This window comes from Bordetella muralis (assembly GCF_965139205.1).
GTDB classification, from domain to species: Bacteria; Pseudomonadota; Gammaproteobacteria; order Burkholderiales; family Burkholderiaceae_B; genus Bordetella_A; species Bordetella_A muralis.
The window spans coordinates 325959-383629 of the sequence record NZ_CBCSIU010000002.1 but is presented as its reverse complement, the minus strand read 5'-3'; the positions used below and the strand labels follow the sequence as shown (position 1 = coordinate 383629).

Here is a 57671-nt window from a genome sequence, read left to right as displayed (position 1 = left end):
AAGGTGGCGATCCTGGCAGGCGCCGGGGCGTTGGGAGCATCGGATGAGCTCGCCCAGGTCGCCGAACGGCTCGGTGCAGGCGTGGCCAAGGCCCTGCTGGGCAAAGCGGTGCTCTCGGACCGCTTGCCCTATGTCACCGGCAGTATCGGGCTGCTGGGCACCGTGCCCAGCTGGAGGCTGATGCAGGATTGCGATACCTTGCTGATGGTCGGTACAACTTTTCCCTACACGGAATTTTTACCGCCAGAAGGGCAGGCGGCTGGCGTGCAGATTGACCGCGACGGGCGTGCGCTAGGCCTGCGTTATCCGATCGAGGTCGGCCTGGCGGGGGATGCGAAACAAACCCTGGCCGCGCTCTTGCCGTTGCTGGAGCAAAAAACCGATCTGGACTGGCGTCACGATATCGAGAAAGAAGTCGCGCGCTGGCGCGAGGTCGTGACTGCCCGAGCGCAGACGCGAGGTCAATTGATCAACCCGCAATTGCCGTTTCTGGAACTGTCGAAACGCTTGCCTGATGACAGTATCGTGACATGTGATTCGGGGTCGGCGGCGAATTGGTATGCGCGTGATGTCGACGTCCGTCCCGGCATGCTGGCGTCAATATCGGGCGGCTTGGCGACCATGGGGTGCGCGGTGCCTTATGCGTTGTCGGGTAAGCTGGCTTGGCCCAGACGCCCCGTTGTCGCGCTGGTCGGCGATGGGGCCATGCAGATGAACGGCATCAATACCCTGATTACCGTTGCCGATCGTTGGCGCGATTGGGAAGATCCCCGTTTCGTCGTACTGGTGCTCAACAACGGCGATCTGAACCTGGTTACGTGGGAGCAACGGATCATGGGCGGCGACCCGCGGTTCCGCGACTCGCAGCGATTGCCGCCGTTCTCGTATGCGGAGTATGGCAAGCTCGTGGGATTGGAGGGCATTCGGGTGACGGATAGCGAGGACGTCCCGTCGGCGCTGGATCGCGCCTTTGCTGCAGACCGGCCTGTGGTGCTGGAGCTCATGACAGATCCCGAGGTGCCGCCGATGCCGCCGCACATTACCGCCAAACAGTTTGGCGCGTATATGCAGGCATTGCGAAAAGATCCGGCGGGTGGCGCTGCGTTGCGAGCCACGTTGAAACAGTGGTGGGCAGGCTGAGCCGCAGGTGCCGCGCGAGAGCAAATTCGCGGCACGGGACTTGCGGCGGATAAAGCCAGGCACGGCATTCTGCGCGTGCACAGATGGAATAGGAGGCGATATGCATAAGCAGCATCACAGTGACGACACCCTCGATCATGACAGTGGCGCCCTGAGCAGATTGGTGCACGGCACCGAAGAGCTGCTGCGCCGTACCGCAGCATTTGGTGGCGCGGACGTCGAGGCCGGACGCGATCGTTTGAAACGCCAATGGGATGCAGCCAGCTCGCGTGCGTCAGATTGGCAGGATGCCGCGGGCGCCGGAATACGTCATTTTTCCCGAGCGGCCGACCGTTGCGCGCATCGCCATGCGTGGGAATCCATTGCGGTGGCAGCCGTCGTTGGTGCGGTCATCACAGCGTGTTTGATGTCGAAGTCTACGCGGCGGTAAGGCGAACACGTATTCGGCTTGAGCACGTGCGCGAGAACTTGAGTAGTCAGTAGCAACTACGAGCCGAACCCGACGCCGGCTCGACGAAACCGAAAACCGATGGGACCCGGATGCACCGGGTCCCATCGATGATTCTTAGTGACGTGTCGAATTGTCCGGCCTCATTCAAGCTGCACTTTTTTGTGCGGCTTTTTCATTGGCGCGGCGCAGCGCCAGAGTATTGAGTTTCTCGTCGGCGCCTTTTTCTTCGGCTAATGTCTCTTTCAGGAGCTTCACCGCTTCTTTGTGTCCCAACTGGTCGGCAAAGGTGCATAGCGTGCCGTAGCTGGCGATCTCGTAGTGTTCGACTTTCTGCGCAGCGCCAATCAGGGCCGCATCCAGGACCGGGCCTTTTTTCAGTTCCTCAATGATGTCTTTGCCTTCTTCGACCAGACCCTCCATCGCCGCGCATTTGATGCGTTTGAGGCGTATGCCCAGGACCTCGACAATCTGGTCGATACGCTCGACCTGGCCTTGGGTTTCTTCGAGGTGACTGGTAAAGGCCTTGGCGAGGTCGGGATCCTCGGCCGCGCGGGCCAGTTTGGGCAGGGCTTTGGTGAGCTGCTTTTCGGCATTGTAGATATCGGATAGCTCATGCACGAACAAGTCTTGCAGGGTTTTCTCAGCCATGAATTTCTCCTAGCGGTGATGTGGCGCAAGATCGCGGCACATCACCGCATACCGCAAGTTCTGTTCCCTGACCCCCGGGGCCACGGCGCATGGGCGTCGTGGCATCGCCGCTATCGGACCGGCTCGGCGATCACGCTTGTGCAGGAGCCAAGGCGCCCGCCCGTTTCAGTCTCAACGCCAGCGCTCCCAACGAGGCAACCGTCGCCAATACGACAACCCCGGTCCAACCATAATGGGCGAGGGCCACGCTGCCCAGCGCTCCGCCAGCTGCCATGCCGATGAACATACCGACCATCAATACGGCGTTCAATCGGCTGCGTGCAGCGGGATCCAGGCTATAGACCAGACTTTGATGCGCAATCAATGACATCTGAATGCCCAGATCAAAACCGATCGTGCTCACCGCGATCAACAGCAATGCTGCTTGCGTAGGCAACATCGGAACAACGGCCATCAGCGCAAAGGAAACCGCGGTTAACAGGGCCCCTCGGCGGCTCACGACGGCCGGGCCGTGCCGGTCCGCAGCGCGTCCTGCCAATGGCGCGGCTAAAGCGCCGGCGGCTCCTGCCAGGCCGAACGCGCCTGCCGCTCCTGCGCCGAGATGAAAAGGCGCGGCATGCAACATGACGGCCAGCGTCGACCAGAACGCGCTGAAGGCCAACGACAATAAACCCTGTGCCAACACTGCGCGGCGCAGCTCGCCATACTGCCGCCACAACGCGCCGAGCGAACCCAACAAGGCGCCGTAGGGCAGGGTGGTCGTCGGCGCAAAGCTCGGTAGACCCCGCGATAGCGCGGCGCCCAATGCGACGATGGCGACGGCTGCCGCCATGAACATGACGCGCCAGCCGAACTGCTCGGCAACCAGCCCGCTGACCACCCGCGACAGCAAGATACCCAAGAGCAGCCCTGTCATCACTGAACCGACGATACGGCCCCGATGTTCGGCCGGGGCCAGGGCGGCCGCGGCCGGAACGATGTCCTGAGCCAGCGTGGCCGTCAGGCCGACGGCGAAACTGGCCGCTAACAAGGTCCCCATGCCTGGGGCCAATCCCGCGAGCAACAGCGCCAGGGCCAACGCCGCGACCTTGCCCAGCATGATGCGCTTGCGATCATAGCGGTCGCCCAGCGGGGCCAATAACAGGATACCCACCGCATAGCCCAATTGCGTCAGGGCGGGGATCCAACCCAGCGCGGCATCGTCCGCGCCAAAGTCGTTCCCCAGGATTCCCAGCATAGGCTGGTTGTAATACAGAGAGGCGACAGCGAGCCCTGAGCCCGCCGCGAGCAACAGCACGCGACTGCTCGACAGGCCCGATTGGCCAGGAGAAGAAAAGGAAGGGCTGGTAGCCGACATGATGATTTTCCCGTGTGAATAACCCGATTCGAAGGGCATGGCGGTATTCTGGACTTGCGTGGTACGTATTGGTAGTCGCATAAAATGCAGAACGGTTATACGATAGACGTATGAGAGAATCCATTTTCGGGGCGGACCGTTTCCAATTGCTGGAAACCTTCGTCCGTATCGTCGAGGCAGGCAGCTTGTCTGCGGCAGCAGCGCAATTGGGGGCGACGCAACCCACCGTGAGCCGCCGTCTGCAGGCACTCGAACGGGCCTTTGGCGTACGGTTGATCCAGCGTTCCACGCATGCGATGGGATTGACCGAGGAAGGGCAGCGCTGTTACGAGCGTGCGCTGGAACTCCTGAAATCCTGGCAGACGCTGGAAGGCGATGTGCATGGCGCGAGCCAGCAACCCGCCGGCACGTTGCGCGTCGTGGCGCCGCACGCATTTGGTCAAGACCAGTTCATCGAGCCGTTGGCCGATTATCTGCGGCGCTATCCCGACATGCGGGTCGAATGGCTATTGCACGATCGCTTGCCCGACTTCATTGGCGAGAATATCGATTGCGCGATTCGGGTAGGGCATGTGCTGGATCCGTCGCTGGTCGCTATCAGGCTGGGGGAAGTCCCACGCCTGGTCGCGTGCGCGCCGGCGTTATTGCAAGGGCGTGCCGTACCCGAACACCCCAGCGACCTGACGGATCTGCCGTGGGTGGCGTTGCATACGTTCTACCGGGAAGACATAACGTTGGTTCACCGCCGAACGGGCGAGCGCGTCCGGGTGGAAATCACACCGCGGCTGTCCACGGACGGTCTGTATGCGGTGGCAAAGGCTATGCGGCTGGGGTTGGGGGCAGGGGCAGCCTCGTCCTGGGCGTTGGCACCGGATCTGGTTGCGGGGCATCTCGTTCACCTCGTGCCGGAATGGACGGCCGAGCCGCTGCCCGTGTATCTGATTTATGCGCCGTCGCGTTTGCAGCCTGTCAGGCTGCGCCGGTTTATCGACATCATGAAAGAACACCTGCCCGCAGAGCTGCAGGCATCGCAAGCAACCGCTCTGTCAGCCGCCGCGCTCTAAGCGCAATTGGTAGGCGTTGTAATAGCAAGCCGCCGCGGCCCTGGCATGGGTCAGCATGCGAGTGCGCACCAATTCCGCATCGCCGGACAGGAATGCTTGATACAGTCCTTGCATGCCATCGAGAATGAGATCGCGCACGTCGGAGTCGTCCATGGTCATCAGCCGCACGACCTGGACGTGGTCGATATAGCGCGAGATGGCGTCGGCTAATTGGCGATTGGGCACCATGATCAGCCAGGCCCATCGAAAACGCGCGTTGTCTCGCATGAACTCGTCGATGTCTCCGGTCTCGTGGGCGTGTTGCGCCTTTTCCAACGACGCGCCCATTTCAGCCAGGCCTTTGGGCTGAGCATGCAGCGATGCCGAGGCAGCAGCCGGTGGTTCGAGCAATGTGCGGATCTCAAAGATCTCGTTCATTTGTGCGAGCGTATAACGGCGCAGCACAAATCCGCGTGCGGTGCCCTCGAGCAGGCCCTCATTGGTCAATTGCATGAGGGCTTCGCGCACCGGCATGCGCGAAACGTGCAGCTCGCAAGCGATGTCATGGTCAACGAGACGGTCTTCCAGGCGGATCTGTCCCATCTGGATGCGTTCTCGCACGATGCCGTAGACGCGTTCGCGCAAATTGGGTTTGCGCGTGGTTTTGCTATGTGTTGTTGTCGTCATGTCCACCGTCATTTTTACATCAGGCCAAACCCCTTCAGGAAAGCGCAAAAGGCAGCAGACTGGAGAGGTTGTTAATCGACCTGTGCCTGAAAGACGCAATACGCCGTCCCCATGCATGCACATTGTGTTTCGTGCACGTCTGCGGGTGTGCCAAACACGAGGGCGGTCACGGCCTCGAGCATACCCGCAATGGCATGGCAGACCGGAGCCTCGTTCGATCCGGCGGCGCTGGCAAACGGGCTATTGTGCACAGTCAAAATCAGCGTCCCTGCCGGTGACCCGTCAAAACGCCAGACGCCCCAGCCTAGATCTGCAGCCGATTCTGCCATGACTTGCAAGAAGGCATCAGTGTCGCCAGCGCCGCTGGCCCGATAAGCACGCGCCGACGCGCCGCCTTGGTCCCGGACCGACGAACGCAGGCTCTCGAGGGCGCGTTGCCGGTCGGCGGCGGGCAGGGCGGTGAACAGACCCATCAGCACATCTGCCCGCATCATGATGTAGCGGCGATCGGCGTCCAGGATCTGCCCGGATGCAGTGTCCCATTTCAATCGTTCGTGTAATTGTCCCATCGTCGCACCTCGGTTTGTTCTAAAAATATACTCTTATATTGGCTATAAGTAGATGAAGTTAGGGTAAATAATTAGTTTAAAGCTCAACTAATCGTGCTTAAATCAAAAACAATATATTCTTTTCCATGCCCAGATTGGGGCTCCCGAAATCATTCCGGCATCGGAGGCCGTATGAGTATCGCGAGGTTGGTAAGAGCGTCTGCCAGGTCTCTGGCATCGTGTTTGTTCATCGCCTGTGCCAGCCTTGCGGCAGGCATGGCCCACGCCCAGGCGCCCGCGACCGAAGAATTGAAAATCGTCTATCCCGTTGACGTGCCGTCCTGGGATCCGACGGCGGTGACGTTTCCCGCGGGGCAGTCGGTTTACAAGGCAGTGTTTGATTCGCCGCTGTTCATCGATGGCGATCTGAAACTGCAGCCCTCATTGGTCAAGAGCTGGAAATGGGCCGACGACAAGAACACGCGGCTGACGATTGAACTGCGGGACGATGTGACCTTTCATGACGGCAGCAAGCTCACGACCGAGGACTTCAAATACAGTTTTTTTGATCGACCCAAGAAAGATAAAAAGCTCGCGATCAATGGGTTCTTTGGTTCATTGAAAGACATCGAGATCGCCAGCCCGACCGAGGCCACGATGGTCTTTACGACGCCGACGCCTACCGCGCCGAGTTACCTCGGGTTCCTCACCTCGTATATCCTGCCCAAGGCCTACATCGAGCGCGTAGGCGAGGACGGTTTTCAGGCGAATCCCATTGGCGCCGGCCCGTACAAGATCGTGCGCTACGAACGTGGGTCTCGTGTGATTCTCGAGGCCTATGACAAGTATTGGGGGCCCAAGCCCGCCATCAAGCGTGTGGTGTTCGAATTTGTGCCGGACGCGTCGGCGCGCGTGGCCATGCTGGAATCGGGCAGGGCAGATGTGTCGGTGCAGATCCCGTTGCGCGAAGTGAACCGTTTGGCAAAAAATGCCGACCTCACTGCCAAGATCTATCCCTATAGCGAGATTTTCATTCTGCAGATGCCTAGCTACGTGGAGGCGTTTCAGAACGAACATGTCCGTCGCGCGCTGCACATGGCGATCAATAAACAAGCTATTTCCAAGGCGTTTTACGGCAACGTGGCCAAGCCCATCTCGGTATTGGCCACCCCGGGATCGCCAGGCGACGTGCCGGGTTACGAGTTCAAATTCGACAAGAAGGCTGCTCAAGAAGAACTCGCCCGTGCGGGCTACGGCCCAGACAAGCCCCTGAAAATCCAATTCCTCTCGACGAACAACGCCTTTCCGAGCGACTACGAAATGGCCCGGGCCATCGTGCAAATGTGGTCGCAGATCGGTGTGCAAGCCGACTTGCAGGAAATCACGCTGGCGAAATATCTGGAGCTGAGCCATTCGTCCAAAGTGCCCGGTGTCATGCTGTATAGCTGGGCCAATGCGACGGGAGACCCCGAGATTTTCGCGGGAAAAATCCTCGATCCGCGCCTGCGTTTCTCTACCTGGAAAGAGCCTGCGCTGGCCAAGACGATTGACGATCTGGCCGCCCTGAGCGATCCCGCCAAGCGTTTCGAGGGCTATCAAGCCCTGGCACGAGAGTCCACCGAACATGCCTGGAGCCTGCCGTTGCTGCAGTCGGTGGCAACGATCGCCTACAAGAAAAACCTCGACGTCAAGGTTTACCAGACTGCCTACATCCTGCCCGCCGAATACCGCTGGAGCAAGTGATGCTGGCTGCGTTGGTGTCCCATTTCATGCGCCGGCTCATGGTGGCGGTGCCCACCATGCTGGCCTTGTCGATCGTCGTGTTTGTCGTGTTGCGTCTGCTGCCGGCCGATCCGCTGGGTATGATGTTGCCGCCAAATGCGACGAATGCCGAGGTCGAGGCGCTACGCCACACGATGGGATTGGATCGATCGTTGCTGGTGCAGTATGGCATTTGGCTGGGGCACGTATTGCAGGGCGATCTGGGCCGGTCTATCAGTTCCGGAGTTCCTGTTACGCAGCTCATCGCACACACTGTGCCCGCCACGTTGGAGCTGTCGTTTGTGGCGCTGTTCCTGGCGTTACTGATCAGCGTGCCGGGTGGACTGTTGTTGTATGTGCTGCACGATCGTCGCGGTGAACTGGTGGCTGACGCTGGGCTGGTGCTGTTGATCTCGATCCCGGGCTTTCTGTGGGGCATTTTTTTGATGCTGGGGTTCGGCGTGTACTGGCCGGTGCTGCCGTTTTCAGGGCGTTTCAGCTCTGATGTCGTCGCTGCGGGGCCGACGGGATTTGTACTCGTTGACTTTCTGCTGCGTGGTCAATTTGGAAATTGGCTGGACGCCTTGTCGCATCTGATTTTGCCGGCTACCGCATTGGCGCTGGGTTTCAGTCCGCTGATTGTGCGCGTATTGCGCGCCAGTCTGCTGGAGGTCAGCCATGAACAGTACGTCACCGTTGCGCGTCTGCGTGGCCAGCCAGAATGGCGTGTGATCTTGCACCACATGTTGCGTAACGCTTTCCTGCCTACGTTGACACTCATTGGTGTGCAGTTTGGTTTTCTGTTCGGCGGCACCTTGCTGATCGAGATGATTTTTTCATTCCCCGGACTGGGCAACATGATGGTGCAGGCCGTTCGCAATCATGATCTGCCCTTGATCCAGGGCGTTTCGCTGGTGTTCTGCGCCGTCATTCTGTTGATCAACGCCAGCGTTGATTGCCTGTATGCCGTCATTGATCCCCGACTGAGAACGAGCTGATGTCGACGTTGCCTATCTCTACGCGCCCATGGCGCACGGGTTTGTCTCCGCTAAAGGCTGCAATGCGTGCCTCGCCCAAGGCCGCCATCGGCGGGGCAATCGTGCTGATACTGGTGCTGATCGCCATATTTGCGCCTTACATTGCGCCCAATGATCCGCTGGAACAAGATCTGTTGTCACCGTTGCTACCCCCGGCCTGGGCGGCCGACGGCATGGCGCAGTTCCCGTTGGGTACCGACAGTCTGGGGCGCTGCGTATTGTCGAGATTGATTTTCGGCACCCGCATCGCACTATGGGTGGGATTGTGCGCCGCTACCGGCGCCATGCTGGCCGGCTGCGTGCTGGCGCTGATTGCCGCGTATTTCGGTGGCCGTGTCGATCGCGCCATTGGCTATCTGGTCGATCTATGGATGTCCTTTCCGCCTGTTGTCCTGTCCTTGATCTTGATGGTGGGCTTGGGGACCGGAGTCGGGAACGTCATCCTCTCGATCATTCTGGTGGACTGGACGCGGTTTTGCCGGGTCGTGCGCGCCGAGGCCTTGAAAATCCGCCGCAATGACTACGTCACCGCTGCACGGTTGATGGGATTTGGCCATCTACGCGTGATTGTGCGGGAAATGCTGCCGGGACTCGTTCCGCTGATTCTGACCTTGTTCAGCCTGCAGATCGGTATCGCCATCATCGTCGAAGCGATCTTGAGCTTTGTCGGTCTGTCTGTGCCTGCCGATGTGGTCGCCTGGGGCGTCATGATTGCCGATGCGCGCAGCACGATGCAGGAGGCCATCTGGACATTGATTGCGCCGGTAGTCGGCATCGTATTGACCGTCTTCGGATTCAATCTGCTCAGCGACGGCCTGCGGCGCGCCCTGGATCCGCGTCAGCGTGCGAGGAATTAAGCCCATGTCCTTATTGCAATTGAGCCATTTGACCTTGACCGTGGACGTTGCGCTGGACAATGCCGGCAATACCGCGCCTGCCGATGTGCTGCGCGATATCACGCTCAGTGTCCCAGAGGGGCAGATGCTGGGGCTGGTCGGGGAATCCGGCGCGGGGAAAAGCATGATCGGGCGCATGGTCGCCGGCACCATTCCCCCGGGTTTTCGTATCAGCCAGGGGACGCTCACATTCAAGGGGCAGGATCTCAATCAGATCAAGCCCGCTCAGCGCCGCGAACTGCTGGGGCGTCAAATTGCTTTTATTCCGCAGGAACCGCTGTCGGGGCTGAATCCTGCATTGACGGTGCGCCAACAGCTTTTCGAGCATCTGCGCCATGTGGGGATCCCCGCTGCGCAACGGGAAAGCTATGCCAGCTCGCGGCTGGCCGAGGTCGGATTGAGCGATGCGAAAAGCATGCTGGCACGTTATCCGCATCAGATGTCGGGCGGCCAATGTCAGCGCATCCTGATTGCAATGGCATTCTGCGGCGACCCTGCATTGATCTTTGCCGACGAACCCACCACGGCGTTGGATGTCATTACGCAGGCGCAGATCATGCAGGTGTTGGCCGAACAGCAGCGGCGCCACAAGACGGCGGTGGTATTGGTGACGCACGATTTGCGCTTGGCCGCGCATGTGTGTGATTCGATTGCGGTGCTGTATGCGGGCGAGGTTGTAGAGCTGGGGGCGGCGCGGCAGGTGCTGGATGCGCCATTGCATCCGTATACGCGCAGTCTGAAAGAGTCGGCGCCAGGCATGGGGAAATCCACCCGGCTGCTGCAGGCCCTGCCGGATTTTATGCCCGGACTGAAAGATTTTGCGCGGATACAAGGCTGCCGTTTTGCCTCGCGTTGCCCGATACGTCAGGACGGGTGCGCCACGCATCATCCTGCCTTGTCATCACGAGATGAGGGACGTGCTGCCCGGTGCCTGGACCATATTCCCGCCTGGCCGGTGAACGAAACCAATGGCACTGATGCTCTCGCGGCACTACGTAATGGCCCACCGCCAGGCAGCCGCTCACCCGTTGTGCAATTGCGCGAGGTGGCGCTCAGCTATCCAGGAGCCGCGCGCTTGTTCCGGGCCAACCGGTCCATCCAGATACTGGAACCGTTGAATGCCCACGTAGAACAAGGCGAGTTTCTCGGCATTGTCGGCGAAAGCGGCAGCGGCAAAACCAGCTTGGCGCGTTTGATGGCAGGCATGGTGGCGCCGACAGCGGGGCAGATTGAATACCCGGGTTCTGTCAGCGGCAACAGGCGGCTCGGGACGAGCATCCCCCTGGCAGATCCGCGCGATGTGCAATTGGTTTTTCAGAATCCCGATTCGGCATTGAATCCCCGGCGTCGCGTCGGCTCGCTGGTCACGCAGATCCTGGAGGTCAGCCGCCAAGCCCGTCTGCGCGCAGGCGCTGCGTCCCATGACCGCAACCAGATCGCACAACAGTTGCTGGCCTCAGTGGGTTTGCCTCCCGAGGCGGCGGATCGTTTGCCCTCGCAGCTGTCCGGCGGTCAGAAACAGCGTGTCAATATCGCACGCGCCTTGTGTGTGACACCACGGATGATCGTGGCCGACGAAATCGTATCCGGCCTGGATGTCTCGGTGCAGGCCTTGATCCTGAATCTCTTGCTGCGACTCAAGCAAGAACTAGGGATTGCGCTGGTGTTCGTATCCCACGATCTGGCCGTGGTGCGGTATCTCTGTACGCGCGTGCTGGTGCTGCACAAAGGCCGCATCGTCGAGCAGGGGCCGACCGATCAGGTGTTCGAGCAGCCTAGCCACGCCTATACCCGTGCGCTGATCGCGGCCGTTCCGCCAGACTCGGCTGCTGACGCGTGGAGGCCTGCGGTCCAGGATGCAGACGGTGCCTTGCACGCAACGCCTGCCGTACAGCGTGCTGCTGCCTAGGCGCGGTTGTTCTGGAGCCGTGCCGCCGCCCCGTTGCCAACATTTATCAACTAGTTATACAGCCTCGTGGCTGGATTCTTTTCTGTTCCCGGCACAAATACCCGGGCTATTCGGAGCAACCGATGCGTGAGTTCTCATCCACAACACCGCTGCGATCCCTGATCGAGCCGGATCGTGTCCATCGGGACCTGTATGTGGATCCCGATCTCTATCGAGCAGAAGTCGAGCGCCTGTGGAAACGCGCCTGGGTTTATCTGGGACACGAGAGCCAGATACCGAACGTCGGCGATTACGCCACCATCGATATCGTCGGGCAGTCGCTGATCATGCTGCGCAAAAGCGCCACGGAGGTCGTCTCGTTGATGAACCGGTGTGCACACAAGGGCAGCCAGCTGGTGCACGAGCGTCAGGGAAATTGCGGAAAATTTCTCCGTTGTCCTTATCATGCCTGGACCTATAAGCTCGATGGTTCGTTGTTGTCGGTTCCCCTGAAAAACGACTACGAGGGCACGCAGCTATCCAGCTGCCCCTCGGGAAAAGGGTTGTCCAGTCCCGGCGCGACGATGAATTACCAGGGCTTTGTGTTCGTACGCCTCAGCGAAGAAGGCCCTGATTTCGAGTCCTATTTTGGCGAGGCGCTGGCCACGCTGGACAACATCATCGCCCGTGCGCCGGAGGGCGGGGTAGAGGTATTGGGCAAACCGCTGCGCAATATCATTCGCTGCAACTGGAAGCTCTATCTGGAGAACGTGAACGATACCGTGCACCCGATCTCCACGCACGAGTCCGCAGCCAGCGCGGCCAAGCATGTCAGCGAACACCTGCCTGAGGACAGCGATACCGTTTTGGCGATGGAGCAATTGCTGCCATTTGGCGCCGGCTACAGTTTCTATTCGGAAATGGGCGCTCGCGTGCTTCCGCATGGCCACAGCGTGCTGGGTACGAAGTTCAGCATCCATACGGGTTATGCGCCGTTGCCGGATTATCAGGCTTCGCTCGAATCCCGCTACGGCAAGGACGAGGCCGAACGCATCCTCAGTTTCTCGCCGCAGAACACCGTGCTTTATCCCAGCCTCGCTGCGAAAGCCTCGCCGATGGTGTTGCGCGTGATCCGTCCGTTATCGGTGGATGAAACGATGATCGAAGTGTGGGCCTTTGCCCCCAAGAACGCGCCGGCCCGATTGCGTCAACGCGCCGCATCCTATGCGCGGCTGGTGTTTTCGCCCATGTCGGTCGTTGCACATGATGATGTGCACCTGTTTGAAAGCCAGCAGCAGGGGCTGCAATGCGCGGGTAACGAATGGCTGAGCCTGCACCGCGGCTATCGGGACGGAGAGATCGAGGCAGGCGCCATATCGCTCGATAGCGGGAACAACGAGCTGGTGATTCGCAATCAGCACCGAGGGTGGCTGGGACTGATGGAGGATGCGTCATGAGCCGGGTTATTGCTGATGGTGCTGACGGTGGGGGCATTGTGAATCCGATCATTGCGCCAACAACACAGGAAACTGCAGCCTTGCATACCGCATTGACGCAATTTGTGTATCACGAGGCGATGTTGCTCGATACGCGGCAGTACGAGGCGTGGCTGTCCTTGTTCGCGCATGACGGTTTGTATTGGATGCCGTTATCTCCCGACGGCGATGACGGCGCGATAGACTCTGCGCCGCCAGACGAGTCGCCTGCCTTGTTGTACGAAGACCTATTGCTCTTGCGTCTGCGCGTGCAGCGATATGCCAACCCGCGCGCCCATTCGCTGCATCCGGCAGTGCGAGGGCTGCGGGTGTTGCAGGCCCCCGCGGTCATCGGTGCCGACGAATCGTCCGGCACTTTTTACACGCGTACGCCGTTCATGTATGTGGAAACGCAAGGCGATACACAACGCGTGCTGGCAGCGACGGCATATCACACGCTGGTGAGGCAGTCAGGAGCATGGCGAATACAGCAAAAGAAAGTCGTGTTGCTCAACGCCGATGCGAGTTTGCCGGCGATACAGTTGTTGTTGTAGATGGCGCCGAGATCAATCGTCGCTCATCAGTTGTTGTTGCAGGCGACGCCTAGGTCAATCGTGGCCGATTGAGTCTGCTGCCGGATCGAGGACCGGGGCCTCGTTGATGTCAGAGTCCCGCTCCAGCAGGCGTCCCGCTTTGGCAGAGAGCGCCGCCCCGGCCCGGTGATAGCTCACCACACTGGCGACGCTCGCATGCCCCGTCATGGCCATGGTCTCCCCGAGCGGCAGTCCCTGTCGGCCAGCCTCGGTAACGAAGCCTGACCGCAGGCTGTGGGCGGCGTAGTCTCCCGACAGGCCGGCCAGCGCTGCACGCGCCTGCACGATCTTGCGCACGGCTTCGGCGCCCAACCCCTCGCCGATCACGCCCCCGCGCCGGACACGGCGAAACAAAGGTCCGGATGTAATGGCTGCGGCGGTCAGCCACGCCTCTAATGCCGCCGCTGCGCGCCCCACGACAGGTTTGTGGCTGTCGGCACGCTCGACGCCGTCCTGGTTGGTCTTGGAATACCCCAACGTGTAAAGAAATCCCTCGGGAACGCGCCGGGTGTTTTCCATCGTGGCGCGCATGACTTCCGAGCGGCGGCGACCGCCACTGGCCCACGCAAACAGCAGCAGGGCGCGATCACGCAACCCGATCAACGAGTCGTCGCAGGTCGCCAGGAGCTGTTCCAGCGGCTCTTTGGTCAAGGCGTCTTTGCGCGCCGGGCGTTCGCCGCGTTTCGCATAGGCGCTGCGTACGCGTTCCAGCAAGGTCTGTACGGCCCGGCTGCGGCAGGGGTTGGGCAGATCCTGCGTTTCGTGGGCCTCCGACAGCACCGCGAGACGATGGCGGACCGTCGCGAGCTTGAAAGGTCCCACCTTGCGTTTGACCTTGGCGGCTACCAGCGCCGCGTCCACCTCTGCAGGCAAGTCGTACGCCAACCCCTGATTCGTGACGTGTTCAACGTGATCGGCGATGAATTGCATCACCGTATTGACCGGCAGGGGCAACAGAAAGGGCGACCCCAGGCGCAATTGATGCCACGCCGCCCAGTATTGAATGGCCGATCGATAGGCGGCGAGGGTGTTTTCCGAACTGCCTTCACGCAGCAACGATTGAATCGATGCCTCGCTGGCGCCGAGACTGTCCTGCAGTGGCCCGGCATCCTGAGCGCGTGGCACGACGGCTTGCGAGGGATTAAATCGGTCGTTTTTCACTGAATTTCTCGCCAGATCATGAGATATGTTATAAATAATATGTAGTACGTATTAAATAATACAGAATTAGCTTTTTAGATCGGATAACTATTAATTATCCGCTCTAATTTGCCACAACCCCACGCCGGCGCCAAGCTGGCCGCATTCGGACATTCAGAGAATCATCATGGCGATAGGCGTTCAAGAGGCAGACGTCTGGGCAGCGGCAGATGCACTGCTGCAGTCGGGCGAACAGCCGACAATCGAGCGGGTGCGCCTGCATCTAGGGCGCGGTTCGCCGAATACGGTCGGACCGCATTTGAAGACCTGGTTTCGCGGATTGGGGGAACGCTTAGGGGCAGGCCACAGTGGAATGAATGGGGTGCCCGATGCCGTCACGCGCGCCGTCAATCACGTATGGGAGACCGCGTTGGCTGCTGCCCGGGATGAATGGTCCGCCGTCTCGACCCGCGAGCGTGCAGAGCTGGCAAAAGCAAAAGAGGCGCTTCAGATAGACCATACGGCGTTACAGCAGATCCGGGAGAGGCTGCAGACCCGTGAAGCGGATTTACAAGCCAGCGCTCAAGCCGCGTACGCTCAGGCGTCTGCCGCCGAGACCCGTCTGCAGGCTGCCGAACAGCAAGTCAACGAAGCCACACAGGCATCCAAGGCGCTCGATGCGGAACTGGTCCGTACGCGGGAGCAGATCGCTGCGCTGCAGCAGGCATTGCACCAGGCTCAGACGTCGCATCAGGAAGCATTGGCCGCCGCCGAGGCCCGGCACGCTACACACGAGGGTCGCTGGTTGAGCGAAATTGACGAGCAGCGGCAGGCATTGAAAAAAGCCAGGGACGAGCTGAGCGCACAGCGTAAATCCGCAGCCCGTGACAATGCACAACAGGCTGAGGCGGCCGCCGGCGCGAGACAAGAAGCCCAGAAGCTGAAAGAGGCACTGGCTGCAGTCCAAGCCGAACATGCGCGCTTGAATGTGCAACTGGAGACGGATCGAGAAAGTGCCCGGCTGGCTCAAGCAGGACTACTGCAAAGGCAGGCTGACCTGGAAAGCCGGCTGCAAGAGCTGCGCGCCCAGATCACGGTGAAAGACTCACAGATTGCAGCCTTGACCCAGCAGATGATTGCACGACAGCCTGCCACCCGGGCACGCAGACCAAAAACGTAACTGCGCGCAGAGTAATTGCAATTGTTGATGTGGATCAATACCTTACATATCCGATCTGATATCCTGGAATGGTCGCGTTCATTCAACCTTTTCCATGGAGCAGATCATGTTCAAGATACTCGTTCCTATAGACGGCTCAGAATCCGCGTTGCGCGCTCTGCAGGCAGCCATCGCCATGGCGGGACAGCACGGCGATGCTGAGTTGCATTTGCTAAATGCGCCTTTACCCGTGTTGTCCGGCCACGCCAAGATGTTCCTGGACAAGAACGTTGTCCAGGACTACTACAAAGAAGAGGGCGAAAAGGCGCTGGCTGTCGCCCGAAAAGTTGCCGAAAACAGCGGCGTGAAATTTGTCACTGCGATCCAGGCGGGTCATTCCGCACAGACCATCGTCGACTACGCCCGCGCACAGCAATGCGGCCAGATCGTGATGGGCACTCGCGGCCTGAGCGCGCTGCCAGGCATTTTGCTCGGCTCGGTGGCCAACAAAGTCATTCATCTCGCAGACGTGCCTGTGACTCTGGTGAAATAGTCCATCAGAGCAAGGCTTCCGGTGAAGTCTCCGAGCCGGAGCTCGCCGGGCCAGGGAGCCTCGGGGCGGCGTGCCAGAATGCCGGATTTCCATTATCATTCAGCTTTCTGTCAGCAAAGGACGTCTGTCTGGACGGCTGTGATAGGCCGAGACTGGCGCGTCCTCTTTTATGAGCAACGAGCCTCCTAGTACCCCCGCGCCGCGAGTGATCAAGCTGCGGCGCCTCCCTCTGAGGGCCTTGCCCCTCGCGCAGTCTTTTTCCTCTCACGAGGCACAGGCTTGGCCATGGCGCCAAGCACGACGGCCGCTCGTGCATCTCTACCTCTATCGAGACCGGGGCCTGGCCCCGCCTGGCGCCATCGCAGCGCTCGGCCGGCCTCGCGCATGTTGACCCCGGATTTGTCCTCTATTGCGGCCGCATCGCGCCGTGACGACTGCTATTGCCCTTTTCCTTTACTAGGATCTCTGCATGTTTTTTGACTGGATGGCCGACCCCACTGCGTGGTTGGGTCTGGCAACACTGATTATTCTGGAAGTTGTCCTGGGTATCGACAACCTGGTCTTTATCGCCATCCTGGCCGATAAATTGCCGCCCGAGCAGCGCAATCGCGCGCGCGTCATCGGCTTGACGCTGGCGATGCTGATGCGTCTGGGCCTGCTGGCGAGTATCGCCTGGGTGGTCACGCTGACCGAACCCCTGTTTACCGCGTTCGGGGCCGAGATTTCCGGCCGGGATCTGATCCTGATCCTGGGGGGCCTGTTTTTGCTGTTCAAGGGGACCATGGAGCTGCACGAACGGGTCGAGGGCAGGGCGCACGGCGAGAGCCAGAAAGTCCAGCATGCCGTGTTCTGGCAGGTCATTCTGCAAATCGTCGTACTGGACGCGGTGTTCTCGCTCGACTCTGTCATTACCGCCGTTGGCATGGTGCAGGAATTGAGCATCATGATGATTGCCGTGGTGGTCGCGATGGCAGTCATGATGCTGGCCAGCCGTCCGTTGATGGCGTTCGTCAATCGCCACCCGACGGTGGTGATCTTGTGTCTGGGCTTGTTGCTGATGATCGGTTTCAGCCTGGTGGCCGAAGGTCTGGGTTTTCATGTGCCCAAGGGCTATCTGTATGCCGCGATTGGCTTTTCAGTCGTGGTGGAGGCCTGCAACCAGTTGGCCCGCCGCAACCGCAGCCGGCGCACGCAGAATCTGACCGGCCGTCAGCGTACGGCGCAAGCTGTGTTGCGATTGCTGCGAGGCGGAAAGAGTCCGGCGGACCAGAATGCCGTGGAGGACGTGGCTGCCCTGGTCGATGGTGCCGGCGAGCCCGGCTTTGCTCCGGAAGAAAGCCAACTGGTGGAGCGTGTGTTGGGCATAGGCACCCGCAGCGTGAGGTCCATCATGGTGCCGCGCGGCGAGATGGTCTGGCTGGACATCAAGGATCCCGTGGATGCCATCGTCAAGAAATTTTCCGCTGGCCATGCGCGCATGCCTTTGTGCGACGGCGATCCGGCCAATGTCATCGGCGTTGTCCATTTCAAGGATCTGCTGCACAAGCTGCAGTTGCCCAACGCGATCGATCTGGTTGAGCTGGCGCGCAAACCCTATTACATCCTCGAAAGCACGCCGGTGCTGAAGGTACTGGATGTGTTGCGCCAATCGCGCGAACATATGTTGATCGTCGTGGACGAGCATGGTGGATGTGCAGGCTTGGCCACGCCGCTGGATGTGCTGGCGGCTGTGGGCGGAGACCTGCCGGAAGACGCGGACGAGCCCCCGCAGGCGACGAGGCTCGCCGATGAGACGTGGTTGCTGGACGCCGCCATGCCTATTGAAGAAGTACGATTACTGCTGGCGAGTCCGGAAATGCATCCCTCGTTGCCCGACGCTACCTTGGCCGGTGCGCTATTGAGGGTGGCGGAGCGCTTGCCGGAGGTGGGGGAAACCATCCGCTGGGGCGAGTGGACGTTCGAGGTGACCCAGCGTGATGGCTTGCGCATCAGCCAAGTCCGTGCCGAGCGGATCGCCGGCCCGGATGAGCCGGCATGATGCGCCGGCTATGCCGCCGGCATGTCAAAATAGCGGCTACCTCTGCGCCATTGACATGAGGTGCATCAGGAGATTTTGTGAACAATTCCAACGAAAGCGTCAGCATGGCGCTTTTCTGCGACTTCGAAAACGTTGCGCTCGGTGTGCGCGACACGAAGTACCAGAAATTCGATATTCGCCCCGTGCTGGAACGGTTGCTGCTCAAAGGCAGCATTGTCGTCAAGAAAGCCTATTGCGACTGGGAGCGTTACAAGGAGTTCAAATCTCCTATGCACGAGGCCAATTTCGAGTTGATCGAAATTCCGCACCTGCGGCAGTCGGGGAAAAATTCCGCCGACATCCGCCTGGTCGTAGACGCGCTGGACTTTTGCTATACGAAGTCGCACGTTGATACTTTTGTGATTATCAGCGGGGATTCCGATTTTTCGCCGTTGGTTTCAAAACTGAGGGAAAACAACAAGAAGGTCATCGGCGTGGGCGTCAAGCAGTCCACGTCCGACCTGCTGGTTGCCAATTGCGATGAGTTCATTTTCTATGATGATCTCGCCAGAGAAGGCCAGCGCAAGGCGGAGTCCCGTCGAGATAATCGGGGCGCCTCCAGCTCGAGTCAGCGCCGTACCCCAGAGGAAGAGCGCAAACGGAAAGAAGAGCAGGAGCAGCGCAAGACACAAGCGGTCGAGATGGTTGTCGAGACGTTCGAGGCCCTGATGGCCGAGCGCGGGGATAGCGGCAAAATCTGGGCGTCCGTGCTCAAAGACGCGCTAAAACGCCGCCGGCCCGATTTCAACGAGTCGTATTATGGCTTTCGCGCCTTTGGAAACTTGCTGGATGAGGCGCAATCGCGCGGGTTTCTTGAGGTCGGCCGCGAGGAAAACTCCAGCGCCTATGTGTATCGCAGCGGGGCTGGCGCGCCTGCCGCTATACAGGATGAGCCACGTGCCAAACCAACGCGCAGAACTCGAGGCGGCCGTCGAGCCGAAGGGGCAGGCAAGGAAACTGCACAGCAGCCCATTCAGCACGCTGATCAGAACCGTGTGTTCAATGATGTCGATGCCGGTCGTCAGGAACGTACTGCGGACGAGCCCGGCGCGCCGCTGATCGAGCAGCCGAAGTATCCCGATGTCCTGGAGCCGCGAGCAGCAGCCGAGCCAAGTGGCGGTGACGCTGCGGCAGTCGCCTCTGCGCCGCCTGAGGATCCTGGCACGAGCGAGCCCATTGCTGCGAAGCGCAGCCGCCCCCGAACGCGTCGCGCCAGCAAGGGCACCGAGCCGGGAGAAATAGTTCCCCAGGACAACGTGCACGCCGAAGTTATCGCTCCCGACGCTGGCATGGCGTCGCCAGCTGAGAGTGAGTCTGCCGCGCCCGCATCAGACACCCCCAAAAAAACCGCACGTAAGACTGCTCGCAGCACGACGACACGGACTCGCCGGCCTCGCAAGACTGCGAACAACTCGGAGTCTTGAGCTGAGGTGCGGGGCAGAGCATATTGCGCGGGGCGCGACGGGCAAAGCTATCCGTCCTGAGCAATCTGCGGTCATTTCAATTTACCGGTTTTCGTCATGGATATCGTTTTATAGGGTTTAAAACGATATCCATGACTGTTTTGCTCGGTATTGGTCGAAATGACACCGAGCAGAAATACGGCAGGAACGACGCTTGCTCACCTGTTTGGCCCCAATATCCGAGCAAGGAATCTGTCATGCCGTCTGCCCCTCTCGCTGCCTACTGGGATCGTGATGCCGCAGTTCAAGCCGTCCGTTTGGCGCGGCCGATGCTCGATGCCGCCCTGTCGGACGCAAACGTGGGCGAGAGTGGTTTCTTGCACGTGGTAATCATGAACCCGTTGGCCAAACCTGGCGGTTGCGATTTCGCCGACGCGATCCTGTATGAGGAAAGCCTGGGCAACCCTGAAGAGTGGGATGCGGACTATGGGGCGTTTGCGCGGGGCAAGGCAAGGATCAGTTGGCGCACAGGCCTGTCCAGCCACGAGGTCTGGGCGTTAAAGCCGCATTTGCTGCAGGCTAAAGACGGCCGTGTGTGGGGCAGTGTCTGCATTGATGGCATTGTGGTGGCAGTGAGCGGCGCCAACCCATGGTTCGACGAGGCGTTTGCCGCGGCGATAGCCGCACTGTTCAAAGCGGTGGTGCAAGGACGGCGCGATGAAGAAATGGCCCCCTGACTTAAGCAAGCAGCGCGTTCAAAGCAAGTCTTCGGAATGATGTCGGCTATGTCTGCGGGGCCGGCTGCGTGGCTACGCCGGCTACGTAGGTCGCGGGCGGCAATCTGCACCAGGCAGGCCCGAGTACAGGCGGTAAAAAGTACACAAGAGGTGCGAGGCCCCGCTTCGCCCCTGACGTGTGATCGTCGGCATGGTACTTGCCATGTCCTGGGTCTCAACTCAATAGGACATCGACGATGAAACAGCCACAGAGTAAGCCTAACCCCTCCGATGACGATACGGCGCGCGAAGCGCAAACCAGTCATCGAGACACGCAGAATCGCAGTAAAAAGGAAGGCCACGTCTCCCAGATCGGCACAGGGCAGGACCAACAGAGTCAACGCAACCGCGGATCGGGAGCGCGAAGCAAGCCTTAAGGCCGAGGTATGCCGTCTAGGGAGACTCGGACAGCGTAGTCAGGAATGCGGCAATGTCACGAGCGTCCTGACCGCTGATGCCTAAGTCCGGCATCGCCGTGCCAGGCTTGATCGTGGTGGGCGCCATCAACCATAGCCGCATATTTTCTGGATTGTTGGACAGTACGCCAGCGATGAATGGCCGTTGCGCGATGCCTGCCAACGGCGGGCCCACATGGTGAGAGGCGCCCACCACGTCGGGAATCACATGGCACGTCGCGCATAGATATTGCTCCACCGCTTGGCGTCCCGCGGTCACGTCGCCGATCCGTGAATCGCCTGTCGCCGTGGGGTCCTGCGACGCTGCCCGGGGTGACAGGCGTGCGGGTTTTTCGTCCCATTGTCGATACGCTACAGGTGACAAGGCCGGCAGTACTCGCATGAAGGCGACGACGTCCCACATCTGCGTATCGGTCAGCCGGTATTTCCAGGCCGGCATGCCGGTCATTTTGATGCCTTCCCGGACAATCCAGTAGATTTCGGCCGCCGGGCGATCGCGGGCGCTGGCGACCAATGACGCGGGGGCAGGGTTCAAGCCCAGTGCGTACGGGGCCGGAGCCGTCCCTGGTGCGCCGTGACATTGCACGCAGTGCGCGCGAAATAGTTCGAATCCATTCTGAATACGAGTTTCTGCGTCGAGTGGCGGTACCTGAATCTGATCGGCGCGCACGGCGACCGAGCGTGCCAAGGCGATATCCAGCAAACGATGAATCGGGGGCGTATGCGGCCGGGTCGCACTGACGTCGTACCAGCCGAAATAGACCACCAAACCGGCGAGAATGAACGCGCACACAGCCAACGCGCCGAGGGCGCGGACAACTATGCGTATACATCCTCTCATGTCCAGGGTCCTTTTTCGTTGCTCACGGCAATGACATCAAGAATGCCGCAATGTCCTCGGCTTGTGCCTGGCTCAGTCCGACATTCGGCATGGCGGTGCGAGGGTTAATAGCGGGCGGATTTAGCAGCCACTGCACGAGGTTTGCCGGGGTGTTAGGCAGCAAACCGCTCAAGTAGGCCCGAGTCCTGATGTTGTTCAACGGCGGGCCAACGGTGGATACAGGACTGCGTACCTGCGGTACGACGTGACAGGCGACACAGCCTTTTTCGGCGATCAAGCGGCGGCCTTGCTCGAGGTCGGCCTCGTCCAATCGGCCGGCCGAGATCGTGTCTTGCGCGAGCGGCGGCTCAACGTCGCCACAGGCAACCACGCAGCTCAGCGCGAACATCGCTGGCAAAACGAGGGTAGAGCGGACAGTCTCGCGCAAGGTCTTCGGCTCCTGAACCTGATTGGCGGTATGCGCGCAAGTTTTATACCTGGCCCGGGTACGGCGCATGCTCCTGCATCAGTCAATTTCATTTATGCGCCGATGTCGCCTCTACATGCCTGGTGCCGCACGCTTCGTGGTGTTGTTTGCTTGGTCCATTTCGATGTGGCCGTCGTTCGCGCGCGCTCAGCTGTCGCGCGAGGGGCAACCGGCGAGTGAAACAGCGATGCAGACGGCCGCAATAAATGAGGTGCTTTTCACGGGGGCCGCCATCATTTTTGCGGCGATGGTTGTATTGGTCGCGCTGGCTGTATTCGGTCCGTCGCAGATGCGCCGTCGGCTAGCGCGGCCTGCGCTCATTCATGTTGCGGGCATTGCGTTTCCCGTGTTGGTATTGACCATGTTGCTTGTCTATACGCTCAGTTCGCCGGCGATGAAGCAGGGGCCGGTGGCAAAGCTGCGGGTCGAAGTCACCGGCGAGGTCTGGTGGTGGCGCGTCCGCTATCTGGATGATTCGGGTTCGCTCTGGTTTGAAACGGCCAACGAGATCCATATTCCCGCCGGCGTGCCTGTGGAATTGGTGTTGAAGTCGGACAACGTTATTCATAGCTTTTGGGCCCCGGAGTTGGGCGGCAAGCTGGACATGATTCCAGGCCATGTCAATCGCATGACAATGCAGGCACGTGAACCCGGCGTTTATGAAGGGCTATGCGCCGAGTATTGCGGCGCGCAACACGCAAAGATGCGATTCTCGATCCATGCGTTGGCGCCAGAGGCATTCGATGCATGGATGGCGGCGCAACGGCGGCCTACCATCGAGACCGCACGCGCGCTGCAACCGGGCAAGCGCTTGTTTATGCAGACCTGTTCGATGTGCCATACGGTGCGCGGCACACCAGCCGCGGGAACCTCGGGCCCGGATTTGACGCACGTGGGCAGCCGCGCCACGCTGGCGGCCGGAACGCTGCCGAACAACGTGGGAGCGCTGGCAGGATGGATCGCTGCCAGTCAACACATCAAGCCGGGTAATCCCATGCCGTCATTCGACCAATGGTCGGGCGAGGAATTACGTGCCGTGGCCACCTATCTGGAAAGCCTCAAATGACGACAAATGATCCGGTGTCCGGCCCGTCATCGCCATTGCCGAATCCCATTCCACGGCCGGCGGGTGAACTGGAGTTGTTGGCGCAAGTCTGGCGGCGTCCGCGCGGTCTCAAGGCAATCACCGTTGTGAACAACAACTACATCGGCGTGCTGTACGTCGGGACGGCATTGCTGTTTTTCATACTGGCTGGCGTATTGGCGCTGTTGATGCGCACGCAACTGGCAGTTCCCGAGAGCGGGCTGATCAGTCATGAGCTGTACAACCAGTTGTTTACGATGCATGGCACGGTGATGATGTTCTTGTTCGCAGTGCCGGCCGTAGAGGCGGTGGCCGTGATGCTCTTGCCCAACATGCTGGGCGCGCGCGATCTGCCGTTTCCCCGTTTGTCGGCCTATGCGTACTGGGCCTATGCCGTGGGCGGAGTGGTGTTTTTCTGCAGTCTGTTTTTTGGTCTGGCCCCGGATGGCGGGTGGTTCATGTATCCGCCGCTCACCAGCACGCAGTATTCGCCCGCCGTCAATGCGGACTTGTGGTTGTTGGGAATCGGCTTTATCGAGATCTCTGCCATCGCGGGCGCCATCGAGTTGGCCATCGGGATTTTGCGCACGCGCGCGCCTGGCATGTCGCTGGACAAGATGCCGATTTACGCGTGGGTGATGCTGGTGTTCAGCGGGATGGTCATCATTGCGTTTCCGGCGGTGATAGTGGCCACGGCACTATTGGAATTGGAGCGTGCATTCGATATGCCGTTCTTCATCGCCGAGCGTGGCGGTGACCCCTTGCTGTGGCAGCATTTGTTCTGGTTCTTTGGCCACCCGGAGGTCTATATTATTTTTCTGCCAGCCGCGGGCATGGTGTCCATGATCATCCCCGCCATGACGGGCGTGCCATTGGTGGGATATCGATTGGTGGTGATGGCCGTGATCGGCACGGCGTTCCTGAGTTTCGGGCTGTGGGTGCATCACATGTTTGCCACCGGTATCGAGCCGATGTCATTGAGTTTCGCCTCGGCGGCCAGCATGTCGGTGTCTGTGCCGACTGCCATTCAGGTGTTCGCCTGGATCGCAACGATTGCGGCTGCGGTGCGTTTGCGTCCCATGAAGACGCCCATGTTGTTCATCATGGGCTTCTTTTTCATTTTTGTGCTGGGTGGGTTGACGGGCGTGATGGTGGCTGTCATTCCGTTCGATTTGCAGGCCCATGACACCTATTTCATTGTGGCGCATCTGCATTATGTGTTGTTCGGCGGCATGGTCTTTCCGCTGTTTGCGGCGTTCTATTACTGGATGCCATTCGTCAGTACCAGACCGCTGTCTGAACGCCTGGGGCGCTGGTCGTTCTGGTTGATGTTCGGGGGGTTCAACCTGGCCTTTTTCCCGATGCATTTCACCGGGTTGGCGGGCATGCCGCGTCGCGTGTACACCTATGCAGAGAGCCAAGGGTGGGGGTCGCTGAATATGCTGTCTACCATAGGCGCGTATCTCATTGCCGTGGGTGTGTTGGTGTTTCTTTGGGATATGGCGCGCAATTTCCGGCCCAGCAGTAAAAAGAATGCCGGCAATGTGTGGGACGCCGGCACGTTGGAGTGGCTGCCCAGCGCCGATTATGGGGTGCGCAGTATTCCCATCGTGACGTCGCGTGAACCGCTCTGGGATCAACCCGGAATCGAGGACGACGTGGCCGCCGGCAGATACTATCTGCCTAACGTGCCAGCCGGTGTGCGTTCGACGCTGGTGACTAATGCACTGGATGCCCGGCCCGAGTACGTGTTGCATCTGCCTGGCCCGGGGTGGTCGCCGTTATTGGCTGCGCTGGGCACGGCGGGCTTTTTCCTGTTGTTGACGTTCAAGGCCATCGTGCCTGCGGCGGCGTGCGGTGTGGTGGCTGTCGCGTCGCTGTGGCGGTGGTTATGGGATGCCGATAGCGCGCCCGATGTGCCGCCTATTGATATCGGGGCAGGTATTCGTTTACCGATGCGATGTATGGGCAGCGCGTCGCATGCATGGTGGGCCATGATGATGCTGATCGTCGTCTGCATCAGCATCTTTGGCGCATTGGTCTTTGCGTACCTGTTCTTGTGGCTCACCTCGGCGGATGTCTGGCCTGCTGTGCAAGCACTGCCCGGTCTGCTATGGCCCGCGGTGTCGGCATGCCTGTTGGTGGGGGCAAGCGCCCTGGCGATGCGCGCGGCGCGCAGTCTCAGGCAGGATAGGGCGCTGCTGCTGAGAGGGTGCTTGCTGGCCGGCATGATATTGCTGTTGGCTGCCAGCGCACTCGAGGTACACACGCACTGGCAACACGGTTTACGACCGACGGACTCTGCCTACGCCGCCGTGGTGTTTGCCTTGGCAGGCCTGCAAAGCACGTTTGCCGTGCTGGTCGGCATAATGGGGGCGTTCACGATTGCGCGCAGTGTAGCGGGGCGATTGAGTGTGGTACGGCGTGCGACGCTGGATTCGACGCTGATCATGTGGCATTACGCCGTGGCGCAGAGCCTAATCGGCTTGGGAATCGTCCATGGTTTCCCGCGGCTGGCGGTGGGGTAGACGGCCATGCGCAATAGATTCTCGATCGAACTATGGTTCCTGATTTCCGGCCCTATGATATGGCTGGCGCATTTTCTGTCGATCTACACTCTCAACGCGCTGCGCTGCGCGCGGCCGCAGTCTTGGCTGGCCGTGACCTGGATGACCTTGCCGGTCTCCTCGTGGATGATTCTGCTGGCCAGCGTGCTGGCGCTGTGCGCCATGGCGTGGGTTGCGATACGCCAGAACCGGCGCACCGTATCCAGCGGCCAGTCGGCATTTCACGCCAAGCTGACCAGCACGCTATGCCTGCTGTCGGCCATGGCGGTTGTTTGGCAAACGATGCCGGTGTTTCTCGTAGCGGAATGCGACTGACGCGCTTTAAGAACCGCGACGGCGCGATGCCGTTGTGTTGCATCGCACCGTCGCTACACTTATCAGGCCTCTGAATCCAGGTGAACTTGAACAGTGCCTGCGTCATACGTCACGGTGGCTTTGTAGCCGTCGACGCTCACGTTATCGAATTGACCATGCAGGCCCTGCGCGTTCAGCACGGTCAGCGTTTGGCCCACTGCCGGGATAAAGTCCTCGGCAAACTCGACACGCAGTGTGCCCGCCAGTGCGGCTACGCCTGACACCGTCAGTTGACCTGCGTTGTCCTTGCCCAGGTTGACGGACAGCGTGCCGTTGCTCAGTTGGGTGTAGCTGGCTTTCACTTGCACGGTGTCGTCGGCGTTGACTTCCAACGTACCGCCATCGACGTACACGGCGCCCGCGCCAAGGGCTGATGCCGAGTCTGCACGCAGCGTGCCTTGCGCGATCTCCGTGCCACCACTGTATTCGTTGGCGCCGGTCAAGGCCAGTGTGCCTGTGCCGTCCTTGGTCAGTTTGCCTGCGCCTGTGATGTCATTGCGCCAGCTGTCCATGGCGTTAAAGCCGCCTTGGCTGGCATCCATGGTCACGGTGACATCGCCATTGAATGCTGCATAGCCGTCGGCGGCAGCAAACAGGTTCAGTCGGCCGTAGCCTTCCTCGTCATCCAGCACGGGGTAGCCGGCGGGCAGGGCAGTGGTCTTGAGCACGACGCGGCGTTGATCAGCAGTCAGGTACGGTTGGCGTGTTTCCAACACGACTTCGGCGCCTTTGGGGACGACGGCTTCGCTGTCCGCATCGCTGGTGCGTTCAAAATCCCAGGTCAGGCGATACCGATAGGTGCTGGCGTTGGCAGCATGGTCGGCAAAGCGGTCTTTCGACACGTCTTGCGAATGGGCAAACTGGTAGAAGTCTTCGACCGTCGCAGCGCCAACGGCGGCTTGCAATGTCTCGTGCGCCTGCGTAAATGCTGCCTGACGGACGCCCGCATCGCTGTTATAGATGTTGGCCACCGCCGAGGCCGTGCCCAGGATGCGGCCGCCTGTCACATCCAGAGGCGAGTGCATGCCCGCCATGATGCGGTTGTAGCCCAGCTCCATGCTGCGCGCGATCATTTCCTGGAAACGCTCGGGCACAACGTACGCCATGGCAATGGCGTTGCGTACGGCTTCGGCCGTGTGGCCGCTCGGATAGCCGCCATCGGTGCCCGGCGAGCTGCTCTTGGCGGTTTCCAGCGAGGGCGCGACGATGACATCGGTGCTCCAGCGCCACGGACGTGCGTATTTATAAAAGCGCTTGCTGGGCTCGGTCGACGCGTCGGCACCCATGCTTTGCACAAAGGAGATGACCGTGCCGAATGAGGGGTTGGCAGCACCGCCCACACCCGTGTTGTTGCCCGAATCGTCCTGCTTGGTGACATAGGATTCCGTCGGAATCGACATTGCGCCGGCGAATGTCGAGGTCTGCTGTGCAGCGGTGCGCCAGTAGTCTGTCAACGGGCCCATGCCGTCGGTCACGCTGTAGTTCTTGCCGCGACGGTCATCGAGGTAGGCGGCCAGTTCCTGCGCGGCTGTACGGTTTTGCGTGGTGCGTGCTGAAAACGCGATGTTTTCGGCATGGACGGCGGCATTGGTGACCTTGCCGTCGGTGGTGTCGTTGGGAATGCCGCTCCAGTCGGATGCCTCAAAACCTGTGCATCCGTTTTTGGCGTCAGCCGATACGCCGGCGTCAACCAGGCGCGTGCTGGGTTCCCAGACTTTCAAGAAGCCTTGCAGTACGCGTACGCCTGCATTGGTTTCGATCGTGGCATGGCACGCATCGCCGCGTACGTTGGTCACTGCGGTATCGACATAATATTGAACGCCAGAGGGCAGCGGTGCCGTGTCTGCGTATCCCAGACCGGCAGGGGCGGCGGGAATGACATAGTCGCCACCCGGGGATACTTCGTCGTCATCGTCATCATCGCTGCCACTGCCGCATGCGGACAAGGCCATCATGACGGCGAGCGTGGTCATGCGTAGCGCATAGACAGGGAAGGGGCGGGCAAAAGTAGATTTAGCGTGCATGACAATCAACAACGGTTGAAAAGTCCGCCATGCTAAGAACTAATTGTGTAATGCTGATGACGTTTCGTGTGACAAGGGCGCCGATGAACGTGACTGAGTCATCCCGTTGACGTCGTACGAAGTTTTTTGTGGGCGTAATGCCTTCTGCCTCGCCTACGTTTTACGGGTGGCTCAGCGCTCGGCCGATCATTGACCACGAGACGGACCTGCCCTATGCTGGCCCTCCATAGAGGCAAGGTGGTCCGCGTGCTTACTTGCTTGCCTGATGAGCTCACCCTGACAACAAACGAATTAATCGCGATGAAACTTTTCTACCACCCCGGCAATGCCAGTATGACGCCGCATTGTCTGCTCGAAGAAATCGGGCAACCCTTTGAGCTGGCCTTTGTCGATCGCGCACACAACGCGCACAAATCCGCGGACTACCTGCAGCTCAATCCGAACGGCTTGATTCCGGTGCTGGTCGATGGCGATCTGGTGCTGTACGAAACGGCGGCCATTTGCCTGCATCTGGCCGATACGCATCCAGACAAAAAACTGGCACCTGAATTGGGCACGGCCGAACGCGCGCAGTTCTACAAGTGGCTGATGTGGCTGACCAACACCATGCAGAGCACTTTGCTCTCGTATTTTTATCCAGATCGCTGGGTAGATGAGGGCAACACCGCTGCAGCCGCGCAGATCAAGGCCCATGCAGAATCACGGATCGCAGGCCTGCTGGATCAACTAGACGATCATTTGAAGAGCAGCAGTGGCCCGTGGTTTCTGGGTGAGCAATACACCGTGCTGGACCCGTATGTCATGATGCTCTGCCGATGGACGCGCGGCCATGCGCGGCCTGGGCGTGATCTGCCGGCGCTGGGGCCCTATCTGCAACGCGTGTTGGAGCGTCCGGCCGTGCAACGTGCGTTGAAGGCCGAAGGGTTGGAGCACCCCTGGGTGTAGGCGGCGCCGTTCTTCGGTCAAGCACACATAAAAAAGCCTGAATCTGGTTGGCACCAGATTCAGGCCTCTTGAGACCATTGACATCGCTTCAACAAAGGGATCGGATGGTCACCAACCCGCTTGCCGGGGAGAGTGAGCTCCCCATTTCAATCACCCTGATCAGCCGATCGAAGCCAACACATTGTTCAGCGTGGCGCTGGGACGCATCGCGGCGCTCGCCTTGGCTTCGTTGGGCTGGTAATAGCCACCGATGTCCACGGGCTTGCCTTGAGCCGCTTTCAATTCGTCCAGGATCTTGGTCTCGAACTCGCCAAACGCGGCGGCCGGGGCCTTGAATTGCTGGGCCAACTCGGCATCCTCGGTCTGCGCGGCCAGGGCTTCAGCCCAGTACATCGCCAAGTAGAAGTGGCTGCCACGGTTGTCCAGACCGCCGACCTTGCGTGCGGGCGACTTGTTGTTGTCGAGGAACTTCGAGGTAGCCTGGTCCAGGGTACGGGCCAACACGCTGGCGCGCGGGTTGTTATAGGCACGGCCCAGGTGGTCCAGCGATTCGGCTAGCGCCATGAACTCGCCCAGCGAATCCCAACGCAGGAAGCCTTCTTCGACGAATTGCTGCACGTGCTTCGGTGCAGAGCCGCCCGCGCCGGTTTCGAACAACTGGCCGCCGGCCATCAACGGCACGATGGACAACATCTTGGCGCTGGTGCCCAGCTCCATGATCGGGAACAGATCCGTCAGGTAGTCACGCAGCACGTTGCCGGTCACCGAGATGGTGTCCTTGCCCGCGCGGATGCGTTCCAGCGAGAAACGGGTCGCTTGGACCGGATCGAAAATATGCAGTTCCAGACCCTTGGTGTCGTGGTCGGCCAGGTATTTCTTGACCTTGACGATCAGTTGGGCGTCGTGGGCGCGCTTTTCGTCCAGCCAGAAGACGGCGGGCGTCTTGGTCAGGCGGGCGCGGGTGACGGCCAGCTTGACCCAGTCTTGCACCGCGGCGTCCTTGGTCTGGCACATGCGCCAGAGGTCGCCAGCCTGAACGGCATGTTCCAGCAATACGGTGCCGGCCGCGTCAGTCACGCGCACGGTACCGTCGGCGGGGATCACGAACGTCTTGTTGTGCGAACCGTATTCCTCGGCAGCCTGAGCCATCAGGCCGACGTTGGGCACGCTGCCCATGGTGACGGGATCAAAAGCGCCGCGGGCCTTGCAGTCTTCGATGACGGCTTGGTAGACACCGGCGTAGCAGCGGTCCGGAATCACAGCCTTGGCGTCTTGCAGTTCGCCAGCGGCGTTCCACATTTTGCCGGAATCACGGATCATGGCCGGCATCGATGCGTCGACGATCACGTCGCTGGGCACGTGCAGGTTGGTGATGCCGCGATCGGAATTCACCATGGCCAAGGCGGGCAGATCCTTGTAGGCGGCGTCGATGTCAGCCTTGATGGCGGCCTGTTGGGCCTCGGGCAGGGCGGTGATCTTCGCGTACAGGTCGCCGATCCCGTTGTTGGGATCGAAACCGACTTGTTTCAGGGCGTCGGCATGGCGAGCCAGCACGTCTCGGTAGAACACGGACACCACGTGGCCAAAGATGACGGGGTCGGAGACCTTCATCATGGTGGCTTTCAGGTGGACCGAGAACAGTACGCCCTGGGCCTTGGCGTCGGCGATCTGGGCTTGCAGGAAGCTGCGCAGCTTGGCGGTAGACAGCACCGATGCATCGATGATTTCACCGACCTTGACGGGGGTCTTGTCCTTGAGCACCGTTTGGGTGCCATCAGCGGCGGTCAGCTCGATCTTGACGTCGCCGGCGGTCGCCACGGTGGCCGACTTTTCGCTGCCGTAGAAATCGCCGTCATCCATGTGGCTGACGTGCGATTTGGAATCAGCGGCCCAGGCACCCATCTTGTGGGGGTGCTTGCGTGCATAGTTTTTGACCGACAGGGGGGCGCGGCGATCCGAATTGCCCTCGCGCAGCACGGGGTTCACGGCGCTGCCCTTGACCTTGTCGTAGCGCGCTTTCACGTCACGCTCGGTGTCGTTGGCGGGTTCGTCCGGGTATTCCGGCAGCTTGTAGCCCTGGGCTTGCAGTTCCTTGATGGCAGCTTTCAGCTGGGGCATCGAGGCGCTGATATTGGGCAATTTGATGATGTTGGCGTCGGGGGTGACGGCCAGCGCACCCAGCTCGGCCAATGCGTCACCGATTTTCTGGCTATCGTCCAGATAGTCGGGGAACACGGCAATGATGCGGCCGGCCAGCGAAATATCGCGGGTTTCAACCGTAATGCCAGCGGATTTAGCGAAAGACTGAACGATGGGCAGCAACGAACGGGTAGCGAGCGCCGGAGCTTCGTCAGTGAGGGTATAGATAATCTTCGGAGTTAGAGCCATAGTCTTCGTTTTTGCCCGGGCGCCAAGCGCCATCCGGACATGCGTTGCCGGACACCGTTGCCGATGTCATCGTAGGGTGGGTGAAACGGGAGAGACGCACGAGGCGTCTGCCCGTCATGCCGGTAATCCCCCCGTTATGGACTGCTTTGGGTAGGTATTGCCGTCATGAAGACCCTATTGTAATCCCGACAAAGGCAAAAGTGGTGAAAGTCTTATAGAAGACTTGCATATTTTTGGAGGGAGGTCTTGTATAAGACTAATGCCGTCCGGCTCCCCTCGGGAAAATGTGGCCGAGTGAGGCGCTGATACACGAGAGGGCGGCATATCGTCGAATTTGCATTCAGACCGTCCACCACTGCCATGCTGCGATCGACAGCGCGGCCCATACTGCCACGATGACCACTGCTGCGGTCCAGTTGCGAGGCTTGGGCTCGTTTGCATTCGATCGAGCTTCTGCCTGAGCCCGGCATTCGAGCAGCACATCGCCCGGCAAAAGTTTGATTGCCAGCCAAATCAGGCCCGGCAATAAGATCACATCGTCGAGATAGCCCAGCACAGGGATGAAATCCGGGATCAGGTCTATCGGGCTGAGTGCATAGGCGACGACAAATATGCCCAAGGCTTTGGCATACCAGGGCGTGCGCGGATGCCTGGCGGCAAACCATAGCGTCAAGCCGTCTCGCTTGATACGCTTGGCCCATGCTCTTAGACGAACATGCAGGGGGCTGGCCGGGGTGGGCATGATACTTGCTTGGCCTTGGTGCAAGCCCTGAGGGCACTCGGTAGATGAGTGAGACAGTTTACTGGTTTCACTGCCTTGGAGAATCGCTTATGGCTACACGCACCATCTGGAAAGGCGCCATCACGTTCGGTCTCGTCCATATTCCGGTCGGCTTGCATACGGCGACCACCGAATCGGGCGTGGACTTCGACTGGCTGGACCGGCGTTCGATGGATCCGGTGGGATACAAGCGCATCAACAAACGAACCGGAAAAGAAATCGAATCTAAAGATATCGTGAAAGGCGTCGAATACGAGGACGGTCAGTACGTCATCGTCTCGCCTGACGAAATCTCCGAAGCCTATCCGCGCACAACGCAGACCATAGAAATTCAGCAGTTTGTCCGAGCGGAGGAGGTGTCATTCGTCTTTCTGGAGCGTCCGTACTACATCGCGCCTATCAACAAAGGGCATAAGGTGTATGCGCTGTTGCGCGACACATTGGTCAAGACCGGAAAGATCGGCATCGCCAAGGTGGTCATCCAGACAAAACAGCATCTGGCGGCGCTGATCCCATCCGGGGACGCGCTGGTGTTGAACCTGATGCGCTGGGGCGACGAGGTGAAATCGCTGGACGGCCTGGATCTGCCAAAGACCGGAGACAAAAGCATGTCGCCCAGTGCATCCGAACTGAAGATGGCGAAAATGCTGGTCGACGAGATGTCCGAGGAGTGGGATCCGGAGCAATACCAGGATGAGTTCAAGTCGGCCATCATGCATCTGGTGCAGCAGAAGGTGAAGGCTGGCAAAACGGAGACCGTCATCGAGCCGCAAGAGGAGGCGCCCGCCTATGCAGATAATGTCATTGACTTGACCGAGTTGCTGCAACGCAGTCTGGGGCGGGGCGGGTCAACCAAAACATCGCGCAGCAAGGCCGCCTCTGGCGGGGCAAAAAAACCAGCCCGCAAATCCCCGGCAAAGAAAGCATCGGCACGTAAAACTGCGACGGCTGGAAAACGCGCCAAACCGGCGCGAAAGGCAGCCTGATCATGGCGGATAGTCTGAAAAAGTATCGTGAGAAACGAAATTTCTCGGTGACGCCGGAGCCATCAGGTGGCGGAGATCCCAACGGCGATGGGCTGGTATTCGTTATTCAGAAGCATTGGGCAAGCCGTCTGCACTACGATTTCCGGCTGGAACTCAATGGAACAATGAAAAGCTGGGCGGTTCCCAAAGGACCTTCTTTTGATCCATCGGTAAAGCGGATGGCGGTGCAAGTCGAGGATCACCCCATGGCGTACAACCAATTCGAGGGAACCATACCGAAAGGCCAGTATGGTGCGGGCAAGGTCATCATCTGGGATGAGGGGCATTGGAGCCCGATCGGGGATCCTCGGCGAGGGTATCAGTCAGGACACCTGAAGTTCGCACTCGAGGGCAAGAAAATGCAAGGCCGCTGGGCGCTCGTGCGATTCAAGAGCAAAGCGTCCGAGCGGCAGCCTCCGTGGCTATTGATCAAAGAAAAAGATGAGTACGCCCAATCCGAATCCGAGTTCAGCGTGGTAGACGAGATGCCGGACAGTGTGGTGCCGTTGCGTGACAAGAAACCGGCCGCGGCGTCATCGGGCAAGCGGAAATCCAAAAGTAATGGCTCCGCGCCGTCTGGAGAAACCACCTTGCCCGGAAAGGCAGCGAGGTTCCCGGCACAGATGAAACCGCAATTGGCCACGCTGGTGGACGCCGTGCCACGCGGTGCGCAGGATTGGCTGTATGAGATGAAATTCGATGGATACCGGATTCTGGCCAGGATAGACGGTACAGAGGTAAAGCTATTCACCCGCAACGGGCATGACTGGAGCGCCAAAATGCCGCACCTGGTGCGCGAGTTCAGCGAACTGCAGCACGATACGGGTTTTGGCAACGCATGGGTGGATGGTGAAATCGTTGTGCTTTCCAGCGAGGGCATTCCCAGTTTTCAATCGCTGCAGAACGCCTTTGACACGGAGCGGACAAAGGACATCGTCTTCTATGCATTTGACCTGCCTTATATCGCAGGCCGCGATATCGGCAGCGAGCCGCTCACGCTGCGCCGTCAGTTGCTGCATCAGTTGATGAGCAAATCAAAGAAGGGCTCTCATCTGCGATTCAGCGAGGCTTTTGAGAAGCCGATTTCGGACCTGGTCGCCTCGGCGTGCAAGCTCGGTCTCGAAGGCGTGATTGGCAAGCGGCCGTCGGCGCCTTATGTCTCACGGCGGTCGGACGATTGGATCAAGGTCAAATGCGGGCGGCGGCAGGAGTTCGTGATCGTAGGCTTTACCCTGCCAAAGGGAGGGCGTGCGGGATTCGGTGCGCTATTGCTGGCTGTCCACGGCCGTGATGGAGGCTTGCGGTATGCCGGCAAGGTCGGAACCGGTTTCGACGATCATCTATTGCGCGAGCTGCATCAGAAACTCGAGCGTATCGAACAGTCAACCTCCGCCATTACGGACGGACGTCCTCCGGGGGGCAGAGATATCCGCTGGGTGCAGCCTAAGCTGGTCTGCGAAGTATCGTTTGCCCAATGGACCCAGGGCGGTCATGTGCGCCATGCAACGTTCAAGGGATTACGTACGGACAAGCCGGCTGAAGAAATCGTGCGAGAAAAACCCGTACCGGCAGAGCAAGTCGCCAACAAACCGGATGGACGACGTCCCAGGCGGGGGCGGAGCGATGTTCCCTCTGCCAAAGCGCTGAAACTGTCGCACCCTGAACGGGTAATCGACTCCTCGTCCGGCCTGACAAAACTGGACCTGGCGCGATATTACGCACTGGTGGCGCCTTTGATGATGGAGCATCTGCAGCGGCGGCCTGTGTCGTTCATGAGGATGCCGGCAGGCATACAGGGAGAGCAATTTTTTCAGAAGCACTCCGATGCTGCCATTACGGGCGTGACAATGCTTTCCGAGCGCTTGCAACCCGGACATCCTCCGCTGATGGAGATCGCCAAGGCCGAGGGCATTCTGGCGGCGGCGCAATTGAACGTCGTCGAGTTTCACACCTGGAACGCGATTAAAACCGCAATTTCGAAACCGGATCGCATGGTACTGGACCTGGATCCAGGAGAAGGAATGTCATGGAAAGGCGTGCAGCAGGGCGCAGAATTGGTCCGTGTGCTGCTGCACGAACTGGGTCTGCAAAGCTGGTTGAAAACCAGCGGAGGAAAGGGCCTGCACATTGTCGTACCGATTCGCAGGCAGTATGACTGGGACACGGTAAAGGATTTCTCGGCGGCGATCGTGCGCCATCTGGCCCGCACGATACCCCAGCTATTCGTCGCCAAGAGCGGCCCGCGCAATCGGGTAGGAAAGATCTTTGCGGACTATCTGCGAAACGGCTTTGGCAGCACGACCGTGGCGGCGTGGTCCGCGCGAGGCAGGCCGGGACTGCCGATTTCGGTGCCTGTGAGGTGGGACGAACTGAACACGCTGAAAAGCTCGGCGCAATGGACGATCGCCACCGTCCATGAACGGCTGGACGTGGGAAATGATCCCTGGGCTGACTATGCGCCGCAAGGCATCGCCCGGGCGATGAAGGCGCTCGGTTTCGATCCGTCACGATAGGGATACGGGCAAGGCAACACGATATAAGGAGCGTTCACGATGAAATTCACAAAAGCTACCGGTGCGAAGGCGCAAGGCGATGCAGTGATATTCAATATGGAGATCTCTGGCGTCACGCGGCAGTTCGAGATATCGGGAGACGTATTGCGTCGAAAATTCGGCGCGATCGACGACAACGCGGTCGAACTTTTACAAGCCTTTGAGCGTGGGGCCGATGCAGTACGAGAGGCGACTCACCGCGTTCGCTCAACCCCCACGGACGGCCGTGTGCTATTGGGGGCAGGGGATTTTGAGTAGGGACTGGGTGTGCCATGAGGCATGCCTATGCATCCTTGTCTGCTGCCTTTATGCAGTTGCATAACCTGTCCAACTCCAGCGCCACTTCATGCCAAACCCAGCGGATCAGCTCGACGGCTTCCAGTTCCGCGGCATCGAAAGCGTTCTCTCGCATTGCGCTTTCCACGATCCGATTCAGACGGTTGAAGGGCTCGCTGGTATGACAGGCGGGAGGTTCGGCCTCGCGGTCGCGCACGGCGCGGGCCAATCCAGCGATTTGTTCATTTGCCGCAGCAGCCAGCTGGTCTAGCGCCGGCCCCAAGCGTCGACAGATATTCTCGGATAGCGTAAGCCCGCCCACGCGCTTCATCAGCGGAACCGTGCGCCATAATCCCTCGAGGTCATTGATCAGCGGGTGCGCCGTATGGCGCTTCCAGAAAGACATGGGAAATGCGTGCGATTGATACGCCATATCGTTGGCGCGCCAACGTGCGTGCTCCATTGCAGGCCTGTCACTCACATCTGGCCGCAGCCGCCCCTCGTTCATGGCGGCCGCCCAATCGACAAGCAGGTCTCCATATATCTCGATCGACTTCGCCAGATTGGATCGCATACTGAGATGGGCCGACAAGGGCAGCACGGCGGCGGACGCCGCGACACCGGACAGCGAACCGATGACAATCGCCATGGACTTGTTATAGGCGCCGCTGAGGATATCGTTGTCTGGCGCCACGGTGAGAATAGTGACCGTGACCAGGCTGTAGCTGAGCGTGTTCCAACGCGCCGACAAGTAGGCCCCGATGCCGACGCCGATCAGAATGCCTCCGAGCGGCGACATCGATGTACTGCGCGATATGAGGACGAGTGAAACGCCCAGCGCCACCCCAATGAATGCGCCCATGAGTCGCGCTGCCGCTTCGCTCACGGTACCTTCTACGCTCGCGCGCACGACGAACAGCGCAGAAAATGCACCCCATGCGATTTCGGGATAGCCTTGCCACGTCATCCAGGCGTAGGCCAACAATACCGCAGCGATGTTCTGTAGCGGCAGACGAACGCCGTCGCGCGTCACGGCCGTGTGACCGGAGGCGGCATAGGTGAGGATACGAGAGCATGATTGAATCCAAGCTTGGGGTAAGCGAACAGGCACGAATCACCGACAGAAAATGAGTCACAGTAGATATCCATTCCGCAATATTCATGCCGCCGCGACCTCCGTTGTAGCGATCACGCCAGGCACAGCACTTGCGCTGATAGATGGCGTGGAGCCGGTATCGGAACACTACGTTGATTGCTTTCAAAGCGCCTGTGTTCTGCGCGGCAAACCGCGGCAGAAACCTGAGAATGGATTGGAGAATTTCATGGGTCCAAAGACAAAACGTCTGCTCGCTCTCACCGCAATCGCTGTCGTGTTCGCGGTATTGGTGGCAATGGTGCCCTGGTAGAGCGCCGATACATGGCGACGCAAACGGTGCCAAGCCCGGAACAGCAAACGCTGAAACGTACCGCCACGCTCAGCGCTGCATGTCCCGATTCACGCATTCGAAGAAATCAATCTTCCTCCTCGCCGCCGAGCGAGTGACCAGACGCGGGAGGCAGGCCCCCGTTGCGCTCGGGATCAACCGGGGCTCGCGACAGGCCAGCCTCATCGGCATTGACCTCTTGGTCGGTATCTATATCGCGCGCTATGTCATCCTGGATAGTCGGCGGTTCGGCCGAAGCGCGTTCGCCGGTACCTGCGGCATCGCTGTCGGCAGGCTCCGCGGGCCGATCATTGGCTGAGTCCGACGAATCGCTGGGCCCGTAGGGGTCTCGAGAGGTGGCAGGTGTCGTCATGATGGAGCTCCGGCGGGTTGGAAAAACACGGTGCCGCAAGCGCCATTCCTACGACGATGTTGAGGTGTCTTGATCTCGCAAGAACGCCAGGAAACGCCGCTCCGCCGGGCTCAACCCCTTGGGCGAACGCGGTGCGGGTCCGTTGCTGATCAAGGCGGACGCCTCGTGTGCCTGGATCACCGCAGGATGCACATAACAGTTACGGCAGACGGCCGGGGTGTTGGCCAATGTGCGCGCTACGGCCTTGATCACATCGGGCGCTGAGGCCGACGGATCGTTACGCAGCAGCTCATAGGCCAAGACCGACGCCGCCCATGTCCGATAGTGCTTGGTGGTGAAATCGCCTGCGCCCGCCGCGCGCAGGTAGTCATTCACCATACTGGAATCAACGGCATGGCGCACGCCCGATTCGTCTTGGTACTGAAATAGACGCTGGCCTGGAATTTCCATGCAGCGCCGTATCAGGCGGGCCAATCGCCGGTCACGCAGGGTCACATCGTGCACGACGCCGCTTTTGCCGGTAAAGGCCAAGCGTATTTGGCTGCCCGCCACTGTCGTGTGGCGCCGCGACAAGGTAGTCAATCCATACGACCGGTTTTCACGCGCGTACTCGTCTGAACCGATACGGATGAGGGTCCGCTCGAGCAAGGTCACGATCAACGCCAGTACACGTTCTGGCGGCAGGCCGGGACGAGCCAGATCCGCCTCGACCTGCCGGCGAATTTTCGGCAGGGAAGCCCCGAAAAGCGCCAGCTGCTGGAATTTTCCGGCATTGCGCTCGGCAGTCCATTCCGCGTGATAGCGGTATTGTTTACGCCCACGTGCGTCGCGACCTGTGGCTTGCAGATGCCCCACGGGCGACGGACAAATCCATACTTCTTCGTAAGCCGGCGGTATCGCCAGCGCTCGGATTCGCGCCAAGGTCGCTTCATCGCGAATCAGATGGCCATCGACATCGTAATATCGGAATTCGCCGTCTTTGCCGCGCTGGCGCCGTAATCCGGGTTCGTTGCCGTCGTAGTAGATCAAGCCTGCAGGCGTTGCGCTTTCCCTGGGATGAGCGGGCGCGTCCGTCCGCGCGCGATCTGCCGCCGTGGAACCGGCATCGAGTTGCTGACGTAAAGCCGCGCGGCGCGTCATGGACGTTCCCGGGTCTGACGCAGGGCCTGCAGCCGATCGCGCCACGGAGGCGAGTCCATCGCGGTAATCGTATTGCCCGGCAATCGCCGCCGCCAGTTGGGAAACTCGACTGTGGTGCCTGGTACGTTGGGGCTCTCATCCAACCCGGCGATATCTTCCAGCGAGGCCAGCGCCAGCGCACAAGGCGCACTCGCGACAAAGCCAAGCATCGCGGGCAGGGGAGCACTGGCCGGCAACGAGCCGCCATCACCCAGATGGCTCCATAGCGCGAGCTTGTCTGCCTGGCGTTCCTGCAGCAGCTGTGTTGCGGTCTTTTCTTTGCTCAACCGGTCGGCGTCCTGCCGCTGGTGGATGTCCGTACCATGCCACCATCCCATCAGGGTCGGTAAATCATGCGTGGTCGTCAGCGCAGCAGCATCGCTCGGCCACTGTGCCGGGGGCATGAATGGCGCGGGATCTGACTCTGATTCTGGGTCTCGCATGAACCACAGCACATTCATCCCGCCAATACCATGATCACGCAGCCGGTCATCAAAGCCGGCAGGTACAGTGCCGAGATTTTCGCCGATCACCAGACCGCGATGGCGCCAGGCCTCCAGCGCGATCAGGCCGAGCAAGGCGTCGGCGGGCAGGCGCAGATAGGCGCCATCGGCCGGGTCCCCGTTCTCGGACACTAACCATAGGCGCTCCATACCGAGAATATGATCTATGCGCGTACCGCCGGTATGGGCCAATGCTGCTCGCAGTACGCCGAGAAAGGCGTCATAGCCGCGGCGTTGCAAGGCGGACGGCGACAAAGCCGCCAGCGCCCAGGATTGACCGCGTGGCTGATGGACATCCGGCGGTGCACCAATCGATACGCCATGCAGAAAACTATCGGGATCGCTCCAGACCTGGCTGCCTGCCGGGCTGACGCCTACCGCCAGGTCGCTCAACAAGCCGACTCCCATTCCCGCCTGGCGGGCGGTGGCCTGAGCCCGAGCCAGACTCGCCGTTGCCAGCCATTGGGCAAAGCAATGGAAATCGACCTCTTTGGCGTGATGAGCGGCGAAATCCTGTACGTGGCGAGATCGTGGATCACGCCATGTTTTGTCCCATGCCGTCCAAGTCTGTATTCGACCCGGCGCGGCAATATGCGCGGCGTGCAGGGTCTCGAAAATGGCATGATCCCGCAGGGGCTGGCCTTGTCGCTCGCAGAAAGACCTATAGTCTCGCTGCAGCGAGGGGGCCATCATCACAAATTGGTCGTGCAGGCGGCGCAGCAACTGCAGCCGGACCTCTGCGGCGCGCGGCCAGTTGATCTGGGCGCCTTGGTCCAATGCCGCCCAATCGATGGGGGGCAATGAGTCCAAGGCATGCCGCACGGCGGCCTCGCCCAGCACCTGGGCAGGGGCAGCGTAGAGCACATTGAGAAACAGACGGCTGGACGGAGAATAGGGACTGCATGCAGCGGGATCGGCACTGAACATGGCATGCAGCGGATTCAAGGCCAAAACATCCGCGCCTGCGTCGCCCAGGCGTTGCGCCAGATTCGCGACGGTCGCCAGATCGCCATGCCCCCAGGTGCGATGTACGGGGTCGAAATGCGCTTCGCGCAGGCTATAGACTTGTGCCATGACGCCCCAGCTACGTGGCTGAGCGCGTCCGAGCAAGGCGGCCATATCGGGGGCGCGAGGGGTGATGGCCAGCCGCTGCGCCGCTTGCCCAGCCTGCCGCAGCTCGTAGTAGCCCGGTTTGACGGGCAACCGCAGCTGCGCTCCCTGTGCATGCGACTCAAGGTTCACCGCATGTGCGCTATTGTCTTCTTCGGACACCAGATCGGCCGGACCCTCGCGCCACTGCGGCAAAGGCAGGACATGGCCGGTCCGCTCGACGAGCAGGGCTGGCGCGTGTGGTTGCGTCGCGTCCAGGGCCGCGTGAGCGGCCGCCACATCGTCGGCATTCTCGCACTGCACCCCCAGCGCATGAAGCAGCCGGCGCAGTTGCTCAGGCCCGACACGTCGGGCCTGTCGATGGGCATCTATCCAATGCTCTTGCAGCCCGCAGCGACGGGCTAGCGCAGACAGGTCGGGCGCGACAGCATCGCTCATTGGGGCTCCTCCAGCACACAGAGTGTGCAGCGGGCAGGCAGCTCGCCGGCGGCGGCGCGGGCCAAACCGCCATCGATACTCTCATAGCGCAACGACTGGCGATGGGTGGCGGAGAGAGGATGGCGCAAGCCACATGGTTCTGATCCCAGGTTGCTGCACACGGTCAGCCGAGCGCCATCGCCCAGCCGCCATTGCGCTTGAACGGCAGCAGGGCCGAGGACCATGCCTGGTTCGCTACATGCGTCCGCGAGGCGGAACGCCAGATGGCGTTGGCGTAAATCGAGCAGGTGCTTGTAATAGCCTTTCCATGCTGGTGCGCCACCGTTCTCCTGCCAGGGGCGGCTACGCAGATACGTGTCAGGCGAGTTCGGATCAGGCAGATCGGCAACGGCCGCCAGTGCCTCGAATTCACGCTGGCGCCCTTGCCGTACGGCGTCGGCCAGCGCTTCGTCAGTGTGGCTGGTGAAGTAAAGAAAGGGTGCGTTCGACCCGATTTCTTCGCCCATGAAAATCATCGGCACGCCCGGCGACAAGAGTTGCAGCGCAATCGCGGCCCGCAAAGCCTGCTCGTCGCACAATTGGTTCAAGCGCTCGCCCAATGCGCGGTTGCCCGTTTGATCATGATTCTGCAGGAACCAGACGAAAGAGGAGGGGGGCAAATCGCCGCTGGGCTCACCACGGCGTTCACCGTTTCGAAACCGTGACGCCTGGCCCTGATATTGCCAGCCTTGTGCCAGACAGCGGCTCAGCATGCGGGCAGGGGCGTCGGCGTAATCGCTGTAATAGCTCGCCGTCTCGCCAGTCAGCAGGTGATGCAAGACATGATGGCCGTCGTCGTTCCACTGGGCATCAAAGCCGGCGCGCAACAGCCGGGATCTATTTTTATCGTCCTCGATCACGAGATAGATGCGGCGTGGTGCGAGGCGCTGCCGCAGTCGCTGCGGTAGCTCCAGCAGCCAGTCCTCGTCCTCGATGGCATGCACAGCGTCCAATCGCAGGCCATCAAAGCGATATTCATCCAGCCAATAACAGGCGCTATCCTCGAAAAAACGCCTGACTTCCGGGCGGCGAAAGTCGATCGCGTCGCCCCAGGGCGTGGCCACGTCCTCGCGAAAAAAGGGCTGCGCGAGCCGAGGCAGATAGTTGCCATCCGGACCAAAGTGGTTATAGACCACGTCCAGCATCACGGCCAGCCCTAGTCCATGTGCGCAATCGATCAGGCATTTCAGCTCTGCGGGCGTGCCGTACGCGGTGTCGGGCGCGTACGGCAGAACACCGTCATAGCCCCAATTCCGCGGGCCGGGAAAGTCGGATATCGGCATCAATTCAATAGCGGTAATCCCCAGCGCAGCTAATTCGGGGAGCCGTTCGCGCAGGCCGTTGTAGCCGCCGGCCAGTCCTGCGTGGACTTCGTACAGAACGGTGCGCTCCCATGGCGGCGGCTGCCAGGATGGGTAATGCCACGCATACTCGTCCTGTCCCATCACAATGCTGCAGTCGTGCACATCGCCAGCCTGCAGGCGCGATGCGGGGTCCGGAATAGGGGTGCCATCGGCCAGCCGGTAACGGTAGCGCGTGCCGGGAGGGCAGTCAGGTACACGATGTTCTACCAGCCCATCCGGTGCTGGCCGCAGATCAACCGATGCGCGGCCTGAGATTTCCAGACGCAGGCCAGTCTCCGCTGTAGGAGCCCAGAGTCTGAATACTGTGCTGCCGTCAGACTGCACATTGGCGCCATAGTATGGGCTCATGCTCCGCCTCCTGGATGGGTGGCAGACAGCAGCACGGCGCTGTGCCCCTGGACCAGCACCTCGCCTTCTGGCGGCCCGCCGGCAGTCGGCAACGTCGAGGTATCCAGCTCTTGCGTCCAGGCCAGATCGGGCGCGGGCAGCGTAAAGGCCAGCGGCTCGGCGGTAGGGTTCAACATCAGCAACGTGATGTCCAGCGTGCCGTCGGCGCGTGCCGCGCATCGACGCAGTGCCAATCCGGCCCCATCGTCCGGTTGTGCCAACGGCTCACCGCTGGGCTCGAACCAGCCGATGCGTTGCAAGGCTGGCGCCAACTCCTGGCCAGGATCGCCGTAACGCTCGGTACGCAGGCTCGGATGAGCCCGGCGCAAGGCCGTCAGGCGTGAAACGAATTGGCTGAGCTCGCGTCCCTCTGCGCTGTCTGCCTGCGTCCAGTCCAACCACGACAGCGGATTATCCTGGCAATAGGCATTGTTGTTACCGGCCTGGCTATTACCGAAATCATCGCCTGCCAAAATCATCGGCGTGCCGTCGGCACATAGCAGCGTCGTCAATAATGCGCGGGTCACGCGCAATCGGGTTTCACGGATCTCCGGCTCATCCGTAGGTCCCTCGGCTCCCCAGTTATGGCTGAGATTGTCCGGATGACCATCCTGGCCGTCTTCTCCATTCGCCTCGTTATGCCGTTCCGCATAGCTGACCAGGTCTGCCAGCGTGAATCCGTCATGCGAAGTGATGAAATTCACACTGGCCCAAGGCCTGCGATGACGGCGGTCGAATAGCGGGCGCGAGCCGGTGAGCGCGTCCATCATCGCGCCGCGCTGGCCTTCGTCGCCGCGCCAGTAGCGTCGCGACGTATCGCGGAACACCCCGTTCCACTCTGCAAAGCCTGGCGGATGATTGCCCAGTTGATAACCATCGGGGCCGATATCCCATGGCTCGGAAATCAGCTTGCAACGCGCCAGCAAAGGATCCTGCAGAATGGCATCAAAGAATCCAGATCCAGGATCAAACCCGGTGCCTTCCCGGCCCAGCGTCACGCCCAGGTCAAAACGGAACCCGTCGATGCCATATGACTCAGCCCAGTAGCGCAACGAATCCATCACCATCTGCAGCACACGCGGATGCGACAGATTCAGGGTATTGCCGCAGCCGGTATCGTTGATATAGTGGCGTTCCTCACCGGGAATAAGCCGGTAGTAGCTCGCATTGTCCAGGCCGCGCCAGGACAGGGTGGGTCCCCACTCATTGCCTTCGCATGTATGGTTGTAGACCACATCGAGCCAGACTTGAATCCCGGCCGCATGCAGACGCCGCACGGCTTGGCGCAGCTCGTTGGCGCCTTGGGGCGTATAGGCTGGCTCGGGCGCGAAATATGACAACGTACTGTAGCCCCAATAGTTACGCAGGTCTTTTTCGATCAAGAATCGATCCTGCAGAAAGGCGTGCACCGGCATGATTTCGAGCGTAGTGATGCCCAGGCGCAGCAAATGATCGATAAAGCGTGCATCGCCGAGTGCGGCGGCCGTCCCCCGTATGGGCACACGCAAATCGTCTCTTTGCATCGAAGCACCGCGTAGATGGACCTCGTAGACGACGGTATCCTGCCAATTGATCGCCGGCGCACGTGAGCTGCCCCAGTTGAACGGCGTGTCGGCGGTGACAATGCCTTTTGGCATCAACGGCGCACTATCGCGCCGGTCCATCGTCAGGTCGCCGCGAGGGTGCCCCATGCGATAGCCGAACAGTGCGTCTCCCCACCGCAGTGGCGCATGCAATTGGCGCGCATAGGGATCAAGCAGCAGCTTGTTGGGATTAAAGCGATGTCCGTGCTGCGGATCATAGGGACCGTGTGCCCGATAGCCATAGATCAGGCCGGGCTGCGCGTCCGGCAAGTAGCCGTGCCAGATTTCGTCGGTGCATTCGGGCAATCGCACGCGCCGCAATTCCTTGCGGGCTTTGGTGTCGAACAGACACAGGTCGATCTGCGTCGCGTTGGCGGAGAAAACGGCGAAGTTGATGCCTAAACCATCACTGGTCGCGCCCAGCGGGTACGGAGATCCAGGCATCAAAGGCGCTGAGAGCGTTGCATCCATGATGGGCAGATCTCCTCGTCAATCGACAGGTTTGAGCACCAGCGTAGTCAGGCCGGGCAAGCTGAGGCTCAGGCTATGGGAATGACCGTGAGCCGGAATATCCTCACTTCCCCAACTCCGGCCGTCGGACTCCAGGTGTCCGCCGTATGCCGCGTCGCTGGTGTTCAGCCGCTCGCGCCAGTTGCCGGCGCGTGAGACGCCAACGCGATAACCGTGACGCGCGACGGGCGTCAGATTGCAGATCACCAACAATGGCGGCGCATCGCCGCTGCGGCGTTCAAAGGCCAACACACTATTGTCGGCATCGTCACCGATTGTCCAGGCGAATCCCGCCGGGTCGCTATCCGCCTGGAAGAGCACAGGCTCATTGCGGTAAAACTGATTCAATGCGCGCACTAGCCGCTGTACGCCGCGATGCGTGGGCTGGTCCAGCAGGTTCCAGTCCAGCACGTGGTCATGATGCCATTCGTGCGGCTGCGCCAGCTCGCCGCCCATGAACAGCAGTTTCTTGCCGGGGTGCATCCACATATAGCCAAAATAGGCGCGCAAATTGGCGATGCGTGACTCGTGATCGCCGGGCATCCTGGTCAATAACGAGCCTTTGCCATGGACGACTTCGTCATGCGACAGCGGCAGAATGAAATGCTCGGAGTACGCGTACACCAGGCCGAACGTCATATCGCGATGATGATAGCGGCGATGCAGGGGATCTTCTTTCATATACCGCAGCGTGTCGTTCATCCAACCCATGTTCCACTTATAGTCAAAGCCCAGCCCGCCGCCCGCGGTGGAGCCGGTCACGCCAGGCCATGCCGTGGATTCCTCGGCTACCGTGATGCTGCCGTCCTCGCGACCATGCACACTGTCATTGAGTATCCGCAGAAAATCGATCGCCTCCAGGTTCTCTCGCCCACCATAACGGTTGGGCAGCCATTCGCCCGGCGCCCGGCTGTAATCGCGATACAGCATCGATGCCACGGCGTCGACACGCAGCCCATCGATGTGAAAACGGTCGAGCCACTGATGGGCGCTGGCCAACAGCATGGCGCGGACTTCGTTTCGCCCCAGGTTATAGACGCAGCTGTGCCAATCCGGGTGATAGCCCTCACGCGGGTCCGCATACTCGTACAACGCGGTGCCGTCAAAACGAGCCAGTCCGTGCGGATCATCGGGAAAATGTGCCGGCACCCAGTCCATGATCACGCCCAGCCCGACGGCATGGCAGCGATCGATGAATCTCGCCAAGGCGGTCGGTGACCCATAACGCGCAGTAGGCGCGAATTGCCCGAGCGGTTGATAGCCCCAGGATCCGCCAAACGGATACTCGGCGACCGGCATCAATTCCACATGAGTGAATCCCATGGCGCTGACGTACGCGGGCAAACGTTCGCTCAGGCTGTCCCAATCTTTCTCGTTGCCCCACGATCCCGCATGCACTTCGTAAATGGCGACGGGTTGTTCCGGCGAGGCGTCGCGCGCATTCATCCAGGCATCATCCTGCCACTCATACGGCTGCGGGTCGGTGATCACAGACGCCGTATCCGGCGGACACTCGGTTTGCTGCGCGAGCGGATCGGCTTTCCAACGTAGTTGCCCCTGATGATCGAGCACGGCGAACTTGTAGCGCTGACCGGCCTGGGCGTGCGGCAAAAAGAATTCCCACACACCGGCTTGATGGCGCAACCGCATACCATGACGACGCGCGTCCCAGCCATTGAAGTCGCCCGCCAGCGATACACGCCGGGCGTTCGGTGCCCATACACTGCAACGCAGTCCGCGGACACCCTGGCATTCGTCCAGCCTGGGTAACATGTCGAACACTGCGCGCCAGTCGCTCTGTGAAAACGCCGCCAGCGTTGCATCCGACAAGCACGAATCAAAGGCATAAGGGTCGAATAGCTCTTCTTCGCTGTCCGGCCAGCGCACGCGTAACCGGTAGCCTAGCGGCCCGCGTGATCGCAGGCCGGGCACGCGGGCGTGGAACAAACCGTCCTGTCCGGACAGATCTATCGTTTCACCGTCAGCCAACTGAGCCTGCACGCTTACCGCACCTGGCATCAGTACCCGCAGGATATCTCCATGCGGGCCGAGCACGGAAAACGGATCACTGTGTGAACCCTCCAGCAATGCGCGGCGGTCAGTGTCGGAAAGACGGTCATTACTCATCGGGCATCCTCCACAGGGCCTTCTTTGCGCAGGGCAGCGGAGAGCAGCAGCTCACGTCCCAGTTCAGCCAGCGCCGCCAGCGGCACCGGCAACCAGTCGGGGCGATGCGCCGCCTCGTAACACACTTCATATGCCGCCTTCTCGAGTTGCGCCAGCGCCAACAGCGATTGTTCCTGATCGGGCGGCAGTGCCGCGCCATCTGATCGCGATTCGCGATAGCCATCCAAAAACGCCGTTGCCGCCAAGGCACGGAAGCGTCCCAGCAGCACATCGTGATGGCTGGACACCGTGCCGGCCAACGCGTCTGCCGGCGGAGCGCCCGGGCCCTCGGGCGATAGGGGCGCCAACGCGGTGGCGCGCGCCGCCACGCTCGCGGCGTAGTCAAAGGACCGCAGCATGCCTGCCAGATCCTTATACACCGTGCTCGCCGCCTGGCGTTGTTCTGCATCGCGCAGCGGTTCGCCTTCGAAATCGATCAGATACGCGTCGGTCTGCACAACGAGCACCTGGCCCAGATGAAAATCCCCATGCACCGATTGACAAGGCACGCCATGTTCAATCGCCGCCAGTTCCCGAATGCATGCTTCGAGGCGCGGCGCATGTTCAGCCAGCCATTGGCCGCTGGATTGCAGCGCAGGAGGCAGACTGGCATGGTGGCGCTGAATCACGTCCAGCGCCATCCGCAACTGTGTCAGTACTCGCATTGCCGTTTCATCGCCGTCACCCGGGCGATCGCCGGTCTCGTGCAAGGCGGCATGCATCTGCGCCAGGCGTTGTCCGATGACACGAACGAACGCGTTATATCCGGCCAAGTGCTCTTCGAAGGCATTGGCGTCTTCGTCAGCGACCAAGGCCGCATCCAGTACGCGCCGCAGATAATCGAGCGTCCATGTCCACGCGTCGCCCTCATTAGGCACGTAACGATGAAATAGCGCCAGCGTCGTGTTCTTGCCATCGCGCTGGCACTGCAGCGTACCCAGCAGTGCCGGCATATTGTGAAAGCCCCCGGCGGCCAGCCTGCGTCCCATTTCTGCCTCGAGGGAAGGGCCTTCAGGCGGTGCGCGCAGCACCTTGACCATCACCTGTTCGTCCACGATCGCAGAACTGTTGCTTTGTTCAACGTTCAACCACCGAACGGTAGGAGTCTCTGCGCCGGCCAACTCCGCAACTGTGGGCTCTGCATGGAAAACCAGCGGCCCACCGTCGCCGGCACCTTGACGCAATCCATCGACTAATGCCCGCACGAAAGCCTCCTGCAGAAAAGCGTCAGCCAGGTAGCCTGTGACGGCGCCACGCCGCAACCGGGCGGCTGGATAGCTGACATCGATCGAGTCATCCCACACCAGTGCGAGCGGCAGCTGCAGATCAGGCTTGCCGGCCGCATGATGAACTGCCAACCAGTAGTACTGCCCCTCGTGGCCCGGCAGCGGCAAGACCGCACTCACGCTCAGGTCGCGTGCCGCGCTACCTGGGTACCATCGCTGACGCGCCAGATACTCGGGCAAGACCTCGTTCTCAAATGCGCGCCGTGCGCCATCGGTCAGGGCCAGATCGCCGCGCGGCTTCAGCACCAGGGTGATCAGTTCGGTCATCTGTTCTGGCGCCTGAGCATGCCAGGCCGGGACACTGGCATCGCGGCTCAACTCGAACCAATAGAAACCAAAGGGCGGCAACGTCAACAGATAAGGCAGTTCTCCGATCGCCGGAAACGCCGAGCCGCCTAACAGCTCGACCGGCACCGTGCCGGCGTATGCCTGCAAGGGCAATTCGACCGGTTGCGCGGCGGCCGACAGATTGGCCACACACAGGATGCTCGTGTCCTGCCATTCGCGCAGATAGGCCAATATTCTGCGATTGCCAGGCGAGAGAAAGCGCAGCGTGCCGCGACCGAACGCCTGGGTCTGGCGGCGTTGCGCCAGCATGCGGCGTGTCCAGTTCAACAGCGAGTGGGGGTCGCGCTGCTGTGCCTCCACGTTAACGGCCTCGTAGCCATACAGCGGGCTCATGATCGGAGGCAACTGCAACCGTTCCGGATCAGCGCGCGAGAACCCGCCATTACGGTCCGCGGACCATTGCATCGGCGTACGTACACCATCGCGATCGCCCAAATGAATGTTGTCGCCCATTCCGAGTTCGTCACCGTAATACAGCACGGGCGTACCGGGCATGGACAGCAACAGGCTGTTCATCAACTCAACCCGGCGACGATCGCGTTCAAGCAGCGGCGCCAACCGGCGGCGAATGCCCAGATTGATGCGGGCGCGTGTGTCCGCCGCGTAGACCTTCCACAAATAGTCCCGTTCCCGGCTCGTCACCATTTCCAGCGTCAACTCATCGTGATTGCGCAGAAAGATGGCCCATTGGCAGTTTTCCGGGATGTCCGGCGTCTGGCGCATGATATCGATGATGGGAAATCGATCTTCCTGCGCGATGGCCATATACATGCGCGGCATCAGCGGGAAATGAAAAGACATGTGGCATTCGTCGCCCTGGCCAAAGTATTCCTGCGCATCCTCCGGCCATTGATTGGCTTCGGCCAGCAACATGCGTCCAGGATACTCGCGCTCGATGACAGCCCGTATTTGTTTGAGCACTGCATGGGTCTCCGGCAGATTTTCATTATTGGTCCCTTCACGTTCCACCAGATAGGGCACTGCATCCAGGCGTAGTCCGTCCACCCCCATATCGAGCCAGTAGCGCATCACGCTGATGACCTCGCGCAGTACGCGCGGGTTGTCGTAATTCAGGTCGGGTTGATGGCTGTAGAAACGATGCCAGTAATAGGCCTGTGCGACGGGGTCCCAGCTCCAGTTCGATGTCTCGGTATCGCAAAAGATGATGCGGGTGTCGGCATAATCTCGATCCGAGTCGGACCACACATAATAGTTTCGTGCAGCCGAACCAGGCTTGGCGCGCCTGGCGCGTTGGAACCAGGGATGTTGATCTGACGTATGGTTGACGACCAGCTCGGTAATCACTCGCAGGCCACGTTCATGTGCCGCGCGAATCAAGCGGCGCAGATCGCTGACCGTGCCGTAGTCGGGATGGACTGTCCGATAGTCAGCGATGTCATATCCGTCATCGCGGCGCGGCGACGGATAGAACGGCAACAGCCAGATCGCGGTCACGCCCAGGCTCGCCACATAATCGAGCTTCGCCAAAAGACCAGGCAGATCGCCCACGCCGTCGTCGTTCGAGTCAAAGAACGACTTCACATGCAACTGATACACGACGGCGTCCTTGAACCAGAGCAGATCTTCGCTTGGGGGCTGAGTCATGTTGCGCTCCTGCAGGGGTCGGCCGGTAATCTCCAGATAGAGTAGGGGGCTTCGGGTGTGAGCCTGACTCGCGCAACGCTGTCATGCCAGGCGCTGTGCACGCCCGTTAATAGATCGTCGGCATGCGCGACAGGCTCGGGCAGCCGTACTTCGGCCTCTGTGGTGTTTTGAGGGTCGAGATTGATGATGACCAGGATCACATTGGCGCCGCCAGATGCCCGCTTGATATAGGCCATCACTGTGTCAGGCCCCGCATTCAGGGGCTGGAAACCGCGATGCGTTTGCAGGGCAGGGTTAGCGCGGCGGATGGCATTGAGCTGTGCGATTTCCGAGCGGATGTTGCCAGGCATGTGCCAGTCGCGAGGGCGTAGTTCGTACTTTTCGGAGTCGAGATATTCCTCGCGTCCAGGCAACGCGGCCGATTCACACAGTTCGAATCCGCTATAGACGCCCCATAGACCCGATCCCGTCGCAGCGAGCGCGGCCCGCGCCAGGAAACCCGGACGGCCATGCGATTGCAAGTAGTACGGATTGATGTCCGGTGTGTTGACAAAGAAATGTGGCCGGAAAAAACTGGCTACCGGCTCGCTCGACAGCTCAGTGAAATACTCCGCCAATTCCTGCCGGTGGTTACGCCACGTGAAATAAGTGTACGACTGCGTGAATCCGATCTTGGCGAGCCGGTACATCATCGCTGGCCGGGTGAATGCCTCTGACAGAAACAAGGTGTCGGGGTATTTGGCACGGACTTCGGTGATCAACCACTGCCAGAACGGCAGGGGTTTCGTATGGGGGTTATCCACGCGGAATATGCGTACGCCACGTTGCGCCCAGAACAGCACAATGTCACGTAACGCCCGCCACACGGGCGATTTACGGCGCCACGGCGGCGTATTCTCGTAGAACGCGACATTGACGATGTCTTCGTATTTCTTCGGTGGATTCTCGGCGTAACGCAGACTGCCGTCGGCCAGCCACGAAAACCAGTTCGGGTGGGATTTGAGCCATGGATGATCGGGCGAGCATTGGATAGCGAAATCCAGCGCCATTTCCATGCCCTCGGCGTGTGTGGCCGCCAGCAGGCGATCGAAATCGTCCAACGTACCGAGTTCTGGCGCCACGGCATCGTGTCCACCTGCGGCCGAGCCAATGGCATAAGGACTGCCGACATCGTCAGGGTCTGCCTTCAAACTGTTGTTGCGGCCCTTGCGGTTGCGTTGACCTATGGGATGAATCGGGGGCAGATACAACACGTCAAAGCCCATCTCACGGATATCCGGCAACCGGTCGATGACGTCGTCAAAGCAGCCATGGCCGCTCGCGGCCTGGGAGCGTGGAAACAGCTCATACCACGCTGCATGGCGGGCACGATTGCGATCCACCCACAGCGGATAGACGGTGCTGGCGCGCGCATGCGGCCGCTGCGCCGTCTCTCGTATCGCTGCCGCCAGCAGGGGATCGCAGAGCTGCTGTAAAGCACGGTCCAAGGTCACGCCGCCATCAAAAACCTGCTTCAGCGTTTTCAGCGCACGTTTTAGTCCGGTACGAATGCCAGACGGGGCATTGTCACGTTCGGCCTTGGCAATCGTACGCGTCAGCCATTGCGCACCCTCGCGCAAAGGCATATGCAGAGACTGTCCTGCAGTGTGCTTGCTGCGCCATTCATGGCAGTAGCCTGCCCACACATCTTGCCAGGCCTGCACCCGATACTCATGGGCGCCAATCCGTTGCGGTGCAAACGCTGCTTCCCACCGGTCGTTGCCGAGCAGACGCATGGGCACACGATGCCAATGACGTTCGTCACACGCCCGCCAGCACAAATCGGCAGCCAGTTCCTCGTGACCGTCCATGATCAGCGTGGCTTGAACAGTCACTTGTTCGTGAGCAATGCATTTGACAGGCAGGCGATCAGGCTCCAGTGCCGGCTGTACTGACTCGATCGCCAGCCTTGGCGCCTGCGGCTGCCGTTCGTCGGCCGGCGCGCGTGCGTCTGATGTCACCTCTGTGGATGGTTGCCAGGCCAGCAGGGAACAACCGCTCTCGCCGACAACGCCATGGCGAGGGTGCAGCGCCGGCGGCACATCCTGCTCGGTCAATGGACCTGTGGGCAAGACGCCGGCCAACGGTGGCAGATCGATGCGGCTGGACGACTCGCCTTGTGGCGTGACGGCCAACCCCACCGTCGTATCGTCTTGCGTCTGGCGCAGCAGCAACGTTGCTCTGCCGGCCTGTCCACCGATGATCGTCAACGGACCCGAGAGTGCGCCTCCAGCATGCCATTGCAGCGCCGCGATCACGTCGCTCGAGGGCCCATCGCCATCGCGCGCATCCACCAGCAATCCGTCGCCGCAAAACGCAGCCAGCCAGGCCGAGCGGGCGTCTGACCGGGCGTCCAACGGCGCCAGTACAGGCGCCAGGGCGCGCAGGCGGGCGTCTTCCTGTGCCAGCCAGTCGTCACGGCCATCCCACCACGGCAGCGAATTCACCGTCCAATCGAAACCGGTATGTGTGCGTTGCTGTAGATCGTGCGGTGTCATGCCCTGTGTCGCGGCGATGTAGCGCGCTTCGGGATGCCTCTGACGCAGACCGCCTAACAAATCTGCCCAGATCGCCGGCGGCAGGCCCTGAGGCCGTTGAATATAGTAGCCGTCGACTCCCGCATTCAGCCATTGGCCCAGACGTTCGCTCCAACAACGCAGGAAATCCTCGTCATCGCCTCGCACCTGACGCGACGACAAGGCATCCAGGGGCTGTCGTGGATCGAGCTCCGGCAGATTCTGGTCCACCGCGAGCCAGTCGGCACGCGCCGTCGTTGCCACGGCATCCTGGGCAACGCGATCCAGTATCACGTCGACATAGCACGTCAGGCCCATCGCGTGTGCAGACTCGGCGTAGCGCGCAATGGCATCAAGGACCGGCTCCTTGCCGTCGGCGGCCAAGTCGGCATCGTACGGAACGTTCTGCACGCCAGCTCCGCGCCAAGGCGCGGGCAGCAGAACAGCATTGACGCCTGCGCGCACCCATGGCGCGAGCGCGTCGCGCCCGCATTGCGTCGTGCGCAATAGCCGCAGGGCAGGGGAGTAAGCCAACACCATCCTCGTTTTACGCCGACACGGCCGATTGCGCCCGTGTCGCCTTGTTCAGCCGTATACGTTCGGCACGCCGCTGCGCGACGGGCATGCGTCTACCGGTCAGCGTGGCAAACACGTCCAGATAATTCTGAACCGCATGCGACCATCCATGGGCCCCCGTCATGGCGTTGCGTTGCATCGCTCGCCACACAGCGTCATGCGCCTTCAGGTGCGCCGCACGCGCCAGAGCCGCCATCACACCGCTCGCGTCCTGACTATCCAGCATCAGGCCGTTAGCATGCATCATGGCAGCTTCCCCCGCATGCGCGCCCGGATCGCGAACCGAGTCTGCCAGCCCGCCCACCGCGGTCACGATGGGCAGCGTGCCATAACGCATCGCGTAAAGCGGAGTCAATCCGAACGGCTCAAAGCGGCTGGGGTGCCACAGCACGTCCGCACCCGCCAGCAAGCGATGAGCGACTGCCTCGTCATAGCCAATATGCACCCCGCAACGTCCGGGATGTTTTGCCGCGATCTGCCTGAACGCCTCTTCGAATCGTTGCTCCCCTTTGCCGAGCAAAGCGAATTGCAGCCGCGGATGGGCGGCGAGCGCATCCGCCAAGGTATCGGCCGTGAGATCTGCCATCTTCTGTTCGGTCAGGCGGCAACACGACACCGTCAACAACGCGCCTGGATCCTGCGCGAGGCCAAATGCGCGCTGGACATGTTCTTTCCAGCGGGTTTTATTCCCCAGATTATTGACACTGAACCCATTAGGCTGCAGATGCACGTTGGTCGCCGGATTCCACAACTCATCGTCAATGCCGTTAGGCAACGCTACCAGCGCGTCTCCTCGAAAACGTAGCGCGCCGTCCAGTCCGCAGCCGCGCTCGGGCGAGAGAATTTCGCGCGCATAAGTGTGGCTGACAGTGGTCACGCGATCGGCATGCAGAATGCCGGCTTGCAGAAAATTCAGTCGGCCCCAGGCATAGAGCCCGGCGGCTTCGCGCACATTGGGCGGCAGGCCGAGATGTTGCACTTCACCAGGATCGAATGCCCCCTGGAATGCCAGATTATGGATAGTGAGTACCGTTTTTACCGATCGCAGGCCTGCACCTTTGATGAGTAACGGCGTCAGCGCCGCATGCCAGTCGTGGGCGTGTACGATGGCGGGCCGCTCCAGGCCCGGCAACCCGGCCGCCACCGCAGCGGCCGCATGCGCGAGCGCGGCAAAGCGGCATGCGTTGTCTGCATAGTCGTGGCCAGACTCGTCGATATAACATCCGGGCCGGTCAAACAGCACCGGATTGTCCAATAGCAGGCAGGCCAACCCCGTAGAACGGCAGTGTCCAGAGACCAGCCGGGCAGGGCCGCCGGGCAAACCATCAATTGGCCAACTGGCGTCGATACGGACCTTGTCCAACACGCCTCGGTAGGCCGGCAACAATATCCGTACCTGAGCACCCGATTGGTTCAACGCCTGGGCCAGGCCCGATACAGCATCGGCCAACCCTCCTGTCTTTACCAGCGGATACGCTTCCCCAGCGACAATCAGTACTGTGCTCGACATATTGGCTCCTTGTTGTGGCCCTTTTCCTCCTTCAGGAGCAAGTAACGTGCCTGGCTAGATCTCCCCGCTTTGAACCGCATCCTCACGCAGGTGCAGGGTGCGTTCCTGGGGACGCAAGGTCACGTCGCGCGCCGCGAAAGCGCGCACAATCCCTAGGTTGATCGCCTGTTGAATGTCCATATACCGGTTGTAATCGGCGCTCAATACGTAATAGACCGCTTCGATTTCCAGGCCGTAGTCGCCGAATCTGGCTACGTGAGCCCGGTCAAAACGCGTTGCTGCCTGCGCTTCGATCTGCGCCTTGATGTCGGCCGGCAGTTCGAGCAGCGTGTCGGCTGGCGTGTCATAAGGCACGCGTAAGGTGAAAATGATCCGCCGCTGCTCCATCCGTTTGTAGTTTTGAATGGTCTGCTTCAGCAGTTCTGTATTCGAACAGACGATCTGCTCTCCACCCAGACTGCGGATGCGCGTCGTCTTCAACCCGATATGTTCGATGGACCCGGCCACCGAGCCAAACACAATAAAGTCGCCGACCTCGAAAGGCTTGTCCAGCCCGATCGAAATGGATGCGAACAGGTCGCTCAGTATGGTTTGCACCGCCAGCGCCACGGCGACGCCGCCTATCCCCAGGCTGGTCACGAGGGCCGTAATATTCACCCCCAAATTGTCCAGGATGGCCAGCAACGTCACCACCCACACTACCGTGCGCACCAGGAACGAAAGCAGCGTGATGGTCACGCGCCCGGCGCGCAGCCGCTCACCCACGATGGTCAGCACGCTGCGGCAGGCAACGTCCAGCCACAAAGCCAGTTGTAACGCCAACAACACGAACCAGAGATGATCGGAAACCCAGCTTTGCCAAGGAAATACCGCTTGAGTCAGGCGCATGCCGATCATCAGCGCGAGCAACGCGATAATCAGCCGATTGGTGCGTGTGACCACCGCCAGCAATGCCGATGCGTAAGGATGAGTGCCCTCGGCCATACGGGATGTCGCTTGACGTCTCACGACATTCAATACCGAGACAAAACCTATGAACAACACAGCGGCCAGTGCCAGCGTTCCAAACCAGGCGCCCCATATCGCGCCGTACTCTGCATATAAGTCAGGCAAACTAATCATCGTCGTTTCCGCGCTCTCGAGATGCCAACCATTGCGCGTGATAGTGCTGAATGCGCTGCAGCGCATACTCGGCGGCCATCTGCCTCACCTCGTTGCGGCTGCCGGAAAACTGACGTGTTTCGGTATAAATCCTGGTTGGAATGCCGGGCGTGCGTAGCAACCAGGCATAGCATTGCGTCCCGGCCTCGACACCTTCGCCGCCATCATCGGCCACACCGGTATTGGCGATGATCACCGATGCGCTGCAACGTTCGGCGGCGCCTTTCGCCATGGCGCACGAGACTTCCGTGCTGGTCAGGTTGTATTGACGCAGGATCTCGTCGGAAACCCCCAGACAACTACGTTTGGCAGCAGGTGAATAGACCACGAACGCACATTCCAGCAAGCCGCCCGCACCCGGCACCTCGGCCAGTTGAGCCGCAATCAGGCCGGCCGTGCAGCTTTCAGCGGTCGCCAGCGTCAGGCTGCGACGGCGCAGATAGTTGGCAACGTTCTCGATTTCCGTCATGTGATAGTCCTTCGGCAGCAGCTCACGCAGTTCGAATAGGGAAGGAGGGCAGGGGCAATATTCATGCGTGCGCTGCAGCAAGCCTCGTTCCTGCTTGGGTACGCGACTTGCAGTGTCTCTCCCACTTCATCATCCCTCAGGGACATTCCCATGCTCGAATCGCTCTCCCAGTACTCGGCCGCGCAATCGACGTCCGTTCTGCGCCATACCTACCCGGCAACGATCAATCGTCAACACGTGTATTTACCTGCGGAACTGGGACGACGCATTACCGAGCGTTTGCAGGCCATGCGAGCGCAGCGCTGGGTATCTCGATTATGGGCAGGCGACGCCAAACTATGGACCGATACTGACGAGAGCCATTGGATGGGATGGGTCGACCCGTCGCGCCAGGAATCCGTGATACGCCGCTATCTGGGTCAATGCGCATGGCTGCGAGACAACGGCTGCGTCAACGCTATCCTCATGGGCATGGGCGGAGCCGCGTTGGGGGCTCATGTCCTGCAAAATGCCTTGGGCAGCGCGGCTGGCGGTCTACGGCTGCATGTGCTGGACTCGACCGATCCGGATCAAGTGGCAGCGCTGCAGCGCCGCGTTGCACCGGAAAACTGCCTGCACATCGTCGCCAGCAAGTCAGGCACCACGATGGAATCGACACTGCTCGCGCAACACTTCTATAAGATTGCGCGAGACAGAATCGGCGCCCATGCCGGCCGGCACTTCTGCGCCATTAC

Annotated in this window: 45 protein-coding genes (2 of these 45 cut by a window edge); 23 read left to right on the top strand and 22 right to left on the bottom strand. The window is 60.5% G+C overall.

Going from position 1 to position 57671, the window contains the following annotated elements:
• On the top strand, positions 1 to 1140 hold the 3' portion of the coding sequence (locus ACNA0I_RS06160; protein WP_415805188.1) for a thiamine pyrophosphate-requiring protein. The gene continues 630 nt to the left of window position 1, outside the view; the window shows 1140 of its 1770 coding nt (coding positions 631–1770); its start codon lies off the left edge, out of view; its stop codon occupies positions 1138 to 1140.
• Between the two features lie 100 nt (positions 1141 to 1240).
• Positions 1241 to 1570 carry a glycine zipper domain-containing protein gene (locus ACNA0I_RS06155; protein ID WP_415805187.1) on the top strand — a complete coding sequence of 110 codons (330 nt, stop codon included), beginning with the start codon at positions 1241 to 1243 and terminating at the stop codon, positions 1568 to 1570.
• Positions 1571 to 1735: 165 nt separating this feature from the next.
• Here ACNA0I_RS06155 and ACNA0I_RS06150 read toward each other — a convergent pair whose 3' ends face one another.
• Together ACNA0I_RS06150 and ACNA0I_RS06145 are read right to left on the bottom strand one after the other, a co-directional pair.
• The gene (locus ACNA0I_RS06150; RefSeq protein WP_415805186.1) at positions 1736 to 2239 is read right to left on the bottom strand and encodes a YciE/YciF ferroxidase family protein; all 504 of its coding nucleotides are present in this window, start codon (positions 2237 to 2239) and stop codon (positions 1736 to 1738) included.
• A gap of 130 nt (positions 2240 to 2369) precedes the next feature.
• Positions 2370 to 3596 (bottom strand): MFS transporter, encoded by a 1227-nt coding sequence (locus ACNA0I_RS06145; protein ID WP_415805185.1) that lies wholly within the window; start codon positions 3594 to 3596, stop codon positions 2370 to 2372.
• 110 nt (positions 3597 to 3706) lie between these two features.
• Here ACNA0I_RS06145 and ACNA0I_RS06140 point away from each other — a divergent pair, with 110 nt between their 5' ends.
• Positions 3707 to 4660, top strand: coding sequence for a LysR family transcriptional regulator (locus ACNA0I_RS06140; protein ID WP_415805184.1), 954 nt, complete (start codon positions 3707 to 3709; stop codon positions 4658 to 4660).
• On the opposite strand, the gene ACNA0I_RS06135 is transcribed toward ACNA0I_RS06140, so the two are convergent.
• Positions 4643 to 5326 (bottom strand): GntR family transcriptional regulator, encoded by a 684-nt coding sequence (locus ACNA0I_RS06135; RefSeq protein ID WP_415805183.1) that lies wholly within the window; start codon positions 5324 to 5326, stop codon positions 4643 to 4645. The genes ACNA0I_RS06140 and ACNA0I_RS06135 overlap by 18 nt on opposite strands.
• Positions 5327 to 5397: 71 nt before the next feature.
• The gene (locus tag ACNA0I_RS06130; RefSeq protein WP_415805182.1) at positions 5398 to 5895 is read right to left on the bottom strand and encodes a V4R domain-containing protein; all 498 of its coding nucleotides are present in this window, start codon (positions 5893 to 5895) and stop codon (positions 5398 to 5400) included.
• A 255-nt stretch (positions 5896 to 6150) separates the two neighbouring features.
• Between ACNA0I_RS06130 and ACNA0I_RS06125 the strand changes: the two genes are divergently transcribed.
• The 6 genes from ACNA0I_RS06125 (at position 6151) to ACNA0I_RS06100 (ending at position 13485) form a co-directional block, all read left to right on the top strand.
• A complete protein-coding gene (locus ACNA0I_RS06125) occupies positions 6151 to 7617 on the top strand; it encodes an ABC transporter substrate-binding protein (protein ID WP_415805181.1) in 1467 nt (488 codons plus the stop codon).
• A complete protein-coding gene (locus tag ACNA0I_RS06120) occupies positions 7617 to 8633 on the top strand; it encodes an ABC transporter permease (RefSeq protein WP_415805180.1) in 1017 nt (338 codons plus the stop codon). Before ACNA0I_RS06125 ends, ACNA0I_RS06120 begins: the two co-directional genes overlap by 1 nt.
• Positions 8633 to 9529 (top strand): ABC transporter permease, encoded by an 897-nt coding sequence (locus ACNA0I_RS06115; protein WP_415805179.1) that lies wholly within the window; start codon positions 8633 to 8635, stop codon positions 9527 to 9529. The genes ACNA0I_RS06120 and ACNA0I_RS06115 overlap by 1 nt, the downstream gene beginning before the upstream one ends.
• A gap of 4 nt (positions 9530 to 9533) precedes the next feature.
• Positions 9534 to 11477: a dipeptide ABC transporter ATP-binding protein gene (locus ACNA0I_RS06110; RefSeq protein ID WP_415805178.1), complete on the top strand. Its 1944-nt coding sequence runs from the start codon at positions 9534 to 9536 to the stop codon at positions 11475 to 11477.
• 122 nt (positions 11478 to 11599) lie between these two features.
• Entirely contained in the window at positions 11600 to 12913 is a 1314-nt protein-coding gene (locus ACNA0I_RS06105; RefSeq protein ID WP_415805177.1) for an aromatic ring-hydroxylating dioxygenase subunit alpha, read from the top strand.
• Complete coding sequence (locus ACNA0I_RS06100) at positions 12910 to 13485, top strand: aromatic-ring-hydroxylating dioxygenase subunit beta (protein WP_415805176.1); 576 nt, start codon at positions 12910 to 12912, stop codon at positions 13483 to 13485. Before ACNA0I_RS06105 ends, ACNA0I_RS06100 begins: the two co-directional genes overlap by 4 nt.
• A 54-nt stretch (positions 13486 to 13539) precedes the next feature.
• On the opposite strand, the gene ACNA0I_RS06095 is transcribed toward ACNA0I_RS06100, so the two are convergent.
• Positions 13540 to 14580, bottom strand: coding sequence for a site-specific integrase (locus ACNA0I_RS06095; RefSeq protein WP_415805277.1), 1041 nt, complete (start codon positions 14578 to 14580; stop codon positions 13540 to 13542).
• 271 nt (positions 14581 to 14851) lie between these two features.
• Here ACNA0I_RS06095 and ACNA0I_RS06090 point away from each other — a divergent pair, with 271 nt between their 5' ends.
• The 5 genes from ACNA0I_RS06090 to ACNA0I_RS06070 all read left to right on the top strand — a co-directional run bounded on the left by ACNA0I_RS06090 (position 14852) and on the right by ACNA0I_RS06070 (position 20593).
• Positions 14852 to 15844: a DNA-binding protein gene (locus ACNA0I_RS06090; RefSeq protein WP_415805175.1), complete on the top strand. Its 993-nt coding sequence runs from the start codon at positions 14852 to 14854 to the stop codon at positions 15842 to 15844.
• A 106-nt stretch (positions 15845 to 15950) separates the two neighbouring features.
• Positions 15951 to 16376, top strand: a complete 426-nt coding sequence (locus ACNA0I_RS06085; RefSeq protein ID WP_415805174.1) for a universal stress protein — start codon at positions 15951 to 15953, stop codon at positions 16374 to 16376.
• 469 nt (positions 16377 to 16845) lie between these two features.
• The gene (locus ACNA0I_RS06080; protein ID WP_415805173.1) at positions 16846 to 18414 is read left to right on the top strand and encodes a TerC family protein; all 1569 of its coding nucleotides are present in this window, start codon (positions 16846 to 16848) and stop codon (positions 18412 to 18414) included.
• A 77-nt stretch (positions 18415 to 18491) separates the two neighbouring features.
• Positions 18492 to 19877, top strand: a complete 1386-nt coding sequence (locus tag ACNA0I_RS06075) for an NYN domain-containing protein (RefSeq protein WP_415805172.1) — start codon at positions 18492 to 18494, stop codon at positions 19875 to 19877.
• A 236-nt stretch (positions 19878 to 20113) separates the two neighbouring features.
• Positions 20114 to 20593 (top strand): hypothetical protein, encoded by a 480-nt coding sequence (locus ACNA0I_RS06070; RefSeq protein ID WP_415805171.1) that lies wholly within the window; start codon positions 20114 to 20116, stop codon positions 20591 to 20593.
• Between the two features lie 432 nt (positions 20594 to 21025).
• Here ACNA0I_RS06070 and ACNA0I_RS06065 read toward each other — a convergent pair whose 3' ends face one another.
• Positions 21026 to 21889, bottom strand: a complete 864-nt coding sequence (locus ACNA0I_RS06065; RefSeq protein ID WP_415805170.1) for a c-type cytochrome — start codon at positions 21887 to 21889, stop codon at positions 21026 to 21028.
• Between the two features lie 22 nt (positions 21890 to 21911).
• Positions 21912 to 22316, bottom strand: coding sequence for a c-type cytochrome (locus ACNA0I_RS06060; protein ID WP_415805169.1), 405 nt, complete (start codon positions 22314 to 22316; stop codon positions 21912 to 21914).
• A 115-nt stretch (positions 22317 to 22431) separates the two neighbouring features.
• Between ACNA0I_RS06060 and coxB the strand changes: the two genes are divergently transcribed.
• From coxB to ACNA0I_RS06045, 3 genes are read left to right on the top strand one after another with little or no spacing between them, the layout of a single operon-like run.
• Positions 22432 to 23421: a cytochrome c oxidase subunit II gene (gene coxB / locus ACNA0I_RS06055; RefSeq protein ID WP_415805168.1), complete on the top strand. Its 990-nt coding sequence runs from the start codon at positions 22432 to 22434 to the stop codon at positions 23419 to 23421.
• Positions 23418 to 25967, top strand: a complete 2550-nt coding sequence (locus ACNA0I_RS06050) for a cbb3-type cytochrome c oxidase subunit I (RefSeq protein ID WP_415805167.1) — start codon at positions 23418 to 23420, stop codon at positions 25965 to 25967. Before coxB ends, ACNA0I_RS06050 begins: the two co-directional genes overlap by 4 nt.
• Positions 25968 to 25973: 6 nt before the next feature.
• Positions 25974 to 26321, top strand: coding sequence for a hypothetical protein (locus ACNA0I_RS06045; RefSeq protein ID WP_415805166.1), 348 nt, complete (start codon positions 25974 to 25976; stop codon positions 26319 to 26321).
• Positions 26322 to 26383: 62 nt separating this feature from the next.
• Here the strand turns inward: ACNA0I_RS06045 and ACNA0I_RS06040 are convergent, their stop codons facing one another.
• Positions 26384 to 28333 carry an acid phosphatase gene (locus tag ACNA0I_RS06040; protein ID WP_415805165.1) on the bottom strand — a complete coding sequence of 650 codons (1950 nt, stop codon included), beginning with the start codon at positions 28331 to 28333 and terminating at the stop codon, positions 26384 to 26386.
• A 351-nt stretch (positions 28334 to 28684) separates the two neighbouring features.
• Here ACNA0I_RS06040 and ACNA0I_RS06035 point away from each other — a divergent pair, with 351 nt between their 5' ends.
• On the top strand, positions 28685 to 29329 hold the full coding sequence (locus tag ACNA0I_RS06035; protein WP_415805164.1) for a glutathione S-transferase family protein: 645 nt from the start codon (positions 28685 to 28687) through the stop codon (positions 29327 to 29329).
• Positions 29330 to 29488: 159 nt separating this feature from the next.
• Here the strand turns inward: ACNA0I_RS06035 and ACNA0I_RS06030 are convergent, their stop codons facing one another.
• The gene (locus ACNA0I_RS06030) at positions 29489 to 31717 is read right to left on the bottom strand and encodes an NADP-dependent isocitrate dehydrogenase (protein WP_415805163.1); all 2229 of its coding nucleotides are present in this window, start codon (positions 31715 to 31717) and stop codon (positions 29489 to 29491) included.
• Positions 31718 to 32057: 340 nt separating this feature from the next.
• Positions 32058 to 32459, bottom strand: coding sequence for a YkvA family protein (locus tag ACNA0I_RS06025; RefSeq protein WP_415805162.1), 402 nt, complete (start codon positions 32457 to 32459; stop codon positions 32058 to 32060).
• Between the two features lie 89 nt (positions 32460 to 32548).
• On the opposite strand from ACNA0I_RS06025, the gene ku reads away from it, so the two are divergent.
• Genes ku through ACNA0I_RS06010 form a run of 3 tightly spaced genes read left to right on the top strand, consistent with a single transcriptional unit; the run spans position 32549 to position 36333 of the window.
• The gene (gene ku, locus ACNA0I_RS06020) at positions 32549 to 33484 is read left to right on the top strand and encodes a non-homologous end joining protein Ku (RefSeq protein ID WP_415805161.1); all 936 of its coding nucleotides are present in this window, start codon (positions 32549 to 32551) and stop codon (positions 33482 to 33484) included.
• Between the two features lie 2 nt (positions 33485 to 33486).
• Positions 33487 to 36036 (top strand): DNA ligase D, encoded by a 2550-nt coding sequence (ligD, locus tag ACNA0I_RS06015; RefSeq protein WP_415805160.1) that lies wholly within the window; start codon positions 33487 to 33489, stop codon positions 36034 to 36036.
• A 39-nt stretch (positions 36037 to 36075) separates the two neighbouring features.
• Positions 36076 to 36333: a DUF1488 family protein gene (locus ACNA0I_RS06010; protein ID WP_415805159.1), complete on the top strand. Its 258-nt coding sequence runs from the start codon at positions 36076 to 36078 to the stop codon at positions 36331 to 36333.
• Between the two features lie 25 nt (positions 36334 to 36358).
• Here the strand turns inward: ACNA0I_RS06010 and ACNA0I_RS06005 are convergent, their stop codons facing one another.
• Positions 36359 to 37384: an FUSC family protein gene (locus ACNA0I_RS06005; RefSeq protein ID WP_415805158.1), complete on the bottom strand. Its 1026-nt coding sequence runs from the start codon at positions 37382 to 37384 to the stop codon at positions 36359 to 36361.
• 94 nt (positions 37385 to 37478) lie between these two features.
• Here ACNA0I_RS06005 and ACNA0I_RS06000 point away from each other — a divergent pair, with 94 nt between their 5' ends.
• Entirely contained in the window at positions 37479 to 37757 is a 279-nt protein-coding gene (locus ACNA0I_RS06000; protein WP_415805157.1) for a hypothetical protein, read from the top strand.
• Between the two features lie 106 nt (positions 37758 to 37863).
• On the opposite strand, the gene ACNA0I_RS05995 is transcribed toward ACNA0I_RS06000, so the two are convergent.
• Genes ACNA0I_RS05995 through ACNA0I_RS05945 form a run of 11 tightly spaced genes read right to left on the bottom strand, consistent with a single transcriptional unit; the run spans position 37864 to position 57018 of the window.
• The gene (locus tag ACNA0I_RS05995; RefSeq protein WP_415805156.1) at positions 37864 to 38148 is read right to left on the bottom strand and encodes a MatE family transporter; all 285 of its coding nucleotides are present in this window, start codon (positions 38146 to 38148) and stop codon (positions 37864 to 37866) included.
• A gap of 48 nt (positions 38149 to 38196) precedes the next feature.
• Complete coding sequence (locus ACNA0I_RS05990; protein WP_415805155.1) at positions 38197 to 39288, bottom strand: DNA topoisomerase IB; 1092 nt, start codon at positions 39286 to 39288, stop codon at positions 38197 to 38199.
• Entirely contained in the window at positions 39285 to 41378 is a 2094-nt protein-coding gene (gene malQ, locus ACNA0I_RS05985; RefSeq protein ID WP_415805154.1) for a 4-alpha-glucanotransferase, read from the bottom strand. Before malQ ends, ACNA0I_RS05990 begins: the two co-directional genes overlap by 4 nt.
• Complete coding sequence (treZ, locus tag ACNA0I_RS05980) at positions 41375 to 43129, bottom strand: malto-oligosyltrehalose trehalohydrolase (protein WP_415805153.1); 1755 nt, start codon at positions 43127 to 43129, stop codon at positions 41375 to 41377. Before treZ ends, malQ begins: the two co-directional genes overlap by 4 nt.
• Positions 43126 to 45222 carry a glycogen debranching protein GlgX gene (gene glgX, locus ACNA0I_RS05975; protein ID WP_415805152.1) on the bottom strand — a complete coding sequence of 699 codons (2097 nt, stop codon included), beginning with the start codon at positions 45220 to 45222 and terminating at the stop codon, positions 43126 to 43128. Before glgX ends, treZ begins: the two co-directional genes overlap by 4 nt.
• Positions 45223 to 45240: 18 nt before the next feature.
• Entirely contained in the window at positions 45241 to 47388 is a 2148-nt protein-coding gene (gene glgB / locus ACNA0I_RS05970; RefSeq protein ID WP_415805151.1) for a 1,4-alpha-glucan branching protein GlgB, read from the bottom strand.
• Positions 47385 to 50666, bottom strand: a complete 3282-nt coding sequence (gene treS / locus ACNA0I_RS05965) for a maltose alpha-D-glucosyltransferase (RefSeq protein WP_415805150.1) — start codon at positions 50664 to 50666, stop codon at positions 47385 to 47387. The genes glgB and treS overlap by 4 nt, the downstream gene beginning before the upstream one ends.
• Positions 50663 to 53755 carry an alpha-1,4-glucan--maltose-1-phosphate maltosyltransferase gene (locus ACNA0I_RS05960; protein WP_415805149.1) on the bottom strand — a complete coding sequence of 1031 codons (3093 nt, stop codon included), beginning with the start codon at positions 53753 to 53755 and terminating at the stop codon, positions 50663 to 50665. Before ACNA0I_RS05960 ends, treS begins: the two co-directional genes overlap by 4 nt.
• A gap of 13 nt (positions 53756 to 53768) precedes the next feature.
• Entirely contained in the window at positions 53769 to 55307 is a 1539-nt protein-coding gene (gene glgA / locus ACNA0I_RS05955) for a glycogen synthase GlgA (RefSeq protein WP_415805148.1), read from the bottom strand.
• A 54-nt stretch (positions 55308 to 55361) separates the two neighbouring features.
• Entirely contained in the window at positions 55362 to 56429 is a 1068-nt protein-coding gene (locus tag ACNA0I_RS05950; RefSeq protein ID WP_415805147.1) for a mechanosensitive ion channel family protein, read from the bottom strand.
• Complete coding sequence (locus ACNA0I_RS05945; protein ID WP_415805146.1) at positions 56422 to 57018, bottom strand: CinA family protein; 597 nt, start codon at positions 57016 to 57018, stop codon at positions 56422 to 56424. The genes ACNA0I_RS05950 and ACNA0I_RS05945 overlap by 8 nt, the downstream gene beginning before the upstream one ends.
• Positions 57019 to 57087: 69 nt before the next feature.
• Between ACNA0I_RS05945 and ACNA0I_RS05940 the strand changes: the two genes are divergently transcribed.
• Positions 57088 to 57671 carry the 5' end (the start) of a hypothetical protein gene (locus ACNA0I_RS05940; protein WP_415805145.1) on the top strand. 1138 nt of this gene lie beyond the right edge of the window, so the window shows 584 of its 1722 coding nt (coding positions 1–584); it begins with the start codon at positions 57088 to 57090; its stop codon lies off the right edge, out of view.

Coding starts and splice junctions, on each gene's coding strand:
- ACNA0I_RS06010 (WP_415805159.1), top strand. CDS start 36,076: ATGAAATTCACAAAAGCTACCGGTGCGAAGGCGCAAGGCGATGCAGTG.
- ACNA0I_RS06045 (WP_415805166.1), top strand. CDS start 25,974: ATGCGCAATAGATTCTCGATCGAACTATGGTTCCTGATTTCCGGCCCT.
- ACNA0I_RS06140 (WP_415805184.1), top strand. CDS start 3,707: ATGAGAGAATCCATTTTCGGGGCGGACCGTTTCCAATTGCTGGAAACC.
- ACNA0I_RS06050 (WP_415805167.1), top strand. CDS start 23,418: ATGACGACAAATGATCCGGTGTCCGGCCCGTCATCGCCATTGCCGAAT.
- ACNA0I_RS06035 (WP_415805164.1), top strand. CDS start 28,685: ATGAAACTTTTCTACCACCCCGGCAATGCCAGTATGACGCCGCATTGT.
- ACNA0I_RS06090 (WP_415805175.1), top strand. CDS start 14,852: ATGGCGATAGGCGTTCAAGAGGCAGACGTCTGGGCAGCGGCAGATGCA.
- glgA (WP_415805148.1), bottom strand. CDS start 55,307: ATGTCGAGCACAGTACTGATTGTCGCTGGGGAAGCGTATCCGCTGGTA.
- ACNA0I_RS06135 (WP_415805183.1), bottom strand. CDS start 5,326: ATGACGACAACAACACATAGCAAAACCACGCGCAAACCCAATTTGCGC.
- ACNA0I_RS06025 (WP_415805162.1), bottom strand. CDS start 32,459: ATGCCCACCCCGGCCAGCCCCCTGCATGTTCGTCTAAGAGCATGGGCC.
- ACNA0I_RS06115 (WP_415805179.1), top strand. CDS start 8,633: ATGTCGACGTTGCCTATCTCTACGCGCCCATGGCGCACGGGTTTGTCT.
- ACNA0I_RS06150 (WP_415805186.1), bottom strand. CDS start 2,239: ATGGCTGAGAAAACCCTGCAAGACTTGTTCGTGCATGAGCTATCCGAT.
- ACNA0I_RS06155 (WP_415805187.1), top strand. CDS start 1,241: ATGCATAAGCAGCATCACAGTGACGACACCCTCGATCATGACAGTGGC.
- ACNA0I_RS06030 (WP_415805163.1), bottom strand. CDS start 31,717: ATGGCTCTAACTCCGAAGATTATCTATACCCTCACTGACGAAGCTCCG.
- ACNA0I_RS05995 (WP_415805156.1), bottom strand. CDS start 38,148: ATGACGACACCTGCCACCTCTCGAGACCCCTACGGGCCCAGCGATTCG.
- glgB (WP_415805151.1), bottom strand. CDS start 47,388: ATGAGTAATGACCGTCTTTCCGACACTGACCGCCGCGCATTGCTGGAG.
- ACNA0I_RS06085 (WP_415805174.1), top strand. CDS start 15,951: ATGTTCAAGATACTCGTTCCTATAGACGGCTCAGAATCCGCGTTGCGC.
- ACNA0I_RS06000 (WP_415805157.1), top strand. CDS start 37,479: ATGAGTCACAGTAGATATCCATTCCGCAATATTCATGCCGCCGCGACC.
- ACNA0I_RS06065 (WP_415805170.1), bottom strand. CDS start 21,889: ATGAGAGGATGTATACGCATAGTTGTCCGCGCCCTCGGCGCGTTGGCT.
- ACNA0I_RS06080 (WP_415805173.1), top strand. CDS start 16,846: ATGTTTTTTGACTGGATGGCCGACCCCACTGCGTGGTTGGGTCTGGCA.
- ACNA0I_RS06070 (WP_415805171.1), top strand. CDS start 20,114: ATGCCGTCTGCCCCTCTCGCTGCCTACTGGGATCGTGATGCCGCAGTT.
- treS (WP_415805150.1), bottom strand. CDS start 50,666: ATGACTCAGCCCCCAAGCGAAGATCTGCTCTGGTTCAAGGACGCCGTC.
- ACNA0I_RS06100 (WP_415805176.1), top strand. CDS start 12,910: ATGAGCCGGGTTATTGCTGATGGTGCTGACGGTGGGGGCATTGTGAAT.
- ACNA0I_RS05950 (WP_415805147.1), bottom strand. CDS start 56,429: ATGATTAGTTTGCCTGACTTATATGCAGAGTACGGCGCGATATGGGGC.
- ACNA0I_RS06040 (WP_415805165.1), bottom strand. CDS start 28,333: ATGACCACGCTCGCCGTCATGATGGCCTTGTCCGCATGCGGCAGTGGC.
- ACNA0I_RS06120 (WP_415805180.1), top strand. CDS start 7,617: ATGCTGGCTGCGTTGGTGTCCCATTTCATGCGCCGGCTCATGGTGGCG.
- glgX (WP_415805152.1), bottom strand. CDS start 45,222: ATGGATGCAACGCTCTCAGCGCCTTTGATGCCTGGATCTCCGTACCCG.
- ACNA0I_RS05990 (WP_415805155.1), bottom strand. CDS start 39,288: ATGACGCGCCGCGCGGCTTTACGTCAGCAACTCGATGCCGGTTCCACG.
- ACNA0I_RS06110 (WP_415805178.1), top strand. CDS start 9,534: ATGTCCTTATTGCAATTGAGCCATTTGACCTTGACCGTGGACGTTGCG.
- coxB (WP_415805168.1), top strand. CDS start 22,432: ATGCCTGGTGCCGCACGCTTCGTGGTGTTGTTTGCTTGGTCCATTTCG.
- treZ (WP_415805153.1), bottom strand. CDS start 43,129: ATGAGCCCATACTATGGCGCCAATGTGCAGTCTGACGGCAGCACAGTA.
- ACNA0I_RS06105 (WP_415805177.1), top strand. CDS start 11,600: ATGCGTGAGTTCTCATCCACAACACCGCTGCGATCCCTGATCGAGCCG.
- ACNA0I_RS06125 (WP_415805181.1), top strand. CDS start 6,151: ATGGCCCACGCCCAGGCGCCCGCGACCGAAGAATTGAAAATCGTCTAT.
- malQ (WP_415805154.1), bottom strand. CDS start 41,378: ATGAGCGATGCTGTCGCGCCCGACCTGTCTGCGCTAGCCCGTCGCTGC.
- ku (WP_415805161.1), top strand. CDS start 32,549: ATGGCTACACGCACCATCTGGAAAGGCGCCATCACGTTCGGTCTCGTC.
- ACNA0I_RS06130 (WP_415805182.1), bottom strand. CDS start 5,895: ATGGGACAATTACACGAACGATTGAAATGGGACACTGCATCCGGGCAG.
- ligD (WP_415805160.1), top strand. CDS start 33,487: ATGGCGGATAGTCTGAAAAAGTATCGTGAGAAACGAAATTTCTCGGTG.
- ACNA0I_RS06145 (WP_415805185.1), bottom strand. CDS start 3,596: ATGTCGGCTACCAGCCCTTCCTTTTCTTCTCCTGGCCAATCGGGCCTG.